Genomic DNA, 56449 nt, shown 5'->3' on the forward strand with positions numbered 1-56449 from the left:
AGCCCGAGCGCCATCTTCGCCGTCGTCGACTTGCCCGACCCGTTCGGCCCGATCAGCGTGACGATCTCGCGCGGGCGCACGGTCAGATCGACGCCCCGCACCAGCCAGCGGCCGGCACGCTCGATCCCAGCGCCTTCCAGGCGCACAAGCGGTTCAGCAGGTTTGAGCATGTGTCGGCTATCCTCGGGCCGCGGTCGCATCGGGCGCGCAGACGACTTGTCAACGCTTATCCCACACGCTATTCCATGACGCAATCTGTTACAATATAACGTTACGGTTCCTTTGTTCCGCTCGCTCATCGGCACTGCCAAGGAGACACCATGCCCACACGCCGTTTCGCCGCAAGTCTTGCCCTTTCCACCGCCCTGGTCGCCACGCCGGCGTTCGCCGCGCCGGACGTGGTCGCCTCGATCAAGCCGGTCCATTCACTGGTCAGCGCCGTCATGGACGGCGTCGGCGAGCCGGACCTTCTGATCGAGGGCGCGGCCTCGCCGCACGGCTACAATCTGCGGCCCTCGGAAGCGGCCGCCCTTCAGGACGCCGATCTGGTGTTCTGGATCGGCCCGGTCCTCGAGACCTTCCTCGATGGCACGCTCGACACGCTGTCGGCCGACGCCACGCACGTCGCGCTGATGGAAACGGACGGCGCCACGCTGCTGGAGTTGCGCGAGGGCGGCGCGTTTGAAGCCCACGATCATGACCATGATCACGGGCATGGCGCGGACGACCATGCCCATGATGACGACCATGACCATGACGATCACGCCCACGACGACGATCACGCCCACGATGATCACGCGCATGATGATCATGCGCACGACGACCACGACCATGCCGAACACAGCCACGATGACGGCCACGTCCACGACGCACATCTCTGGCTCGACCCGCAAAACGCGACAGCCTTCGTCACCGCGATCGAGGCCGCGCTGTCGGAGGCCGATCCCGAAAACGCGGCCGCCTACGCCGAAAATGCAAGCGCCACCATCGAACGGCTGAACGCACTCGAAGCCGATGTCGCCGCGCGGCTGGCGCCGCATGCGGAGACCGGCTTCATCGTCTTCCACGACGCCTATCAGTATTTCGAGAACCGGTTCGACCTGTCGGCGGCCGGTGCGATCACCATCAACCCCGAAGTGTCGCCGGGCCCGGATCGGCTGCGCGAGATCAAGGAGCGGATCGGCGAACTGGGCGCGGCCTGCGTGTTCGCCGAGCCGCAGTTCGAGCCTCGGGTCATCGACGTGGTCACCGAGGGCACCGAGGCGCGTTCCGGCGTTCTCGATCCGCTCGGCGCGACGCTGACCCCCGGCCCGGGCCTCTACTTCGAACTGATCGGCGAGATGGCGTCCGCCTTCGAGACCTGCCTGTCGGAGACCGGTTAACCGGTCCCCTTCCCTGGCCCGCCGAGAAAGGCGCGGATGATGTCGGCGAGCGCGACGGGCTGCTCGACGCAGGGAATGTGCCCGCAATCCTTGATCACGTCGAAACGTGCATCGGGGATCGCCTTGGCCATGGCGGCGACCAGATCGGGCGGTGTCGAGCCGTCCTGGTCGCCGACGACGCAGGACGCCGGCACGGTCAGCGTGCGCGCCACGTCGGTCAGGTCGGCGTCGCGGATCGCCGCACAGGTGCCCGCATAGCCCGCAACCGGCTGGCGCGTGAGCATGTTGCGATAGCCCTGATATTCGGCATTGTCCGGCCGGCGGAAGTCGGGCGTGAACCAGCGCTCCATGACCGGATCGGCGAGCGCCGCGAGGCCTTTCTCGCGCACCGTGTCGATCCGGTCGTTCCACAGCTTTTCCGTGCCGATCTTCGGCGCGGTGTCACACAGGATCAGCGAGCGGACCAGATCGGGCCGGTCCCGGAACAGGCCGAGCGCGATCATCCCGCCGACCGACAGCCCGCAGACCGTCGCCTTCTTCACGTCCAGATGGTCGAGCAGGCCGGCAAGATCGGCGACATGATCGTCCATCGCATAAGGCCCGTCCGGCGCGTCCGACAGGCCGTGCCCGCGCTTGTCGTAAAGGACGATCCCAACCTCGCCGACAAGCCGCACGATGACATCGCGCCAGATGCGGAAGTCCGTGCCGAGCGAATTGGCGAAGACCAGCACCGGCCTGCCTTCCGGCGCGCCGATGATCTGATAGTGCAGCGTGATCCCGTTGATCTGGGCAAATTGCAAGGCGTCAGGCTCCTTTGGGGATGTCCGGCGTCCAGTCCGAACAGATCGGATCGGCCCGGTCAAGCGGCAGGGCCACCATCGCCCCGCCGCGCGCCGCCTTGTAGACGCCGGCGACCAGTTCGATCGAGCGCACCCCGTCCTGGGCGGTGACCATGGCCGCCTCGCGCCCTTCCAGATGGTCGGCGATCGCGGCGAACTGGCCCGCATAGCCGACCGGCCTTGCGTCGATCTCGTCACCACATTCGGCCAGCGCCGCGTCGATCTCGGCCTGTTCGAGCGGCGCGCGCGCCTCGAACGTCCAGTCGTCGGCCCCCGGCGCATAGGGATTGCGGCCGCTTTCGGCCGTCAGGGTTTCGAACACGAACCGCAGCCGCGACGTGTCGCGCGCCCCGCCCAGCGTGATCGACGACGTCACCAGCGCACCGCTCTGACAGCGCATGGCCAGCGCGGCGCAGTCCTCGGTCTCGATCGAATTGACGCGCGTGTCGGCGATGGCGCCGATTTCGGTCACCGGCCCCAAAAACCTGGTGATCAGATCATGCGCGTGGATCGCGTGGCCGAGCACCGCCCCGCCCCGCTCGCTCTCCCATTTGCCCCGCCAGGGCACCGCGTAATAGTCCGCGCCCCGGTTCCAGTGGGTTTCGAGCGTCGCCACCAGCGGCCGGCCGGTCAGCCCGCGCCTCTGCAGTTCGGCAAGCTGATAGAGGCCGCGCCCGTAGCGGTACTGGAACACCGGCGCCAGCAGCCGGCCGGCTTTGCGGGCCGCCTCGGCCATCGTGTCGGCCTCGATGACCGAGCCGGCGAGCGGTTTTTCGCAGATCACATGCTTGCCCGCTTCCAGCGCCGCGATCGCCACCGGCCCGTGCAGGTGCGGCGGCAGGCAGATGTCGATCACGTCGATCGCCGGGTCGGCGATCAGACCGTCCAGATCGGCGGTGACGGCACAGCCCGGCGCCTGCGCGGCGATGTGGTCGGCCCTGGCCGCATCGAGGTCGCACACGGCGGCGACCTGCCACCTGTCCAGCAACTGAAGGTAGCCCGCCATGTGCTGCTGGCCGATCCCGGCTCCAAGAATCGCGACGCGCAGCATGGGTCAGCCCTTCAGATGGCCAAGGCGCGCCGCCTGCGCCTGCGCCTTGAGCGCCAGTTCCATCACCTTGAAGCAGTGCCTCTGGCTCATCGCCGTCTCGGTGCGGTCGCGCACGTCGGCGGCGAGCCGTTCGAAATAGGTCAGCTTCTCGGCCGAAGCGTCGAAGTACTCGTACCGCTCTCCATTGACCAGAAAGACGTGATCTGTCCCCGGCCGCCCGCAGATGTCGACATATTTGCGCATCTCGATCGTGCCCTCCGTCCCCAGGATCGTCAGCCGGCCGTCGCCCCAGGTCGGCAGCGCGTCGGGCGTGTACCAGTCGACGCGGATATAGCCGCTGCCCTTGTCCGAGCGCAGCAGGATCTCGCCGAAATCCTGAAGGCCCGGATTGTCCGGATTGGCGAAATTGCCGACCGAGGACGCAACGATCTCGGCATCGTCCGAGCCGGTGAAGAACAGGAACTGGTCGATCTGGTGGCTGGCGATATCGGTCAGCACGCCGCCATACCGGTCTTCGACGAAGAACCAGTCGGGCCGCGTGGCCCGGTTGAGTCGGTGCGGGCCAAGGCCGACCGTCTGCACCACCGTGCCGATCGCGCCCTCGGCGACCAGCTCGGCCGCCTTCTGGTTGGCCGGCACCTCGAAACGCTCGGAAAAGTCGATCGACCAGATCCGGCCCGTGTCGGCGACGGTCGCCCTGATCGCCTCGAGCTTGTCGAGCGTCGTGCAGCCGGGCTTGTCGGTCATCACGTCCTTGCCCGCATGCATCGCCTCGACCGCCCGGTCGGCGCGGCGGGCCGGAATGTCGGCAAGCAGGATCAGGTCGATGTCCGGATCGTGCAGAAGGTCACCGCGCTCGGCAACGCGCGGCACGTCCGGGAACCGTTTGACGAAGCCCTCGACCGGCTGCGGATCGCCCTCGGTCCACCAGCCCTTGCAGGTTGCGCCCGCATCCAGCATGCCCTGCAACTGGCCGTAAATGTGGCGGTGATCGACGCCGATCACCCCGACCGTCAATTCGCTCATGGATCAGTCCCTGTTGTTGATTTCGACCGCGCGCCGCTCCCGCGAGGAAGCAACCAGCGCGTCGATCAGATCGTGCACCTTCAGCGCGTCGCGCCCGGTTACCGCCGGCGGCCGGCCCACTTCGACCGCATCGACGAAGTCGGCGATCAGGTCGCGGTGCCAGTCGAACGGGAACGCCATCGGGTCGGCGCCGCCGCCCGTGCCGTCGGCCGCCTCGCCGAAGGTCTCGGTGCGCCCGTCGCGCCAGTGGACCGTCAGCGTGCCCGATTGCAGGTGCGCGGCGCCCTTCTCGCAGTCGAGCGTGATCGACTCGGCCTCCCCGGGAAAGGCCGAGACCGTCGCCATCACCGAGCCCATCGCGCCGTTCGCAAAGCGCAGCCCGCCGGCGACGAAATCCTCGGCCTCCATGGTGTGGAACGGCGTCGTGCCGGCCACCGCCTGCACCTCGGCCACGGGCCCTGTGATCGACAGCATCAGGTCGAGCGTATGGATCGCCTGGCTGATCAGCACGCCGCCGCCGTCGCGTTCATAGGTGCCGCGCCCCGGCTCGTCATAATAGCTCTGCTCGCGCCACCAGGGCACCGACGCCCGCGCCAGCCCGATCGCGCCCAGATCGCCCGAAGACACAAGCTTTGCAAGCACTTGCGAGGCCTGCCGGAATCGATGCTGGAAGACGATGCCGAGCTGCACGCCGGCCTTCTCGCAGGTCTCGACGATGGCGCGCGCCGCCTCGCTCGTCCGTTCGACCGGCTTTTCCATCAATATGTCCTTGCCGGCCTTCGCGAACCGCTCGACCAACTCGGCGCGCTGGTTGGGAGGGGTGATCACGATGACGGCGCGCACGTCCGGATCGTTCGCCAGCGCCTCGATGGAGGCCGCCTCGGCAAAACCGTGCTCGGCGCAGAAGGCGGCGCGCCTTTCGGCCGTGCGCGAATAGACGCCGCGCACCGCGATGCGGTCCGACAGATCGCGCAGCGCCAGCGCGTGCGGTTTGGCCGCCATGCCGGTGCCGACGACACCGACGCCGAACGGGGCTTCTGACATCAGGCCGCCCCGTTCGCCGCTTCGGGCTCGGGCACGCCGTTGGCGATCACCTTGCCGTCCTCGCCGAACAGATGAAGCACCTCGCGCTTGAGGCGCAGATGCACCCTCTCGCCTTCGGAGACGGGGAACTGTCCGAGCTGGTGCACGGTGATCTGCGGCAATCCCTCGGGCGTGCAGAACAGATAGGTCTCGCCGCCAAGCTGTTCGGTCAGATCGACTGTCGCCGACATGTCGGCGCGGTCCGCGTCGACGATTTCGAGATGTTCGGGCCGGATGCCGAAGGTCACATTGTCGCCCGGCGAAAGACCGGAAACCGGCGGCAGCGCGATGCGATGGGTGCCGCCGGCCATCAGATCGAGACCGCCATCATCTCCCATCACCACGGACGCCTCCATCAGGTTCATGCGCGGCGAGCCGATGAAGCCGGCAACGAACGTGTTCTCCGGCCGGTTGTACAGCTCGAGCGGCGTGCCCTGCTGTTCGACGCGGCCCGCATTGAGCACGACGATCACGTCGGCGAGCGTCATCGCCTCGACCTGGTCGTGCGTGACATAGATCATCGTGCCGCCGAGCTTGTTGTGCAGCGCCGCCAGTTCCTTGCGCATGGCGACCCGCAATTCGGCATCGAGGTTCGACAGCGGCTCGTCGAACAGGAAGGCCTTCGGATCGCGCACGATCGCCCGGCCGATGGCGACCCGCTGGCGCTGGCCGCCCGACAGCGCCTTCGGCCGCCGGTTGAGATAGGGCGTGATCTGCAGCATGTCGGCCGCCTCGCGCACCCGCGCGTCGATCTCCGAACGCTGCATCTTCGAGTTCTCGAGCCCGAACGCCATGTTCTTGTAGACCGTCATGTGCGGATAGAGCGCGTAGGACTGGAACACCATGGCAAGCCCCCGCTCGGATGCGGTGACATTGTTGACCACCGCGCCGTCGATGACCACCTCACCGCCCGTGACGTTCTCGAGCCCGGCAATGATCCGCAAAAGCGTGGACTTGCCGCAGCCGGACGGGCCGACGAAGACGACGAACTGGCCCGAATTCACATGCAGGTCGATGCCGTGGATCACCTCGACATCGCCATAGGCCTTGAGCACCTTGTTGAGCTGGATTTCTGTCACCTGACCCCCGTCATCTGTCCGTTACCGGCTGCGCGCCATTGCCGCCTGGCGCGGCTCGGCCCGTTGCAGGCGCATCGGCGGCAGGTCCTTGAGGATCTGCGCCACATCGTCGAGCACCATCTCGCGCATCGCCGCATAGGTCGAGGCCATGCCCCCGGCCAGATGCGCCGTGAACAGCGCGTTCGCCGTCGCGCGCCAGGCGCTGTCCGCCGGCACCGGTTCTTCGGGAAAGACGTCGACCGCCACGCGCAACCGGCCCGAATCCGCCTCGGCAAGCAGCGCGTCGAAATCCACCACCTCAGCCCGCGAGCCAAGGACGACGCTGGCGCCGTCGCCGATCGCGGCGAGCTTTGCGGCGGACAGGAAACCTTCGTTCTCGCTGGTTGCGCCGGCCAGGATGTAGACGAACCGGCTCGATGCCAGAAGGGCGTCGAGCGACACCGGCTCAAGGCCCTGCGTCCGCAGATAGGCGTCCGACAGGAACGGATCGTGCACCGCGATCCGGCTGGTGAACGGACGCAGAAGCGGCGTCAGCGCCCGACCCAGATTGCCGTAGCCGATCAGGCCGACCGGCGCATCGAAGAGCGAATAAGCGGCGCGGTTGCCCGCTCCGCCATAGCGCTCGGTGCCAGCCCGGAACGCGGCATCGGCCGCCACGAAACCCCGCGCCAGATTGATCGCCTGCGCCAGACAGTATTCGGCCACCGGACGCCCCATGACGGGCGCCACGGTCAGGACCTGGACGCCGAGCGCCTGCGCGTGGGCATAGTCGACATTGGGCTCCCAGTTCGCCTTGACGTTGATGATCGCCTTGAGGTTCGTCGCCCGGTCGAGCCGGTCGCGGTCCATCGCCGTCTGGCCGATGATGATCGCCACCTCGTCGAGCACCGATTCCACCAGATCGTCCGGCGCCCGGCCCCCGAAATGATGGACGACGCGCCCCATCCGCCCGAGCGCCGCCTCCACATCGGGCGTGAACACCATTTCTTCGGTGCGCGGGTGGGGATCGAGAAAGATGAGCGGGCGCATGCGCGTCATTTCATGCCCGACGAGGCGATGCCCGTCGTGATGAACCGCTGCAGGAAGGCGAACACGATCGTCACCGGGATCAGCGCCACGACCGTCATCGCCAGCACGAAATGCCACTGCACGTTCAGTTCGCCCTGGAACGCGTTCAGGCCGATCTGCAGCGTGTAGACCTCCGAGCGGTTGAGCACGATCAGCGGCCACAGGAAGTCGTTCCAGCGCCACATCACCGAGAAGATGGCGAGCACGGCGATCGCCGGCAGCGACAGCGGCAGCACGATGCGCCAGTAGATCTGCCATTCGGAGGCCTTGTCCATGCGCGCCGCCTCGATCAGGTCGCGCGGAATGGTCAGCATGTATTGCCTGAGCAGGAACACGCCCGTCGGCGTCGCGCAGCCCGGTATGATCACCGCCCACAGCGTGTTGACCATCCCAAGCTGGGTGACGACCAGATAGGTCGGCACAAGGATGATGGTGATCGGGATCATCAGCGTGCCGATGACGAACAGCATCACCGCATTGCGCCCCTTGAACTCGTAGATGGCCAGCCCGTAGGCGGCCATCGAGTTGATCAGCAGCGTGATCAACGTCGCAGCCGCCGTCACGATGACCGAATTGTTGAGGTAGGTCAGGAAATTGAACGTCTCGAGCGGCTTGGTGTAGTTCTCCCAGGCGATCCGCATCTCCCGCACCGGCTCGCGCTGGTCGATCGGCACCTGGACGGTTTCGCCGGGCTCGTCGGGATCGACCATCTGCGAGACGATGCCGATGCGCCGCACCTGCGCCATCTCCCTGACGGTGCCGTCGTCGAAGGTCACCTCGAACAGTGGCAGGGGCTGGTCATAGCCCTCGACCTGCACTTCGATCTGGCCGAGCGGCAGAAGCGTCGGCGGGAACTCCTGCAGGCCGGCCTGTGTCTTGAACGAGGACAGCACCAGCCAGACGACCGGGCCGAACATCAGCGCCACGCCGAGCACCAGGTAGACGTAGGTGAAGACGTCGGTCCAGTGCAGACGGCCATTGCCGCGAGTTGCGGTCAGGATGCCGCCCAGCGTCCGGTTCGGTGTCGCCGCAACGTCCGCCATCACGCCTTATCCCTGTTACGCACCACGGCGAGTTGCAGCAGCGTCAGCACGAACAGGACAACGCCCAGCACCACCGAGGCGGCGGCCGCCAGCCCGAAATTCTGCACCTGCGATGCAAAGCCGGTCGTATAGATGTACTGGACGATGAACTGCGTCGCCGTGCCCGGCCCGCCTCCGGTCAGAACGAACACCTCGTCGAAGACCTGCACCGACTTGATCAGCGCCAGCACGATGACGACCAGCATGTTCGGCCACAGAAGCGGCAGCGTGATGCGCCAGAACACGCGCTCGGGCTTGGTGCCGTCCATCTCCGCCGCTTCATAGAGGTCCGGCGGGATCGCCTGCAGCCCGGCCAGCAGGATCAGCGTGTAAAAGCCCATATTGGCCCAGATCGACACGAAGATCGCCCAGAACATCGACCATTGCGGGTCGACGAAGAACAGGATGCGATCGAGGCCGAGCCCGACGAGCCCGGCGTTCAGCACGCCGTCGCGCAGCAGGATCCACTTCCAGATCAGCGCCACGACCACCGGCGACAGCAGCACCGGGAAGAAGAAGGCGGCCCGATAGAAGCCCCGATAGCGGATGTCGCGGTTCAGGATCAGCGCGGTGATCAGCGAGAACAGCACCATCAGCGAGACCTGGAAGAAGACGAACACCATCGTGTTGTAGATGCCGCGCCAGAACCGGTCCTCGCGGCACGTGGTCGGGTCGAGATGGTTGGCGCAGGCGGCCAGATACTCGTACTGCTCGGCGCCCACATAGGGCCGGTCGGCCAGGAACAGGTCGGTGCCGCCGGTCACCGAGAAGGCGAAGTTGATGAACAGCGGCAGCACCACGAAGGTGCCGAAGAAGATCATGTTCGGCAGGATGAAGAAGTAGGGCATCGCGCCGATGCCGAAGATCCGCTGGATGAAGCGGAAGGGCACGTCGAGAACTGTCGCAACGAGCTTGATCGGCCAGGCGGCCAGGGCCTTGGCGCGATCGGTCATGGTGACCGTTTCGGGCTGTGCGACGTCGTTGAGTGCCATGGCGCGATCCTTTTCGCGGCGCGAGCCGGGAAAGGTTCGGGCGCGACCGGCCGGCCGCGCCCGCTCGTCAGGTCAGTCGGTCGGAGACCGCCGATCAGCCATCACGCTCGCGCTCGGCGATCTGCTGGGCAACGTCCTGCTCCATCCGCTCGAAGGCTTCGTCGAGCGTCAGTTCGCCGACGATCGCCTCGCCGAGCCGCGAGATCAGCGCGTTGAACATCACGCGGTTGTTGATGTAGCCCTGAAGATCGAAGGCGATCGGCGAGATCGAAGGCACGGCCGCCGCGAACGTCGACAGTGCGTGCTTGGCGCGCGGGTCGTCGGTCTCGAAGTCGACGCCGCTCTCGGCGAGACCCAGATGGCCCGGAATGAACAGCGTGCGGGCGTAGAACTCCGAAAGGACCTCTTCGCTCGACAGCCAGTCCATCAGCATACCCACTTCCTCGGGATGATCGGTGTCCTTGAGCGCGACGAGCGCGGCACCGCCGGGCATGCCGGTGCAGGCCGCCGGGCCGCACGGCGCGGGCACTGCCCACCAGTCGAACGCATCGCCGATCGTCTCGGCGAACTGCGGGATCTGCCAGGAGCCGGACATGTACATCACGACGTTGGCGTTGGCGAAATCCTCGTTGGCGCCCAGATACTGCGAGCCGGAGACCGAGCCCCAGAGCTCCTTGGGCATGGTGCCGTCCTCGTGCCACTCGTAAAGCTTGGTGGCCATCATCTTCAGTCCGTCATCGACCAGCGCGGGCTCGCCATCGTCGGTGAACATCTGCGCGCCCATCGAAATGGCCGGGCCCGAAACGCGGTGGCCCGAACGGTCCCATGCCATCGGATAGGGCACGCCCGTGGCTTCGGCGACCTGGCTGGACGCTTCGGCCCAGTCGTCCCATGTCGCGCCCTCGCCCGGCATTTCGACGCCGGCCTGCTCGAACAGCGTCTTGTTGACGTAAGGACCGGTGACGGTGAGCTGCGTCATGAAGCCCGTGATCGCGCTGTCATTGCCCGGTTCGCGCTTCCATTCCAGGAACGGGCCGAAATTTGTCTCCCAGTATTCGGGATCGGAGATGTAGGGCGTCAGGTCGAGATAGTATTGCGCGAGCCCGCCAAGGTCGGTGACGCGCGCAAGGTCCGTGCCCTCGCCGGCGGCAAGCTGCACCGGCAGGCTTTCGAGGATCGCCTTGTAGGGCACGGTGTCGAGCACGACGGTGATGTCGGGGTTCTGCTCCTCGAACCGGTCGAGCAGGTCGCGCATCACCTCGCCTTCATTGCCGTCATTGTACCAGGTGATGCGCAATTCGGTCTCGGCCATCGCCGTGCCGGCCATCAGCGCGAAGGCGGCGGCGCCCAGCACGAAGGTCTTCGATGTGCGTTGGATCATGGTATCTCCTCCCAAAGATTTACTGGTATACTAGTACACCTTGCCGTGCCCCGCAAGCGGGCCATCGTCGTTCGAAGCGGATCGTGGCCCGGCACCGTCGGCGTTGCAAGCCCTAAATGAATACTGAATGAATGTGCTCGCGCATGTGCTTCTCGGCCGCATCGGGGTCGCCGGCCCCGATCGCCGAGAGCACGGCGAGATGCTGATCGAAGGCCGTCGCCGAGCGGCCCTTGATCGACGACATCAGTTGCAGCCGCTGGCGGTCGACATGCGCCTTCATCGACTGGATGACGCCCCAGGCGTTCGGCACGCCCGCGATCTCCGCAAGGCGCGCGTGAAACGCCTCATCGTGGCGAAAGAAGGTCATGTAGTCGTCGCGCGCGGCGGCAGCACGCTGCCGCTCGATCGTCGACGACAGTTCCGAAAGGTCGGCCCGGCGTTCGGCGAGCCGCCGCACCACGGCGCATTCGATCGCCGTGCGCACGAACACCGCTTCCTCGAGCCGCGCCTGATCGAGCGGGGCGACGACGGTGCCCACCTGCGGCCGCACGACGACCAGACCCTCGGCCGCCAGTCGCTGGATCGCCGCACGCAGCGGCGTGCGGCTGATGTCGCACAGCCGCGCGACCTCCGCCTCGGAAACGACCGCGCCCGGCGGCAGCCGGTTGTCGATGATTCGCGAGCGCAGCACTTCGTAGATCTGCGGGCCGATCGCCCTGCCCGGTTCGACCGAGACATCGGCGAACACGGTCTGGGGATCGAAGCCCGCGCGATAGGTCTCAGGCCGCGGCATGACGCGCCTCGAGCGCGGCCATCACGCCGCGCAATTCGGCAAGGCCCTTCAGCCGGCCGATTGCCGGATAGCCGGGCTGGGCCCCACGCGCGACATCGTCGAGAATGTCGTGGCCATGATCGGGCCGCATCGGGATCTGCCGGTCCGCCCGGCCCTCCGTCGCGCGCCGGCGTTCCTCGGCGAGCAGCGCGTCGACCACCGCCACCATGTCGGTCTGGCCGGCGAGATGCTCGTCCTCGACGAAGCTGCACGGCACCGTGTCGGCAGCGCGCGTCACATTGCGCAGATGGACGAAGTGGATGCGCGGGCCGAATTCGCGCACCATGGAGACGATGTCATTGTCGGCGCGGGCCCCGAACGAGCCGGTGCAGAGCGTGAGCCCGACCGCCGGGCTCGGCACCGCGTCGAAGGCATGACGCACGTCATCGGCCGTCGACCAGACGCGCGGCAACCCCAGCAACGGCCATGGCGGGTCGTCGGGATGGCAGCAGAGCCGGACCCCGAGATCCTCGGCGACCGGCGCCATCGCCTTGAGGAAGGCGACATGGCGCTCGCGCAGCCGCGCCGCATCGATGTCGCGATAATCGGCGAGCCGGGCTCGAACGTCCTCCAGCGACCAGTGCTCGGCCGCCCCGGGCAGGCCCGCCGTGACGTTGGCGGCGAGCGCCTGCTGCCGCGCCGCGCCCATCCGCGTGAACCGGTCGGCGGCCGCCGCGATCACCGCTTCGGGATAGTCCGCGCGCGCGCCGGCCCGGCGCAAGATGTGCATGTCGAAGGCGGCGAAATCGACCAGATCGAAGACCATCGCCCGGCCGCCCTGCTGCGTCGGCGCGGCGAGGTCGGTCCGCGTCCAGTCGAGAACGGGCATGAAATTGTAGCACACGGTGTGAATGCCGCAGGCGGCGAGATTGCCCAGGCTCTCGGCATAGCGCTCCAGATCACCGCGCCAGTCGCCGGACTGCGTCTTGATGGCTTCGGAGACCGGCAGGCTCTCGACCACCTCCCAGGCGAGCCCCGTCGGCGTGCCATCGGCATGCGTCGCGACCTCGCGCTGGCGCTCCTTGATGTCCTGGACCGACCAGACCACGCCCGTCGGTACGTGATGGAGCGCCGTGACGATCCCCTCCGCGCCGGCCTGACGCGCGTCAGCGACCGTCACCTTGTCGACCGGTCCGAACCAGCGCCATGTCTGTCGCATTGAACATTCCTCGGTTTCGAGAGTACTAGTATACCAGTAGATGGAAACGCAACGGCCCGAAAGGGGATGCGTGCATGGCAGACCTGACGCGCGCCGAACTCCACGTGCTGCTGCGAACCGCCGACCGGCGGGACGAAACGGCGGCGATGCGCACGGTCTCGACGACCGCCCATGACGGGTTCGACCTGCACCGGATCGCGGTGACGAGCGGAAACCGGACGCTTCCGGGCATGTTCGTCACGCCGGCCGGCACGACTGGCCCGCTGCCCGCGGTCCTTTACTGCCATGCGCACGGCAACCGCTATGGGATCGGCGCAGCCGAGTTGATGGAGGGCCGGCCGGCGCTGCAAGAGCCGCCCTACGGCCCGGTGCTCGCCCGCGCGGGCTTTGCGGTCCTTTGCATCGACATGGCCGGCTTCGGCGCGCGGCAGGCCGAAGGCACGGAAAGCGCGCTCGCCAAGGCGGCGCTGTGGCGCGGACGTACCCTGTTCGGTCGGATGCTCGATGATCTGACCGCCGCACTCGATGCGCTTGCGGCTCACCCGTCGATCGATCCGGCCCGGATCGCCACGCTCGGTCTGTCCATGGGGGCGACGCATGCCTACTGGCTCGCCGCGCTCGACGACCGCATCGCGGCCTGCGCGCACATGTGCGCGTTCGCCGATATCGGCCCGCTGATCGGGACCGGCGCGCACGATCCGCACGGCATCTACATGACCGTGCCGGGCCTTCTGGAAAAGGGCGACATGGGGGATGTGGCAGCGCTGGTGGCGCCACGCCCGCAACTGGTGGCGAGCGGTGCGCGCGATCCCCTCACCCCGCCCGATGCCTTGAATCCGGCGCTCACCCGACTGCGCCAGGCCTATGAATCGCAAGGCGTTTCGGATGCGCTGACGGTGTTGACGTCGCCGGACACCGGCCACGAAGAAACGCCCCGGATGCGCGAAGCGGTGTTGGGGTTCCTGCGGCTGGCGCTTCGCCAACCCCCACCCCTTACCCCTCCCCCATGAATGTGGGAGGGGGACACGGACACCATGCCGTCACAATCGGCTTTTCGGCCAGGCGCGGAAACCGGCAGCGCTGGTGCGGTGCTGATGCCTCCCCTCCCACATTCATGGGGGAGGGGTAAGGGGTGGGGGTTCCAAGGGATCCCTACTCCGCCGCCTCCTTGAAGACCGACGGGTTGTTGGGGTGCTCGGTCCAGTTGCCGTAGTTGGGGTCGATCGGCTTTTTCGTGCGCGGATCGACGCCCGCGATCTGCTCCATGGTGATGCAGTCATCGACCGGGCAGACATTGACGCACAGATTGCAGCCCACGCACTCCTCGTCGATCACCTCGAACTTGCGCACGCCGTCGACCATGTTGGTGATCGCCTGGTGTGAGGTGTCCTCGCAGGCGATGTGGCAGCGCCCGCACGAGATGCACAGATCCTGGTTGATCCGCGCCTTGGTGACGTAATTGAGGTTCAGATACTGCCAGTCGGTGACGTTGGGCACCGCCATGCCGCGGAAATCCTCGATCCCGGCATGGCCCTTCTCGTCCATCCATGCCTCGAGACCGGCGATCATCTCCTGGACGATCTTGAACCCGTAGGTCATCGCCGCCGTGCAGACCTGCACCGTGCCGCACCCGAGCGCGATGAACTCGGCCGCGTCCCGCCATGTGGTGACCCCGCCGATGCCCGAGATCGGCAGGCCGCGCGTTTCGGCATCGCGGGCGATCTCGGCGACCATGTTCAGCGCAATCGGTTTCACTGCCGGCCCGCAATAGCCGCCATGCGAACCCTTGCCGTCGATGGTCGGCTCGGGCGCCATGGAATCAAGGTCGACCGAGACGATCGACGAGATCGTGTTGATCAGCGAGACGGCATCGGCACCGCCGGCCTTCGCCGCCCGCGCCGGATAGCGGATGTCGGTGATGTTCGGCGTCAGCTTGACGATGACGGGCAGATCGGAGTGCTGCTTGCACCAGCGCGCGACCATCTCGATATATTCGGGTACCTGGCCGACGGCCGAGCCCATGCCGCGTTCGCTCATGCCGTGCGGGCAGCCGAAGTTGAGTTCGACCGCGTCCGCGCCGGTCTGCTCGACGCATTTGAGGATGTTCTTCCAGGGCTCTTCCTCGCACGGCACCATCAGCGAGACGATCATCGCCCGGTCCGGCCAGTTCTTCTTGACCTGTTCGATCTCGCGCAGATTGACCTCGAGGTCGCGGTCGGTGATCAGCTCGATGTTGTTCAGGCCCAGAAGCCGCCGGTCCGGCCCCCAGATCGCGCCGTAGCGCGGCCCGTTGACATTGACGATCGGCGGTCCCGCTTCGCCCAGCGTCTTCCAGACGACGCCGCCCCAGCCGGCCTCGAAGGCGCGCTCGACATTGTACTGCTTGTCGGTGGGCGGCGCCGAGGCCAGCCAGAAGGGGTTGGGCGAGGAAACGCCGAGAAAGCTGGTTGTGAGGTCTGCCATGGCGGTCTCCTTCAGGTTTGATGAGCAGGCGCGCTTGCGCTAGAATGCATCCTATTCCCCATGCCAATCAGGGTTTGTTCCAGATGAGCCGTGAGCACCGATTCACCGTCCAGCTTCGCCCCGAGCCCGAAGGCGGCTTTACCGTGCTCGTTCCGGCCCTGCCCGAGGTGGTCAGCTACGGCGCTAACGAGGCCGAAGCGATGGCCAATGCCCGCGAGGCGATTGAGTTGGCGCTTGACGTTCGACGCGATGAAGGCGAGGAGATCCCGGAGGATGTTGCGACACTCATAAGATCGCTTAGCGTCGCCGCCTAGACGAGCCATGGCGCGGCTGCCCCGGGTCAGCGGCAAGGACACGGTTCGTGCACTCGAACGGGCCGGCTTTGAATTGGTTCGCGTTCGCGGCAGCCACCACATGATGCGCAGGCCTGGCCAAGCCGGTTCGAAGGTCATCGTTCCCGTCCATGGATCACGCACCATTGCGCCCGGAACACTGAGAGACGTGCTCGACAAGGCCGGCCTTTCCGTCGACGCTTTCGTCGCTCTGCTGTGACCGGCCACCATCATCATTGCCCGGCAACCGTCTGCAGCAGGACCAGATTGCCCTCGCTGTCGTGGATCATCGCCCAGCGCACGCCCGGTTCCCAGGGCGCGTCATCGGGGCCGGAATGGATGTCGACGCCCTTCGATTTCAGATCGTCGCACACCGCGTCGACATCATCGGCAGCAAGGATCAGCGCCGGCTTGTCCTGCGGCTCGATCGTGGCGCGCTGGTCGAAATGCAGCATGGTGCGCGCGCCGGGTATCGCCATGAAGATCCAGCGGCTGTCGCCATAAGGCGCATCGCGCTCGACGCTCATGCCCAGAATGTCGCGGTAGAACGCCACGGCCCGCGCCATGTCGACCACGCCGATGGTCTGGAAATGGATGTGGGTCAGCATGGGCGTGACTTTCGTCGGGCGATTGTGGCGGGCCGCCCCCACCCCTCACCCCTCCCCCGCGAGCGTGGGAGGGGGGACATCGACATCACGCGGCCTGACGGCGCTCCGGGCCCGGCGCCGAGGCGGACGAGACAGCGCGCCGCCAAGATCTTCCCTCCCACGCTTGCGGGGGAGGGGTAAGGGGTGGGGGTACCAGGTACCGACCGGTAAACCACCACCCTACCCCGTCAGCGCTTCGTGGATGGATGCCGCAGCGATCTTGCCGTCCTCGACCGCGACCACGGTCAGATCATCGCCGCCTTCGATGCAGTCGCCACCGGCCCAGATCTTGGCGTGCGAGGTCTTCCGGTAGGCGTCGGTCACCAGCCGCCCCCGGGCCAGTTCCAGATCGACACCGCCGAACAGCCCCTCGACCGGTTTCTGGCCGATCGCCTTGAACACCTGATCGGCGGGCAGCGTCACCGTTTCGCCGGTGCCGGAGAGCGTCCCGTTCATTGCCGTGTATTCGAGCGTAATGCCGGTCACCTCTCCAGCCTCGTTGCGCTGAAGCGCCTGCGGCTGCAGCCAGTGGCGGATGGTCACTCCGTGCGTCTGGGCGACGTCCTGTTCGTATTGCGAGGCGTTCATCTGCTCGGGTCCGCGCCGGTAGCAGATCGTCACTGTCTCAGCGCCCAGAAGCTTGGTCTGCACGGCCACGTCGATCGCCGTCATGCCGCCGCCGATGACGACGATGTTGCGTCCGACCGGCAGCGTCGACAGATCGTCGGTCTGCCGGAGCCGCTCGATATAGGCGACCGCGTCCAGGCAGTTGTCGGCATCGTCGCCTTCAAGGCCGAGATCGTTGACGCCCGGCAGGCCCATCCCGAGGAAAACCGCGTCATGGTCGCTCGCCAGTTCGCCCAGCGTGATGTCGCGGCCGAGAGCCGAGCCGTGCTTGACGGTGATGCCGCCGATGCCCAGGATGAAGTCGACCTCCTCCTGCGCGAAACCGTTCGTCGTCTTGTAGGCCGCGATGCCGTGCTCGTTCAGACCGCCCGGTTTCTGCCGCGCCTCGAAGATCGTCACGTCATGACCCCGTCGCGCAAGCGCATGCGCGCAGGACAGGCCGGCCGGCCCGGCGCCGACCACGGCGACGGATTTTCCGGTCGGTGCCGCCCGCTCATAGGGGTGGCGATCCACCGTCTCCATGAAGTTGTCGGTCGCGAACCGCTGTAACTGGCCGATCTTGACCGGCTTGCCCTCGGCCACCTCGCGCACGCACACTTCCTCGCACAGCGTCTCGGTCGGGCACACGCGCGCGCACATGCCGCCCAGAATGTTCTGGTCGAAGATGGTCTTGGCCGCGCCGTTCGGATTGCCGGTCGAAATCTGCCGGATGAACAGCGGAATGTCGATGGAGGTCGGACACGCCTGCATGCACGGCGCGTCGTAGCAGAAATAGCACCGGTCGGCCTCGACGACGGCCTCGTGCCGATCGAGCGGTTCGTGCAGATCGTCAAAGTTTTCGGAATACTGGCTGGCCGGCAAACGCCCGGCCTGAATGTCCGGTGACAGTCGGTCTTGCGCCATGGCGCGGATCTCCCTCCGAGAACCCCGGGCTTCGCGGCTCTTGCCGGCCGCCGGCCCTTTCGAGGAAGCTTTCAATAATTTGATCAAAAGGTCAAATTTTTTCTGAAGCTGTTTCTGACACGCTTCTCCACGTCATTCCGGGACTTGAATCCGGAGTTCATTTCGCGGTCCTGACCCGTGGATTCCGGAATGACGCCGTGTGAATGCCGCGATGACGCGCCATTGCGCAAAAAAGGCCGCCCCGCCGGGCGGGACGGCCTTTGCGGATCGAATTGCCGCGATCGATTACATGCCGCGCACCTTCTCCATGACGGCATCGGTCCAGGCGCCTTCGGGCGCTTCGGTGATCACCGGATCGGAACCGCCCGACAGCAGCGAGTCGACCGTGGTGCCGGCGGCCGAGACGTCGAGCGTGCCGTCGGACTCGCCGACCAGCTTGCAGATCTCGCCGACCATGCGCACTTGGTGCTCCATCGTCTGGGCGCCCGTCGCATCGTTCTCCAGAACGATCTCGGCGGCTTCCTCCTGGTTCTCGCAGGCATACTCCCAGCCGCGCATCGAGGCCGCGACGAAGCTCGCCAGCTTGTCGACCATGGCCGGGTCCTCGAGGTTCTCCTCGGTCGTGTAGAGCCCGTCCTCGAGCGTCGCCACGCCCTGGTCGGTATAGTTGAACACGACCAGATCGTCCGGCGAGAAGCCCGCGTCGATGACCTGCCAGTACTCGTTGTAGGTCATCGTGGAGATGCAGTCGGCCTGCTCCTGGATCAGCGGGTCGACGTTGAAGCCCTGACGCAGGACCTCGACGCCGTCATCGCCGCCCTCGGTCGGAATGCCGAGCTGGCTCATCCACGACAGGAACGGGAACTCGTTGCCCGCAAACCACACGCCCAGCGTCTTGCCGCGGAAGTCCTCGGGGCTCTCGATGCCCGTCTCGGCGCGGCAGGTCAGCATCATGCCCGAACGCTCGAACGGCTGGGCGATGTTGACGAGCGGCACGCCCTTCTCGCGCGCGGCGAGCGCGGCCGGCATCCACTCGACGATCACGTCGGCGCCACCGCCGGCGATCACCTGCGGCGGGGCGATGTCCGGCCCGCCCGGATTGATCGTCACGTCGAGCCCGGCTTCCTCGTAGAAGCCCTTGTCCTTGGCGACGTAGTAGCCGGCGAACTGGCCCTGCGTGACCCATTTGAGCTGCAGCGTCAGTTCGTTGTTCTGGGCGTTGGCGGCCGAGGTGGCGACCAGCGCCATCGCGGTCCCGGCGGTCAGTGCAATCCATTTGCGCATTTTTGGTTCTCCCTGTTTGCTCATGGACATTTCGAATTTGGCACCCTCATCCCGTCTTATGGTCGCTCGCTTCGCATCGACGGGTGCCAGAACGTCACCGACCGCTCGATCAGGGCTATCAGGCCATAGGAGAGCGAGCCGGCCAGCGCGGCGACGAATATCGTGGCCCATACCATGTCGACATTGAGCCGTCCGATCTCGGCGGAGATGCGGAAGCCCATGCCGACGATGGGCGTGCCGAAGAATTCTGCGACGATCGCGCCGATCAGCGCAAGCGTCGAATTGATCTTCAAGGCATTGAAGATGAAGGGCATCGCCGCCGGAAGCCGCAGCTTGATCAGCGACTGGGTGCGCGTGGACGCATAGGTGTGCATCAGGTCGCGCTCCATGTGCCCGGCCGCGTTCAACCCAGCGACCGTGTTCACCAGCATCGGAAAGAAGGTCATCACCACGACGACGGCGGCCTTGGACTGCCAGTCGAAACCGAACCACATCACCATGATCGGCGCGATGCCGATGATCGGCAGCGCCGAGACCAGATTGCCGATCGGCAACACGCCCGCCTTCCAGAACGGCGACCGGTCGACAAGCACGGCGACAGCAAAGCCGAGCGAACAGCCGATGACGTAGCCCGACAGGACGCCCTTCAGATAGGTCTGCACGAAGTCGGCCCACAGCGTCGGGACCGAGTTCGTCACCTGATCCCAGATCATCGACGGCGGCGGCAGGATAACCGGCGGCACGTCGAGCCCGCGCGTGATCCCCTCCCACAGCGCCAGGATTGCCGCGCCGAACAGCACCGGGATGGCGAGGTTCACCACCATCTTCATCGCCCCGGTCTCCGGCTTTAGCGCGGCCAGCCGCGTGTTGGTGTACCAGGCGGCAAGCCAGAACACGATCGCGGCGACAAGAAGCGTCGTGTCGGTCATGCGGGAGACCTTCCGGAAGCGGCGGAGCCTCGCCCCCACCCCGCACCCCTCCCCCATGAATGTGGGAGGGAGGACATCGAGATCCCGCAATCTGACGACGCTCCGAGTCCGGCGCGATGCAGCCGGGAAACGCGTGGTGACGAGGTCCTCCCTCCCACGCTTGCGGGGGAGGGATGAAGGGTGGGGGTAACGATCGCGCCGTTCACGCCGCCACCTCCTTGACGCCCATGCGCGCATTGACCCGTGCGCCGATCCAGCCGATCAGCCCGACCAGCAGCCCGGCCATGATCGCGGCGACGATCAGCGCCGACCAGATCTGCACGGTCTGCCCGTAATAGGACCCCGCCAGCAGCCGCGCGCCTAGCCCGGCGACCGCGCCGGTCGGCAGCTCGCCGACGATCGCGCCGACGAGGCTCGCGGCAATGCCGATCTTCATCGAGGTGAACAGGAACGGCACCGAGGACGGCCAGCGCAGCTTCCAGAATGTCTGCGTCCGGTTCGCCGAATAGGTCCGCATCAGGTCCAGATGCATCGTCTCTGGCGAGCGCAGCCCCTTCACCATGCCGACCGCGACGGGGAAGAACGAAAGATAGGTCGAGATCAACGCCTTGGGCAGCAGCCCCGTCACGCCGACCGAGTTGAAGACGACGATGATCATCGGCGCCAGCGCCAGGATCGGGATCGTCTGCGAGGTGATGATCCACGGCATCATCGACTTGTCGAGCACGCGCGAATGGACGATGCCAACCGCCAGCGCGATGCCGAGCGCGGTACCAAGCACGAAGCCCAGCAACGTCGCCGACAGGGTGATCCAGGCATGATGGATCAGCGAGCGCTTGGAGGTGACGGGTTTCATCACCGTCGTGTCCCAGATCTCGACCGCCACCTGATGGGGCGCCGGCAGAACGGGGCGCTGCTGGGCCATGGTCAGCGGGATGATTTCGGTGAGGGTCAGCGTCTCGCCGCTCCGCTCGGCGCGATTTTGTTCGAACGGCGCGTTCAGGAACATCGCGGCCAGATACCAGACGCCGATGATCACGGCGACGACCGTGGCGATCGGGATCAGGCGCGCGCGGATCATCGGCAATCCTTGGCTGTTCCCTCGCCCCGCTTGCGGGGAGAGGGATACGAAGACCGCGCAAGCAGGGCGCGCGCTGGTCGCAGTTGGGTGAGGGGGAATCCGTCGCGCCGCCCCTCATCCGCCCTCGCTCTGCTCGGGCACCTTCTCCCCGTCCAGCGGGGCGAAGGGGTAAGTCGTGCCGTACCCTCAATCATACGCATGCCCCGCCGCCAGCCCTTCGCGGACGCGATGGGCGATTTCCAGAAATCTGGGATCCTCGCGAATGTCGAGCGGTCTGTCCTGCCCCAGATCGCAGTCGATGATTTCGTGAATGCGTCCCGGACGCGGGCTCATCACCACGATCCGCGTCGAAAGATACACCGCCTCGGGGATCGAGTGCGTGACGAAGACGATCGTCTTGTTGGTCCGCGCCCAAAGCTTCAGAAGCTGCACGTTCAGATGATCGCGCACGATCTCGTCCAGGGCCCCGAACGGCTCGTCCATCAGCAGCATGTCCGGCTGCACGGCAAGCGCACGGGCGATCGAGGCCCGCTGCTGCATGCCGCCCGAAAGCTGCCAGGGAAACTTCTTCTCGAACCCGGCAAGATCGACCAGTTCGAGGTTCTCGGCGACGCGCTTGTTCCGCTCGGCCTTCGAAAGCCCCATCACCTCGAGCGGCAGCGCGACGTTGTCGGAGATCGTCCGCCACGGAAACAACGCGGCGGCCTGGAACACATAGCCATAGGCGCGCTTGAGCCGGGCTTCGTGCGGCGTGAGCCCATTGACAGTGATCGACCCGCCAGTCGGGTGCTCCAGATCGGCGATGACACGCAGAAGCGTGGTCTTGCCGCAGCCCGAGGGGCCGATCAGCGAGACGAACTCGCCTTTCTGGATGTCGAGCGTGATGTCCGACAGGGCGTGCACCGGCCCGTCATTGGTCTGGAACACCAGATCGAGATTGTCGGCGGCGATGACCGTTTCCGATTGGGGCGACGGGGAGAGCATCTATGGTCTCCCTCCCGATCGAGGCAGGAACCCCCACCCCTCACCCCTCCCCCGCAAGCGTGGGAGGGGGGACATCGACATCCCGCAATCTGACAACGCTCCGGGCCAGGCGCCAAGGCCGACAAGACGGCGCGGTGCCGAGGTCTTCCCTCCCACGCTTGCGGGGGAGGGATGAAGGGTGGGGGTTGAAATCGTGTCGGTCATGCCAGGCGCCCTAGGCAATCGGTGGAGCCACGCCCCACATCGCGTGACCGATCATGGATGGGGGCACGATCCGTGCGGAAGATGGTCACAACGCCAGCCATCACACCCCGCTCGCCGGAATGCCGGTGCGCTCCACCTTGCGTGGCGCCGTCAGTTCCTTCCAGGTCGACAGCGCGCGGTTGACCGGATTGTTCGGCGGGCGCTCGACGAACTGGCCGTGGCCCTCCTGCCCCCGCACCTCGCCGTCATGGACCGCCACACGGCCCCTTGTCAGCGTGAAGCGCGGCAGGCCCTTCACATGCTTGCCTTCGAAGACGTTGTAGTCGATCGCCGATTGCTGCGTGGAGGCGGTGATCGTCTTTTCCTTGTTCGGATCCCAGACGACGATGTCGGCGTCCGAACCGACCAGGATCGCGCCCTTCCTGGGGTAGATGTTCAGGATCTTGGCGATGTTGGTCGCGGTGACCGCGACGAATTCCTGCATGGTCAGCCGGCCGGTGTTGACCCCGTTGGTCCACAGCATCGGCATGCGGTCCTCGAGCCCGCCGGTGCCGTTCGGGATCTTGGTGAAATCGCCGACGCCGGTGCGCTTCTGATCGGTGGTGAACGCGCAATGGTCGGTCGCCACCACCGACAGCGAGCCGGCCTGCAGCCCGGCCCACAGCGAGTCCTGATGGGCCTTGTTGCGGAACGGCGGGCTCATCACGCGGCGTGCCGAATGGTCCCAGTCCTTGTCGAAATACTCGCTCTCGTCGAGTGTCAAATGCTGGATCAGCGGCTCGCCCCAGACGCGCATGCCCTTCTGCCGCGCCCGGCGGATCGCCTCGTGCGCCTGCTCGCAGGAAGTATGCACGACATAGAGCGGCACGCCGGCCATGTCGGCGATCATGATGGCGCGGTTGGTCGCCTCGCCCTCCACCTCGGGCGGGCGAGAATAGGCGTGGCCTTCGGGGCCGTTGTTGCCCTCCTCCATAAGCCGGCGCTGAAGGTCGGCAACGACATCGCCGTTTTCGGCATGGACCAGCGGGATCGCGCCGATCTCCTTGCAGCGCTGGAACGAGGCGAACATCTCGTCGTCGTTGACCATCAGCGCGCCCTTGTAGGCCATGAAGTGCTTGAACGTGTTGATGCCCCGGTTCACCACCTCCGGCATCTCGTTGAACACCTGCTCGCCCCACCAGGTGATCGCCATGTGATAGGAATAGTCGCAATGGGCGCGCGTCGACTTGTTGTCCCAGCGCTTGAGCGCGTCGAGCAGCGACTGGTCCGGGCTCGGCAGGCAGAAATCGACGACCATGGTGGTGCCGCCCGACAGCGCCGCGCGCGTGCCCGATTCGAAGTCGTCGGTCGAATAGGTGCCCATGAACGGCATTTCGAGGTGGACGTGCGGGTCGATGCCGCCGGGCATGACGTAGCAGCCCGTCGCGTCCAGTTCCTCCCCGCCCGACAGGTTCGGGCCGATCTCGGCGATCACCCCGTCCTCGATCTTCACGTCCGCCCTGTAGATCAGGTCGGCGGTGACGATGGTGCCGTTCTTGATGATGGTGGTGGTCATGAGGATTCTCCCGATTGTGGGGCGTGGCGGCCGAAGGCCTGCTCTCCTCTCCCCATCGGGGAGAGGTCGGCCAGCGCAAAGCGCAGGCCGGGTGAGGGGGAATGGATCCGGCCGTCGAGCACGGCAAGGATCGTATCAAGCACCGCACCGCGTTCGAAGACGACCTCATCGTTCCAGAAGCGCAGCACCGAATAGCCGCGCGCGTTCAGATCACGCGTGCGTCGCTCATCATCGGCGTTCTCGCAGTGCTGTCCGCCATCCAGTTCAATGATCAGATTGTGAGAACGACAGGCGAAATCAGCGATGTAACGGCCAATGCGCACTTGGCGGTTGAACCGATAGCCATTGAGGCTGCGGTTGCGAAGCTCGAACCACAGCAGATGCTCGGCATCCGTCGGTGCGGCGCGCATGGCGCGGGCAAAGGTCTTGGTGTGCGGACTTGGTTTGGGCGCATATGCCCCCTCATCCAACTTCGACATCAATTCGCTCCGCTCATTGTGTCTTCGTATCCTTCTCCCCGAGGGGAGAAGGAATAGTCGCCGGCATCGACGCGTTCTTCCTCGCCCCACTGGGGAGAGGGATGCGAGACCGGGAGCGCAAGCGACCTGGTCGCGGTTGGGTGAGGAGAAACCAAAACCGGCCTCACCCCACGATCTCCGCCTTTTCCACCACGGCGTGGAACAGCACGTCCGCGCCGGCCTTCGCCCATTCCTTGGTGATCTCCTCGGCCTCGTTGTGGGAAAGCCCGTCGACGCACGGGCACATCACCATCGCCGTCGGCGCGACGCGGTTGATCCAGCACGCATCGTGCCCGGCGCCCGAGACGATGTCCATGTGCGAGTAGCCCAGCCGCTCGGCCGCCTCGCGGATCATCCGCACGCAATCCTCGTCAAATGCCGGCGGGTCGAACTGGCCGACGATTGTCGCCTCGAACTCGACCCCGATATCGGCGCACAGCTTGGGCGCCTGCGCCATCAGCCGGTCGACCATGCCGTTGAGCGTATCGAGTTCATGGCTGCGGAAATCGACTGTGAACACGACCTTGCCGGGAATGATGTTGCGCGAATTGGGATAGACGTCGACATGGCCGATCGCGCCGACCGCGTTGGGCGCGTTCGACATGGCGATGTCGTGGACGAGTTCGGTGATCTGGGCGAGCCCCCTGCCCGCGTTCCTGCGCATCGGCATCGGCGTCGAGCCGGTGTGGCTCTCCTTGCCGGTCACCGTGCACTGGATCCAGCGCAGACCCTGGCCGTGCGTCACGACGCCGATGTCCTTGCCCTCGGCCTCGAGGATCGGCCCCTGCTCGATGTGCAGTTCGAAGAAGGCGTGCATCTTGCGGTCCCCGACCTTCTCGCTGCCCTTCCAACCGATCCGTTCGAGTTCGTCGCCGAACGTCTTGCCCGCAGCGTCGGTGTGGCCGTAGACGTCCGCCTGGTCGAGCACGCCGGCAAACACGCCCGAGGCCATCATCGCCGGCGCAAACCGCGTGCCTTCCTCGTTGGTCCAGTTGGTCACGACGATCGGATGTTTGGTCTTGATGTCGAGATCGTTCATCGTGCGCACGATCTCGAGCCCGGCCAGCACGCCGAGCACCCCGTCATAGCGTCCTCCGGTCGGCTGGGTGTCGAGGTGCGAACCGACATAGACCGGCAGCGCGTCCGGATCGGTGCCCTCGCGCCGCATGAACATGGTGCCCATCTCGTCGACGCCCATGGTCAGGCCCGCCTCCTCGCACCATTTCTGGAACAGGCGGCGGCCCTCGGCGTCCTCGTCGGTCACGGTCTGGCGGTTGTTGCCGCCGGCGACGCCCGGCCCGATCTCGGCCATGGCATGGATGGCGTCCCACAGCCGGTCGCCATCGATGCGGAGGTTCTCACCGGGTGCTGCGGGCATGTCATTCTCCCTCTGCGTTATCTGTCGTTGCGGATCCACCTAAATTCCCGCCTTCACCGTTGGACCAAACCGTCGATACCGCATATCCTGTCGCGAAAAGGGAAAACACTACCACGATGACGAACATCGCACGGAAGACTTTCCTATAAGTAGAAAGGATATTCGGGAACAAAGACACCTTGAAAGGCGTAGTGTCTTTGTCCGCCTCGTGGGCTAGACATATTTCTTGGCCCACATGAGCCGCCAAATTGATTTCGCTTTTCTTTAGGTATTGTTCTGCAAGCTTTATTAACTCCGCATTTCGGGCATCAAGACGCCAGAACAGAAGTGCGGAAAAAAGGAGCATAATGCCGAACATCGCAGCGATCGGCCAATGGCTTGCCCCGATCGATGTCAGGTAGCCGGCTGTTAGAGCACCCACCAAGACAAAAAAGAAACTGAACGACTTTAGACGTTGCTCGGCGTGATACGTAAACCAACCCCAAGCATAGTCGTGAGCCCTCTGAATTGGATTATCATTTGTTTCCGTGTTCATGGTCTCGTTTTGCATTCATCACGCCGGGAAGGTGAACACCGCGCCGTCCTTGATGCCCTCGGGCCAGCGCGAGGTTATCGTCTTCAGGCGCGTGTAGAACCTCACGCCCTCGGGGCCGTAGATCGAATGGTCGCCGAACAGCGAGCGCTTCCAGCCGCCGAACGAATGATAGGCGACCGGCACCGGGATCGGCACGTTGACGCCGACCATGCCGACCTCGATCCGGTCGCAGAAGTCGCGCGCGGTATCCCCGTCGCGGGTGAAGATCGCGGTGCCGTTGCCATATTCGTGCGTGTCGATCATGTGCACGGCCTCGTCATATGTCTTGGCGCGCACCACCGACAGCACCGGCCCGAAGATCTCCTCGCGATAGATCGTCATGTCGGTCGTTACCCGGTCAAAAAGCGTGCCGCCGACGAAATAGCCGTCCTCGTAGCCCTGAAGCGAAAAACCGCGACCGTCGACGACCAGTTCGGCGCCTTCCTCGACCCCCTTGTCGATATAGCCGAGCACGCGCTGCTGTGCGTCTTTCGTCACCAGCGGTCCCATGTCCGCGTCGGGATCGGTCGACGGGCCGATGCGCAGGCTTTCCACGCGCGGCTTGAGCCGTTCGACCAGCGCGTCGGCGGTCTTTTCGCCCACCGGCACGGCGACCGAGATCGCCATGCAGCGCTCGCCGGCCGAACCGTAGCCCGCGCCCATCAGCGCATCGGCCGCCTTGTCCATGTCGGCGTCGGGCATCACCACCATGTGGTTCTTGGCCCCGCCGAGCGCCTGCACGCGCTTTCCGGCCGCGGTGCCGCGCGAATAGACATATTGGGCGATCGGCGTCGAGCCGACGAAGGAAACCGCCTTGATGTCGGGATGATCGAGGATCGCGTCGACGACCACCTTGTCGCCATGCACGACGTTCAGCACGCCGTCGGGAAAGCCGGCCTGACGGAACAGGTCGTAGACGAGCATCGGGGCGGACGGATCGCGCTCGGACGGCTTGAGGATGAAGGTGTTGCCGCAGGCGATCGCCACCGGGTACATCCACAGCGGTACCATGGCCGGGAAGTTGAACGGCGTGATGCCGGCGACGACGCCGAGCGGCTGACGGTCGGAATAGGAATCCACCGACGGGCCGACATTGCGCGAGAACTCGCCCTTGAGCAGGTGCGGAATGCCGCAGGCGAACTCGACAACCTCGATGCCGCGCGCCACCTCGCCCAGCGCGTCGTCATGGGTCTTGCCGTGCTCGCGCGAGATCGCCCGGGCGATGTCCTCGGCATGTGCGTCGAGCAGTTCCTTGAACTTGAACATGTGCCGCGCGCGCTTGAGCGGCGGCGTGGCCGCCCAGCCCGGCAGCGCGGCCTTGGCCGTCCCGACGGCGGCGTCGAGCTCATCGACCGTCGACAGCGGCAGTTCGGCGATCGCCTCGCCCGTCGCAGGATTGAACACGGGCTGGCGGCGGGTGGACGCCGAAACGCTCGGCGCCCCTCCAACGCCATTGTGAATGATTTCGGGGGCAGCGCTCATGAACCACCTTCAAAGCATCAAAAATCTTGACTAACTGGTCAAATTTGGACGCTATGGGAGCGATTGACCATGGTCAAGACGCTATTTAAATTGACGGAAAACATCAACTTATAAAGTCGGGGACACGGATTTGGCGCAGGCGGCGGCACGGCGGAACGGCGGCAAGCAAAGCCGGATCCAGACGGAAAACCGGGCCCTGATCATGCAGGCCGCGCTCGACGTGTTCTCCACCGACGGCTACCGCGGCGCCACCGTCGACCGCATCGCCGAACGCGCCGGCATGTCCAAGACGAACCTGCTCTACTACTACCCGTCCAAGGAAGAGATCTATCGCTCGGCCATCGAGCAGACGGTGGAGGACTGGCTTGACCCGTTCGCCGCGATCGATCCCGACGGCGATCCGATCGAGGAGCTCAGGCGCTACATAACGATCAAGCTGGAGATGAGCGACCGCTATCCGGAAGCCTCGCGCCTGTTCGCCAACGAGATCCAGCGCGGCGCGCCGCTCGTCGGCGAGTTCCTGCAGACGCGGCTGAAGTCGCTGGTCGACGAGAAGGCGGCGGTGATCCGTTCATGGATCGACGAGGGAAAGCTCGCCCCGGTCGATCCCTACCACCTCGTCTTCACGATCTGGGCGACGACGCAGCACTATGCCGACTTCGAGGTGCAGGTGCAGGCGATTCTCGGCGGCCAGGCAAAGAAGCCCGGCTTCAACGAGCAGGTCGCCCACGCGGTGCTGTCGATCCTGCTGAACGGCATCCGGCCGCGATAAGCAAACGCCTTGCGTCATTCCGGAACTTGATTCCGGAATCCGCGGTACGGGCCGGATCATGGATCCCGGAATCAAGTTCCGGGATGACGCTGCCGTGAATGAAGCTGTCGTGGATAAGGATGACGCCCCCACCTTTCATCCCTCCCCCGCAAGCGTGGGAGGGAGGACCTCAACACCAGGCCCTACAACTGGATCCTGCGCCCGGCTCGAATGCAACCGGGAAGGCGTGATGTCGACGTCACCCCTCCCACATTCATGGGGGAGGGGTAAGGGGTGGGGGCCGACCCGGCTTCAGAAAAACGCCTGCAGGCCCGTTTGCGCCCGGCCGAGGATCAGCGCGTGGACGTCATGCGTGCCCTCGTAGGTGTTGACGGTCTCGAGGTTCGCCATGTGGCGGAACACCTGGTATTCCTCGGAAATGCCGTTGCCGCCATGCATGTCGCGGGCGGCGCGGGCGATGTCGAGCGCCTTGCCGCAATTGTTGCGCTTGACGAGGCTGATCATCTCGGGCGCCGCCTCGCCCTCGTCGAGCAGCCGGCCGACGCGCAGCGAACCCTGCAGGCCGAGCGCGATCTCGCTGAGCATGTCGGCGAGCTTCTTCTGGAACAGCTGCGTCTGCGCCAGCGGGCGGCCGAACTGGGTCCGGTCGAGCCCGTACTGGCGGGCGGCGTGCCAGCAGAACTCGGCCGCGCCCATCACGCCCCAGGAAATGCCGTAGCGCGCCCGGTTCAGACAGCCGAACGGACCCTTCAGCCCCTCGACATGCGGCAGGAGCGCCTCCTCGCCCACCTCGACGCCGTCCATGACGATCTCGCCGGTGATCGACGCGCGCAGCGAGAGCTTGCCCTCGATTTTGGGCGTGCTCAGCCCCTTCATGCCCTTTTCGAGCACGAACCCCCTGATCTTGCCGCCATGGGCTTCCGACTTGGCCCAGACCACGAAGACATCGGCGATCGGCGCGTTGGAGATCCACATCTTCGAGCCCGACAGCGCGTAACCGCCATCGGTCTTCTTCGCCACCGTCTTCATGCCGCCCGGATCGGAGCCGGCGTCCGGCTCTGTCAGGCCGAAACAGCCGATCCACTCGCCCGAAGCAAGCTTTGGCAGATATCTCGTCCGCTGTTCTTCCGAGCCATAGGCGTGGATCGGATACATGACGAGCGAGGACTGCACGCTCATCATCGACCGGTAGCCGGAATCGACCCGCTCGATCTCGCGGGCGACAAGCCCGTAGGAGACATAGTTCGCGCCGACCCCGCCATACTCTTCCGGGATCGTCACGCCGAGCAGGCCCATTTCGCCCATCTCCGCGAAGATGGCCGGATCGGTCGTTTCCTCCCGATAGGCCTCGATCACGCGCGGTGCGAGCTTGTCGGCGGCATAGGCCCGCGCGGCGTCACGGATCATCCGCTCGTCGTCGGTGAGCTGGTCCTCGAGACGGAACGGGTCTTGCCAGTCGAAGGCGGCAAGGTCGGGTTTGGTGGTTTTGAGCATGGCGGGGGTCCTCGTGTGGACTTTCGACAAACACCTAGACCTGAAGGCACGCGATTGGAAGTGGATGGCCTGTCGAGGCGCCCTCACCCTGAGGTGCGAGCGACCTTCCCCTTGCCCTTCGAGGCTCGCTGCGCTCGCACCTCAGGATGAGGGGAAGGTCGTGAGCCTCGAAGGGCGAGGCGCGTACACCGCTCAAACAAACCGGTTGACGAGGTTCTCGAGCCGTTCCTGCCGGCCCGAGCGCGGTTCGGGATCGATCTCGTTCTCGCGCACATAGTCGGCGATCTGGTCGAGGCCCCATTCGCCGGCGAGCAGCTTCCTGCCCTGCTCGGTGTCCCAGCCGGCATAGCGCGCCTCGCGCAGCCGTTCGAGCTCGCCGTCCTGAAGCATTTTCGCCGCCGATTTGAGCGCCCGGGCGCAGACATCCATCCCGCCCACGTGCGCCGCCACAAGGTCTTCGGGATCGAGCGACTGACGGCGGAGTTTCGCATCGAAATTGGTGCCGCCGGTGGTGAACCCGCCGGCCTTGAGGATCTCGTAATAGGCGAGCGTCACCTCGGGCGCGTTGTTGGGGAACTGGTCGGTGTCCCAGCCCGACTGGTAGTCGTTGCGGTTCATGTCGATCGAACCGAAGATGCCGAGCGCGGCGGCCAGCGCGATCTCGTGCTCGAACGAATGGCCGGCCAGGATCGCGTGCCCCTGCTCGATATTGACCCGGATCTCGTCCTCCAGCCCGTGCCGCTTGAGGAAGCCGTAGACGGTCGCGACATCATAGTCGTACTGGTGCTTGGTCGGCTCCTGCGGCTTGGGCTCGATCAGGATCGTGCCTTCGAAGCCAATTCTGTGCTTGTACTCGACCACCATGTTCATGAACCGGCCGAGTTGGGCGTCCTCGCGGCCAAGATCGGTGTTCAGCAGCGTCTCGTAGCCCTCACGCCCGCCCCACAGCACATAGTTCGCACCGCCCAGCCTGTGCGTCGCGTCCATGCACGTCTTCACAGTCGCCGCGGCGAAGGCAAAGACGTCCGGATCGGGGTTGGTCGACGCACCGGCCATGTAGCGGCGGTTGGTGAACAGGTTCGCCGTGCCCCAGAGCAGCTTCGTGCCGACCTCTTCCATCTTCGTGCCGATATGGTCGACCATCTCCTCGAGATTGCGCGTGTTGCCGGCAAAGCCGTCGCCCTCGGGCCGGATGTCGGCATCGTGGAAGCAGAAGAAGGGCTGGCCGAGGATCGAGAACATCTCGAAGGCGACGTCCGCCTTCATCTTGGAGTGGTCCATCGTGTCGCCGAACCAGGGGCGCTCGAAGGTCTGCCCGCCGAACGGATCGCCGCCCGGCCAGGCGAACGAATGCCACCAGGCGACGGCGAAGCGCAGATGGTCCTCGAGCCGCTTGCCCAAGACCATCTCGTCGGGATCGTAGTGGCGGAACGCCATCGGATTCGTGCTGTCCGGCCCCTCGTACCGGATCGGTTCGATTCCCTTGAAGAAGTCGGTCATCACAACGTCCTCGTCTGCTGATAGGCGGTCCTGAAGCGCGTATGCGCCTCGGTGAAGGCGTCGGCGAGCGCCGCGTCGGGTTCGAACGACCGCGCGATCGGCGGTTGGCTCAAGCCGTCCGCGTCGAGATCGCCGGCCGCCATCATTGCAAGGCGCGCGGCGCCGAACGCGCCACCGAAATCACCGGCGACCGGCACGTCAATGGCGACACCGAGCGAAGTCGCCAGCGCCTTGAGCCAGTAGTCGGACTTCGCGCCACCGCCGACAGCAAGCAGCCGTTCGAACTGGGTCCCGGTCGCCGCCAGCGCGTCGCGGCAATCACGCACCGCATGCACCACGCCTTCGAGCACCGCGCGCGTGACGGCCTGCCGGCCCGAGGCATGTTCGAGGCCGACCAGCGCGCCGCGCACGGCGGCGTCGTTGTGCGGGGTCCGCTCGCCCCCGAGATAGGGCGTGAAAAGCGTCCGTCCGGGCGCCTGCAGGTCATCCAGTTCGCCGGTCAGGTCCGCCGCGTCCGCGCCGACGAGACCGGCATACCAGTTCAGCGCATCGGTGGCAGAAAGGATCACGCCCATCTGGTGCCAGGTGCGCGGCAGCGCGTGGCAGAAGGTGTGCACGGCCGTTTCGGGCGCCGGCGCATAGGCATCGCACGCGGCGAACAGAACGCCGGACGTGCCCAGCGAAACGAACGCTTCGCCCGCCCCCGTCACGCCGACGCCGATCGCCGAAGCTGCATTGTCGCCGCCTCCCCCGGCCACAACGCAATCGTCCGAAAAGCCCCACCGGTCGACGATGCCGGCGCGCAGCTTGCCGGTCACGTCCGGCCCGTCGACGAGCGCCGGCATGTTCACCCGGCTCAGCCCCGTTCTGGCGAGCAGCCGATCCGACCAGACGCGCTTGCCCGTGTCGAGCCAGCTCGTGCCCGCCGCATCGGACTTGTCGGAATGATAGCCGCCGGTCAGCCACAGGCGCAGATAGTCCTTCGGCAGCAGCACCCGGGAAATGCGTTCGAACACCTCCGGCTCGTTGTCGCGCACCCAGGCGACCTTCGGCGCGGTGAAGCCGGGGAAGACGATGTTGCCGGTGATCGCGCGGTAGTCGGCGTCGTCGTCCATCGCCGCGGCCTGTTCGTGCGCGCGCGTGTCGTTCCACAGCATGCAGGGGCGCAAAACCTCGTCGCGCGCGTCGAGCAGCGTCGCGCCGTGCATCTGGCCCGAAAGGCCGACGGCGCGAACGTCGCCCGGCGTGGTCTGCGCGGAAAGCGCATCGAACACGGTTTCGGCGGCGGCGAGCCAGTCGGCCGGGTTCTGCTCGGACCAGCCCGGATGAGCGCGCGAGACGGTCAGCGGCGCTTGCGCTTCGGCGACGACCTTCTGTCCGGCGTCGATGACGATGCCCTTCAGGCCGGACGTGCCCAGATCGAGACCAAGATACATCAGGCCCGCTCCCGCCGCGTCAGGGCCGGTTCAGGCGCACCGCGAGCCAGAAGCCGGCGAGCAGCATCGCCCAGAACACGACGATCCGGATCAGCGTGGCGAAGAGCGCCATCGTCGGGCTGGTGTGCGCGGCGACCAGAGCGACGAACCAGACCGCCGCCAGCGCCGACAGGTAATAGCCGGCGACACCGGCCACGATCACGATCGCGAATCCGGCTGCAACTTTCATCGCCGACCCTCCACGCAGCCCGGATCGACATCACGCCGCCAACTGCGGCTGCTTGCCCAGGATGATCATGCCGAGCAGATCGTCCTCGGTGACCGCGTCCACATCGACCGTGCCAACGAGCTGGCCGTTCTTCATCACCGAGGCACGGTCGCATAGCGCCTTGACCTGGTGGATGTCGTGATCGATCAGGAAGATGCCGATACCCTGCTTCTTCAACTCGTCGATCAGTTCGGCGACCATGCGCGTCTCCTCGACGCCGAGCGCCGCGGTCGGCTCGTCCATGATCAGGATCTTGGCGTTGAAATAGACGGCCCGCGCGATCGCCACCGACTGGCGCTGGCCGCCCGAAAGCGCCGAGACCGGCGCCGAAAACCGCACGAAGTTGGGGTTCAGCCGGTTCATTATCTTGCGCGTCTCGGCCTCCATCTGCGCATCGTCGACAAGGCCGAGCGCGGTCGTCAGTTCGCGACCCAGGAACAGGTTGGAGGCGGCATCGAGATTGTCGGCCAGCGCCAGCGTCTGGTAGATCGTCTCGATGTTGTAGTTGCGCGCGTCGCGCGGGTTCTCGATATGGGCTTCGGTTCCGTTGACGAAGATCTGCCCGCCATCGCGCCGCAGCGCCCCCGACAGCATCTTCATCAGAACCGACTTGCCCGCGCCATTGTGGCCAAGAATGCCGACCACCTCCCCCGGATAGAGGTCGACCGTGACATGGTCGACCGCCTTGATGCCGCCGAACGATTTCTGCATGTCGCGCATCTCGACGAGCGGCGTGCCGCGATCGTTCATCACCGGCCTCCCGTGCGCTTGCGATAGATGATGTCGATCAGCACGGCCGCGACCAGAACCGAGCCGACGACGATGTTCTGGAACGGCGCGTCGACGCCGACCATCGCCATACCCGACTGCAGCGACTGCATGATCAGCGCCCCAAGGATCGCGCCGTAGATCGTGCCGACCCCGCCCGACAGCGCCGTGCCGCCGATCACGGCGGCGGCGATCACGCGCAATTCGTCGAGCGTGCCGATATCGTTGGAATGGAAGGTCAGGCGCGCCGAGGCGACGACCGCGCTGATCGCGCACAGCGCTCCCATGATCATGAACACCTTGACCGTGAGCATGCGCGTGTTGATGCCCGACAGTTCGGCCGCGTCCGGATTGCCGCCGGCGGCGAAGATGTAACGGCCGAGCCGCGTGCGGTTGGCGACGACCGTCATCACCACCGCGACCGCGATCAGCACGAGCACCGAGATCGGCAGGCCGTAGCCGGCGGTGAAGCCTTCGGGCATCACCTCGCCGCGCACCTCGAACATGCGTTCGAGTCGCCGGTCGGGAATTTCATAGGCGTTCAGCAGCGCGATGAAACCGACGACCGCCGCCGCGATCACCGCGCCGAGCGCGACCTCCGCCCAAAGCGGCTTGACCGGAAAATCGTGCGCCAGCTTGTTGCGCCGCGACTGCCAAAGCGCGGCAAGCGCACCGATGACGCAGACAAGGCCGAAGATCCAGCTCCACGTCTCGCCAAGCGTGCCGCCGATGCCGCCGAAAAGCTGGAAGTTCTCGTCGAGCGGGCCGATCGTCTGGCCGGTGGTCAGGTACCAGGCGACGTTGCGCCAGACCAGAAGTCCGCCCAGCGTGACGATGAAGGCCGGAATGCCCAGATAGCCGATCAGCCAGCCATGGAAGGCGCCGATGGCGACGCCCGTGGCGACGCCGACAAGGATCGCGATCGGCGCGGTCATCGGATGGTTGAGGCCGAGCCCCAGCCATTCGGGCGTGACCAGCGTCTGCGTCATCGCCATCATCGCCGAGCAGGTCGCCAGCAGCGAACCCACCGAAAGGTCGATGTGCCGCGTGACGATGACGAACACCATGCCGGTCGCCATGATCGCCACGGAGACGGTCTGGATCGTCAGGTTGAAGATGTTGCGCGGCGTCAGGAAGCGCCCGTCAGTCAGGAAATGGAAGACCAGACACAGGACGACGAACGCGCCGATCATGCCGAGCAGGCGCGTGTCGATCTCAAGCGTTCGGGCAAGGTTGCGGACGCCCGGCGGGGCGCCCGACACGGCGGGACTGTCGCTCACGGCCAATCTCCGGACAAAGGGGGCCGTTCCCCGCGCGGTGGCGGGAAACGGCCTTTTGGTCAGACGATCAGTTGCACGGCGCCGGGCCGTCGGTGACGCCCTGGCACAGCGTTTCCTGATCGATCCATCCGGCATCGACCACAACGGACAGATTGTCGGCGGTGACCGGAACGGGCTCGAGGAATTCGGCCCACAGGGTGGTGCCGGCCGGCGAGGTCCATTCCTCTGCGCCCTCGATCGCGCTCATTTCCGTGCCGCCCGCCAGTTCGATGGCGATTTCTCCGGCGCGCTGGCCGAGGTCGCGTGCGTCCTTCCACACCGAGACGGTCTGCGTGCCCTGGGCGATCCGGTTCAGCGCGGCGTGGTCGCCGTCCTGGCCGGAGACGGGAATGCCTTCCATGCCCTGCGCGGTGAGCGCGGCGACGACGCCGCCGGCGGTGCCGTCGTTGGAGGCGACGACCGCGTCGACATCATTGTCCTGCGCGGTCAGGATCTGCTCCATGTTGCGCTGCGCGTTGGCCGGCAGCCAGCCGTCCGTGTAGGCCTCGCCGACGATCGTGATGTCACCGGCGTCGATCGCGTCCTGCAGCACTTCCTGCTGCCCACCGCGCAGGAAGTCGGCGTTCGGGTCGGTCGGCGAGCCCTTGATCATCACATAGTTGCCCTCGGGCTGCGCCTCGAGCACGGCGCGCGCCTGCATGCGGCCGACCTCGACATTGTCGAAGGTCAGGTAGAAGGCGCGGCTGTCCTCGATCAGCCGGTCATAGGCGATGACCGGGATGCCCTCGTCGGCGGCCGCCTGAACGGCCGGGATGATCGCCTGCGTGTCCTGGGCGAGCAGCACGAGCACGTCCGCACCTTGGGCGATCAGGCTTTCGATATCGGAAAGCTGCTTGGCCGAGGACGACTGCGCATCGGCCGAAATGTAGCTCGCCCCGCCCGCTTCGAGCGCCTCCCTCATGGCCGCCTCGTCGGTCTTCCAGCGTTCTTCCTGGAAATTCGACCAGCTCACGCCGACGGTGATGTCGTCCTGGGCCAGGGCGGTGGACGTCAGTCCCACGGCCATCGCGGCCGCAAGCACGATTGCTTTACGCATGATAATCTCCTCCCGTTTTCGCGCCACTCCTCGACGCGGCGGCTGGCAAGCCGCAGACCCGACCATGCCACATTAATTTCAATTGTCAAAATTAATTTGACCGAACGCGCGTTTGCCGGCTAGCATCTCGCCGGGAGGATCGCCTGACCTGACCGTATCTGCGCCGGAAACAGCGCGGCTGCGCCGTCATTTAGGTCGGCGAATGAAGAAAATGCTGTTGCAGTCGGCCGAACCGATCGAACGGGCGGACATGCCGGATGGCTGCGGGCCGCTGACGCCGCCCCTGTCGAGCTCGGTCAAGCCCTTGCGCCAGCAGGTTTTCGAGGCGATCCGCGCGGCCGGTTCGATCGCCCGCGTGGACATCGCCAGAAGCGTCGGCATCAGCCCCGGATCGGTCACCTCGATCACCGCCGAACTGCTCGAGGCGGGCCTGATCGAGGAGACCGGACCGCCCCAGCGCGACGGCGATGCCGGCCGCGGCCGGCCACCGGTGGCGCTGAGCGTGCGTCCGCGCGCCCGTTTCGTCGCCGGCATCAAGCTGTCCTCGCCCAGCCATTCGGCGGTGATCGTCGATTTCGCCGGCAACCGGATCGGCGAGGCGAGCGCCCCGCGCGCCCATGCGCGCCACGCCACCGCCGACGTGCTGTCGGAGACGATCGGCATGCTCGACGCAGCGCTCGAAGCGGCCGGACTGGCCCGTTCCGACCTCGCCGCCGTCGGTCTGGGCGTGCCCGGCTTCGTCGACAGCGAGACAGGCACCGTGACCTGGTCGCCGATCATGGCCGAACGCGACGTGCCGCTTGCCGGTCTCGTCGCCGATCGGCTCGGGATCGCCGTTTCCGCCGACAACGACGCCAACCTTCTGACGATGGCCGAACTCTGGTTCGGCGCCGGCCGCGCCCTGCCCGACTTCGCCGTCGTCACCATCGAGCACGGCGTCGGCATGGGTCTCGTCATCAACCACGAGATCTATCGTGGCGCAGGCGGCATGGGCATGGAGCTCGGCCACACCAAGGTGCATCTCGATGGCGCGCTGTGCCGGTGCGGCCAGCGCGGATGCCTCGAGGCCTATGTCGCCGACTACGCGCTCGTGCGCGAGGCCTCGACCGCGCTGAACTGGACCAGCGCCGAGCGCGAGCCGCAGATCATCCTCGAGAGCCTTTTCAGCCACGCCAAGGCCGGCAATGCGGCGGCGCGCTCGATCTTCCACCGGGCCGGCCGCTTCCTGGCGCTGGGCCTCGCCAACGTCATCACCCTGTTCGACCCCGGCCTGATCATCCTGTCGGGCGCGCGCATGCGCTACGACTATCTCTACGCGCGCGAGGTGCTCGCCGAGATGGCCAACCTGTCGCCGGCGACGCATCGGCGCGGACCGCGCGTCGAAACGCACGCCTGGGGCGACATGGTCTGGGCGCAGGGCGCCGCGGCGCTGGCGCTCGCCGCCGTGACCGACGATCTGCTCGGCGCGCAGGCGGGCGGCCGATGAGACCGGCGATCGCATTGCTGGCGCTTCTTGCGGCAGGCGCGCCCGCCCTGTCCGAGACCGGCCACCCCGTTTTCGTCGACCGCTCGGGCGCGATGCCGGTCGAGCACGTCTATGACGGCGGCTGGGAGCATTTCGTCGGCGGCGGCGTCGCCGTTTTCGACTGCAACGGCGATACCCTGCCCGACATGTTCGTCGCCGGCGGCGAGAACCCCGCCCGGCTGTTCGTCAATGCGACCGCCGAACCGGGCGCGGCCATCGGTTTCGAGGCCGGCGGGGCCGTGCCCCGACTGACCGGCGTCACCGGCGCCTATCCCTTGGACATCGACGGCGACGGCCATATGGACCTTGTCGTCCTGCGCGTCGGGCCAAACGTCCTGCTGCGCGGCGGACCGGGCTGCGCCTTCACCGACGCGACCGAGACCTGGAGCTTCAGCCCGGGCGAGGCCTGGTCTACATCGTTCTCGGCGACCTGGGAGGGCGATGCCGCCTGGCCGACGCTCGCCATCGGCAACTATGTCGACCGCAACGATCCGGACGGCCCTTTCGAGGCGTGCGACACCAACGAACTGCACCGGCCGGCGAGCCGCCGCTTCGCGCCGCCGGTCACGCTCGATCCGGGGTTCTGCGCCCTGTCCATGCTGATCTCCGACGAGCGGCGCCTTGGCAAACCCTATCTGCGCATCTCCAACGACCGGCACTACTATGTGCGCGGCGGCGCCGAGCAGAAGCTCGATCTTGAAACGCTGCTGTTTCTCGACGAGGACGATGGCTGGCCCGAAGTCTCGCTGTGGGGCATGGGCATCGCCGCCCGCGACCTGACCGGCGACGGCCGCGCCGAGGTCATGTCCACCTCGATGGGCGACCAGCTTCTGCAGATCGCCACCGAGGACGGATACGAGCCGGCGCCCTACGCCATGGGCACCTACGCCCAGCGGCCCTTCATCGGCGACGACGGCAGGCCATCGACCGGCTGGCATGCCCAGTTCGGCGATGTGAACAATGACGGCCGCGACGATCTGTTCATCGCCAAGGGCAATGTCGACCAGATGCCGTCCAACGCGATCCACGACCCCAACAATCTGCTCGTCCAGCAGCCGGACGGCACCTTCACTGAGACCGGGCATCTGGCCGGTATCGCCACCACGCACCGGGCGCGCGGTGGCGCGCTCGCCGATCTGAACGCGGACGGAAGGCTTGATCTCGTCGTCGTCAACCGCCGCGCTCCGCTCGAAGTCTATGAGAACGCCACGCCCGGAACGGGCAACTGGCTGTCCATCGCGCTGCGTCAGGAAGGCAGCAATATCAACGCGGTCGGCGCCTTCGTTGAATCAAGGACGAAGGACCGGCTCATGACGCGCGAGATCACGGTCGGCGGCGGCCACGCAAGCGGCACCGCGCTGCCCCAGCATTTCGGGCTCGGCGATGCCGACGAAGCCGAGGTGCGGGTGATCTGGCCCGATGGCGCGGTTTCGCCATGGCGGACCCTGACCGCCAATCGCGCCTGGCTCATCGAACGCGATTAAGCGGCAGAGGTCACGCCCCGGCCTCATCGGGTGGATATTGCTGCCGGTCGTGAAAGATCGCGGTGACGACGAGCCGATCTTAGCCGACAGACCGATAGACCGCGTAATACGGAACCGTCGAGACGTGAAGTTCACGCGTTCCTTAGACACGACCCGGCTTGCCCGCCTGAGGAAAGGCTTCCAGAATCCGCAACGCATCCAGGATCCGTTTGACGGTGCGGTCCGCTATGTCAGGATTGGGCGAGTGCCCGAACTCGGCAATGTATCGTCTGATGGCAGCCAGATCATCCTGGGCGTCGCCGGAGAGTTCAACGGAGGCCAAATCGCTTCATGACGGCCGCAAGGGGCTCTCGTCGTTCCGGATGCGCGTCGTCATTGGCAAGCGAACGGCGTAACTTGCGTTCGGCCCAGTCCAGATATTCCTGATCGCCCGCCGCAGGGCGCGGCTCGGTCAGTTCCCGAAGGTCAGGCTTTTCGTGCGTCTGGCTCATTGGCGTATTCTAGCGCGTCCGCAGCCGATCGCAAACAACCTAACGCTCCACCTTCAGCCCGCTCGGCACCGCATCGGGTATGCCGAAGCGGCCCTTGGCGGCGGCCTCGTCGGTGAGCGTTTTCAGGAAGGCGACGAGCGCGGCGACGTCGCGGTCTTCGAGCGCGACCGGCGCGATCTCCACGACGTCGGCAATCGCCGACAATTCGCCCGCATCGTCCAGAACCGCGAAATCGTCCGCGCCCTCGAGCGTCGGCAGCACGGCCTGCGCGGCGTCGTAAGCGGCGAGCTCGGTACGTGGATCGACATGGTGCCGCACGAACGCCTCGAGCGTTGCGAACGCGCCGGCATGGCCATAGGGCGCGGTCAGCGCCACGTTGCGTAGCGACGGGGTGCGGAACCGGTAGGCGTCGGCCGGATCGCCCGTCACCCGCATGCGGCCGACATCGCGCCTGTGCGTTTCGAACCGAGCGCCCTTGCCCGGGCCGATCTGCGGCTGGCCCATGGCGTGGAAATCATGATCGGTCAGGAACGGCCCCTGATGGCAGCGCGCGCAGTCCGCCGCGCCATAGAACAGTTCCATGCCGCGCGCTGCCTCGCCCGCCAGTTCGGCCTCGCCGCGCAGCACCGCGTCGAAGGCGCTTCCGTCCGAGCGCCATTCGAACGCGATGAACGCGGCGATCGCGTTGGAGATGTCGGTGAAGCGGATCGGCGCACCGCCCGCGATTTCCGGATAGACCGTCTCGAACTGCTCCCGGTACGCATCGATGGCCGCCACGCGCTGCGAAATCAGGTCCCACGCGCCCCCCTCGCCCGTGATCAGCCCCTGGCGCACGGCCGTCGAGATGTCGTTCTCGCCATAATGGCCGGCCATCTCGTCCTGCGACAGCACCGGAAACATGGTCTGCGCGGACAGGATGTTGTCGAACCCGGCCACCATCTCGTCCTCGAGCGGCGTGCGCAGACCCGACGGGCGCGCCGGATCGGCTTCGATCCGTCCGTCATGGAACATCACGGTGAACTCGCGCGCGCCCAGATTGAACAGGGCCGGCGCGTTGCGGGGGATGCGCTGCTCGGGCCGGTTGTCGGGATCGACCCGGCGGTCGGGGCCCAGCCCGATGCCGCCCTCGCCGAGCGCCAGCGACACGCCGTCGCCGGTGCCGAAGCGGGGATGATGGCAGGTCGCGCACGAGATGTTGCGGTTGCCCGACAGGATCGGGTCCCAGAAGAGCTGCCAGCCGAGCCGCGCCTCGGCCTCGTCGACCGGTACATACATCGCATCGGTGACCGGCGGCGGCAGGTCGGCCGCCTCGGCGACGCCGGACCAGACCAGCAGCGCGCATGCGGCAACGGCGAAACTGCGCATCTGAACCTCCCGTATCCCCGTCCACCGTGCCGCCGCGCGCGGGCAAATGCAATCGCCGCGTCGCGGCTGCCCGGACACCGCCGACTTGCCTCGGTGACCGCGTCCTGCGGCATCGCATCTGCGACGGTTGACTGTACCCTCCGGGTATTGGAGAGGGAACCGCGCACGCGTGGCCGAGTTGAGCGACGTGCAAGGGGCGGATTGTCCTTTTCAGCGCCTGCCCGACCCTGTCCCGATCCACCCGGAAAACACCGGTCCATGAACACCTATCGCAACACGCCGTTCGACGCGCTCGAAGTGGGCATGGAAGCCTCGGCCCAGCGTCTGTGCCGCGCCGAGGACTTTCTCGTCTACGCCTCCTCGTCGGGCAATCACAATCCGGTGCACCTGCCCAAGTCCGACCACGACGGCGACGGAAAGGCCGACGAGCCGATCGCGCCCTCCATGTGGGTCGCATCGCTGATCTCGTCCGTGCTCGGCAACCAGTTGCCCGGACCCGGCACGCTCTATGACAGCCAGAGCCTGCGCTTTCTGGGCCGCGCCCATGCCGGCGACGAGCTGACGGTCCATGTCCGGCTCACCGAAAAGCGCGACGAGCGCATCGCCGTGTTCGTGACCACCATCACGAAGGCCGACGGCACGCCGATCGTCGAGGGCGAGGCGACGGTCATCGCGCCGGCGGCCGGGATGAGCTTTGAGGCCGACGACCTGCCCGGCCTCACCGTGCAGCGGCACGTCCATTTCGACCGGCTTCTGGAACTGGCCGAGCCCCTGCCCCCCTGCCGACCGCCGTGGTGGCGCCGGACGATCCCAATTCGCTTGGCGGCGCGCTGCTGGCGGCAGAGCGCACGCTGATCACGCCGATCCTTGTCGGCAGCGAGAAAAAGATCCGCGAAACGGCCGTCGAAATGGGCGTCGATCTGCGCCCGTTCGAGATCGTCGACGCGCCGACCGACTCGGTCGCGGCGGCGCGCGCCGTCCAGCTCGTCCATGAAGGCCGGGCAGGCGCGGTCATGAAGGGACACCTGCACACCGACGACCTGCTGCGTGCCATCGTGCGCACCGATGGCGGCCTGCGCACGCGGCGCCGGCTCAGCCACGTCTTCTGCATGGACGTGCCGGGCCTCGATCACCTGCTGATGATCACCGACGCGGCGATCAACATCGCCCCGGCGCTCAACGAGAAGGTCGACATCATCCAGAACGCGATCGATCTGGGTCGCGCGCTCGGCGTCGAAACGCCAAAGGTCGCGGTGCTGTCGGCGGTCGAGACGGTCAATCCGAAGCTGCCCTCGACCATCGAGGCGGCGGCGCTCGCCAAGATGGCCGACCGGGGTCAGATCCGCGGCGGCATCGTCGACGGCCCGCTCGCCATGGACAACGCGGTCGACGAGGACGCGGCGCGTACCAAGGGCATCCGCTCGCTGGTCGCCGGCCATGCCGACATCCTGCTCGCGCCCAATCTGGAGGCGGCCAACATGATCGCAAAGCAGCTCACCTTCCTGGCGCACGCCGAGGCGGGCGGCATCGTGCTCGGCGCCAAGTGCCCGGTGATCTTGTCAAGCCGCGCCGATGACGACAAGGCGCGCCTTGCCTCCTGCGCGGTGGCGGCCCTTTATCACGACTGGCAGATCAGGCAGTAGGCGCGGCGATGTCCGACACCGTCATCCTGACGCTGAACGCGGGCTCCTCGTCGATCAAGTTCGCGGTCTTCGAGCCCGGCGAAGAACCGGCCCTGCGCGCATCCGGTCAGGTGGAGAACCTGTCGCCGAGCCAGCAGACCCGGCTGATCGTCGACCGGGACGGCGACAGGCAGACCGCCGACATCGCCGCCAACGACCATGCCGGCGCGCTCGCCGCGATCCTCGATCATGCAGAACAATTGTTCGGCGGCGCCACGGTCGCCGGCGTCGGCCATCGCGTCGTCCATGGCGGCACGGACTTCACGGTCCCGACGCTGCTGCAACCGGACACGATCGCCGCCCTGCGTGCGCTCGAACCACTCGCGCCTCTGCACCAGCCGCACAACCTGGCCTGCGTCGAGGCCGCTTCGGCCGCCTTTCCGGACGCGCTGCAGATCGCCTGCTTCGACACCGCGTTCCACCGCACCCATCCGTTCGTCAACGACACCTTCGCCCTGCCCCGGCAATGGTTCGACCGCGGCGTGCGCCGCTACGGCTTTCACGGCCTGTCCTACGACTACATTACCTCGGAGATCGCCCGCACCGAGCCGGACTTGTCCACGGGCCGCGTCGTCATCGCCCATCTGGGCAATGGCGCGTCCATGTGCGCGGTCCGTGACGGGCGTTCGGTCGGCTCGACCATGGGTTTCACCGCGCTCGACGGCCTGCCGATGGGAACGCGCTGCGGTCAGATCGACCCGGGCGTGCTCCTGTACATGATGCAGCATGAGGGCATGGGCGCCGACGCCATCGCCGATCTTCTCTACCGCGAAAGCGGGCTGAAGGGCCTGTCCGGCCTGACCCATGACATGCGCACGCTGGAAGCCAGCGACAATCCGCGCGCGGCCGAGGCGATCGACTATTTCGTCTTCCGCATCCGCCGCGAACTGGGCGGCATGAGCGCGGTGCTCGGCGGGCTCGACGCGCTGGTCTTCACCGGCGGCATCGGCGAGAATTCGGCCCGCGTGCGGCGCGAGGTCTGTTCGGGCATGGATTGGCTGGGCATCGCCATCGACCACGACAGGAACGCCGGCAACGCCCGCGATATCGGCACGGACCGGGTCCGCGTGATGGTGATCCCGACCAACGAGGAACTGGTGATGGCGCGCGCCGTCGCAGGCGCCCTGTCGGCGGCTCACTGAACCGAGCGATACCAGTCGACGATGGCGCGGCGCTCGGCCTCTTCCATGAAGGATACGTTCGCCGGCGGCATGGCGTGGGTCACACCCGACTGGACGTAGATGTCTCGCGCATGCGCGGCAATCTGCGCATGGGTTTCGAGCCGCACCCCGTTGGGCGGAAACAGGATGCCGTCCCAGAACGGCTCTGTCGCATGGCACATGGCGCAGCGGCCCTGCACGATCGTGGCCACCTGCTCGAACCCTTCGCTCGCCATGATGCGCTCCTGGTGCGGCGTCGCCCTGGCCTCTTCGGGATTGGCGGGCTCATCCGAGAACAGCGGCCAGGTCGACAGGGCCATGATCAGCACGAAAAGCACTGCCGTGGCGAGCCACGTCCAGGTCGGGTTGCCGGCGCGCGCGTGGCGCGTGTTGAAATAGTGCCGGATCGTCACGCCCATCAGGAACACCAGCGCCGCGATCAGCCAGTTGTATTCGCTCGCAAACGCCAGCGGATAATGGATCGACAGCATGAAGAAGATCACGGGCAGGGTGAGGTAGTTGTTGTGCGTCGATCTGAGCTTGGCGATCTTGCCGTATTTGGCGTCGGGCGTGCGGCCCGCCTTGAGGTCGGCGACCACGATCTTCTGGTTGGGAATGATGATCAGGAACACGTTCGCCGTCATGATCGTCGCGGTGAACGCGCCAAGATGCAGAAGCGCCGCCCGGCCGGAGAAAACCTGCGTGTAGCCCCAGGCCATGGCGACCAGCAGCACGAACAAGAGAACCATCAGCGCGGTCGGCGTCTCGCCGAGCGGAGACTTGCACAGCCGGTCGTAGACGATCCAGCCGAAACCGAGCGAGGCCAGCGAGATTGCGATCGCGGCCGGGATCGAGATGTCGGCGACGTTCGGATCGACCAGATAGAGGTCGGCGCCCAGATAGTAGACGAGGCACAACAGCGCGAAGCCCGAGATCCAGGTCCAGTAGGCCTCCCATTTGAACCAGGTCAGATGTTCGGGCAGCGCGTCCGGCGCGACCAGATATTTCTGGATATGGTAGAACCCACCGCCATGGACCTGCCATTCCTCTCCGTCGGCCGGACCGGGAATGTCGCGGTTCAGGCCCAGATCGAGCGCGATGAAATAGAACGACGAGCCGATCCACGCGATCGCGGTGATCACGTGCAGCCACCGCACCGCGAACTCGGCCCATTCCGTGAAGATGGCGAGATCATACATGGGCTCTGAGATACCCCCCTCTGTCGGCTTCGCCGACATCTCCCCCGCAAGGGGGGAGAGTGGGGACCGAAATGCAAACAGCGCGCGCCCTCTCCCCCCTTGAGGGGGAGAAAGGAAAAACCCGGGCTTGGCGCAGCCAAGTCCTTGGTTTTTGCAAGAGGGGGGCAAAATGGAAATCGTCTGGCACGCGATCCACCTCAGCTCCCCCGATAGGTCGAATAGCCATAGGGCGAGACAAGAAGCGGCACGTGATAATGGGCATTACCGTCGCTGATGCCGAAGCGAATCGGCACCTCGTCTAGAAAGAGCGGCGCGTCGCCGGCCATCGCGTTGGCGCGCAGATAATCGCCGACGTGAAAGACCAGTTCGTACTGGCCGGTCTCGAACTCACCGGCCGGCAGGATCGGCGCGTCCGTGCGCCCGTCCTCGTTGGTGACCGCTTCGGCGATCATTTCGTGCGAACTGTCCGACAGCCGGTAGAGCCGGACCGTCATGCCGGCGGCGGGCATGCCGCGCGCCGTGTCCAGCACGTGCGTCGTCAGAAATCCGCCCTTTGTCATCGTCCCTCTCGCTTGCTTGTATGCGCCGGACAAATCGGCCAAACGGGTCCCTGCTTCCTCTGACAGCATCCGCCCCGCTTGTGAAGCCGCCAATCGAGCCCGGGAGTGCGCATCGTGAACCGTTATCCGCGCGACATGCATGGTTATGGCCAGACCCCGCCCGATCCGGAATGGCCGGGCGGCGCGAAGATCGCCGTCCAGTTCGTCGTCAACTACGAGGAAGGCGGCGAGACCTGCGTGCTGCACGGCGATGCGGCGTCCGAAGCGTTCCTTTCGGAAATCGTCGGCGCCGCGGCCTGGCAGGGGCAGCGCCACTGGAACATGGAATCGATCTATGAATATGGCGCGCGCGCCGGCTTCTGGCGTCTGCACCGCCTGTTCACGCAGGCCGGCATCCCGGTCACGGTCTACGGCGTTGCCACCGCGCTCGCCCGCTCGCCGGCGCAGGTGCGCGCCATGCAGCAGGCGGACTGGGAGATCGCCAGCCACGGGCTGAAATGGATCGAGTACCGGGACTACTCGCCCGACGAGGAAAAGCACCACATGGAGGAGGCGATCCGCATCCACCGCGAGGTCACCGGCGAACGCCCGCATGGCTGGTACACCGGCCGCTGCTCGGTCAACACGGTCGATCTGGCCGCGCAGGAAGGCGGGTTCGCCTATGTCGCCGACAGCTATGCCGACGACCTGCCCTACTGGCACCATTATGACGGCCACGACCAGCTCATCGTGCCCTATACGCTCGATGCCAACGACATGCGTTTTGCCACCGCGCAGGGCTTCAATTGCGGCGATCAGTTCTTCGCCTATCTCAGGGACACGTTCGACGCGCTCTATGAGGAAGGCGAACAGGGGCAGCCCAAGATGATGTCGGTCGGCCTTCACTGCCGGCTCGCCGGACGGCCCGGCCGGATCATGGCGCTCAGGCGCTTCATCGATCACGCGCAGTCGAAGGCCGATGTCTGGTTCGCGCGCCGCATCGACATCGCCGACCATTGGCGCGCGCGCTTTCCGCCACCGCACCGCACCCGGCCCTCGCGGCTCGACAAGGCGGCCTTCATCGAGGCGTTCGGCGGCATCTTCGAACACTCGCCCTTCATCGCCGAGCGGGCCTTCAACGGCGAACTGGGCCCGGCCAACGACACGGCGACCGGCCTGCATGCCGCGCTCGTCAGGCAATTCCGCGCCGCCTCGCACGATGAGCGCATGGGCGTACTGAAGGCCCATCCCGATCTGGCCGGCAAGCTGGCCGCCGCCAAGCGGCTGACCGCCGATTCGAGCGCCGAGCAGGCCTCCGCCGGGCTCGACGCGCTGACCGATGAGGAGCGCGCCACCTTCGAGAAGCTGAACGCGGCCTATACGGGCAAGTTCGGCTTTCCGTTCATCATTGCGGTGCGCGACCATGACAAGGCTTCGATCCTCGCCGCGTTTCAGTCGCGGCTCGACAACAGCGCCGAGCAGGAGTTCGCCGAAGCCTGCCGGCAGGTCGAGCGGATCGCGGAACTGCGTCTGATGGCGATCTTCGACGATGATTGACGGGAATGCGCCGACGCGAACCGCCGGCCGTGAACGTCACTCGTGCCCGTCGAGCGGCTCGTGGTCCGAGACAGAGGCGAGCGGTTCCATCGGCCCGCGCGCATCGCGGCTTCCGCCGCGGCCACCCAGAAGCATGATTTCGGCCTGCCGCAGCGCATCCGGGGCGTCGACGGCCACGATATCGGCGCCGGCCACGCGGTAGCGGTCGGGATTGGCGCTGACCGCCACGCCGCCATAGCAGATCTTCAGATGCTGATTGGACGAGGCCATGCGGGTGCGCACGGCAAGTTCGGTCGGGTCGCAGGCATCGTCGCGTGAGAAAGCGAGCGCGACCAGCGAGAAATGGCCGTGGCGCAGGGCCTCGTAATATTCCGCGCCGGGCTCGAGATCGGAACCGCCGGCGACGTGCCAGCCCGCATCCTGAAAGAACGCCTCGGCCATCGAAAAGCCCAGCGTGTGCCGGTCGCCGCCGGTATGGGCAAGCAGCACCCGCCGCCGCTCGTCCTCGAGCCACGGGGTGCGACCGGCCATGCGCCGGGCGACGAGCTGGTTGCACATCAGCCGCAGCCGCATCGAGATGATCTCGACCTTGACGAAATTGATCTCGTCCTCGCACCACAGATCGCCAAGTCGCGCCGCCACGGGCCGTACGATGACGCGATAGAAGGTATGCAGGCTCACCGCGTTGTCGATCAGCGAAGGGACGACTGTATCGAGAAAGGCCTGGTCGGAGACGAGCAGCGCGTCGAGCAGCATGTCCGGTTCCATGCCGGGAACCTGATCGGACCGGTCGACGCCGTTGCCGCCGCCGTCGCGCACCTGGGCGACGACATGCCGCTTGATGGCCTTCTCGAGCAATTTACTGTCCAGACGACGATCGACCGTGGGTGTGTTCAGTAGGGTGTACCGGAAATCCGGGGCCGGCTTTCCGGCATCATCCTGGCCCTCCACCGGGTCGTCCGGTCCCTCCCGACGCCCTTTCATCGTGCCTCCTCAGCGCCCCATCACACCGGTGCGCTCCCGGGATCATCATACGATGAAATCGGCGGCGACACGAGGGGGCGGCCGCCGAAACCGGCGCCTGGGGACGACGTGGACCGGGCCCGCGATCGGCTGCGCGCGGACGCGGCAGGGTCGCGCCTCAATAGCCTTTGAAGAACAGCGCCTTGCGATCGGTCCGCTTGGCTCGGATTTCGACCTGTCGCCGCCCCCAGGGCATCACGCGATGCTCCGAACGGGCCCGCCGCCGGCCTTAGACATCAGTATAATGGACGCCGATTCCGAACCACCGCGCAGGCAGCAAAAAGCCCGCCGACGGAGCCGGCGGGCTGGAACCGATCATGGCGCGACGATCACTCGTCGGCGCTTGCTTCCTCGCCCTCGGCGGCTTCCTCGCCACCTTCGGCGTCAGGCATCTCCGAGAACTGCGCCAGATAGGCCAGCACGTTCTGGATTTCCTCTTCGCTCTTCAGGCCGACGAAGGCCATCCGGTTGCCGCGCACATAGCCACGCGGATCGGCGAGATAGGCCGACAGCGTTTCCTCGTCCCAGACGTTGCCCTCTTCGCCGAACTGGGTCATGGCGCGCGAATAGCGGAACCCTTCCACGGTGCCGGGCGTGCGTCCGAAGACGTTGACAAGGTGGGGCCCGACCTTGTTCTGTTCGGCTTCGACATTGTGGCAGGTCGCGCAGGTGCGGAACACCTGTTCGCCGGCTTCCGGATCGCCGTCAATTGCATAGGCGGACGTGGATACGAGCACGGCGCCCGCCGCGATAACAAATGTCTTGAGCGATTTCACGTGGGTTCCTCCGGTTAAAATCCCTTCCGGGTCTCTCCTAGCACCTCAAAAAAGGCCGTCAACAGCGTGCCCGGTCAGATGGCAAGATGGGAAGCCATTTCGGCAGACAAGGTTCACGAACCTAAGACTTTGGTCGATGAACCCCACCTGAAAACACCATGGAAATCGGGCTGGCGACATGCCAGAATGTCAACCGAAATTGACACTATGGAGCCTTCCATGTCCGCACCGTTTCCTTTTGCCGCGATCGTCGGCCAGGAGGAAATGAAGCAGGCGCTGCTGATGGCGGCGACCGATCCGCTGCTCGGAGGCGTGCTCGTCTTCGGCGATCGCGGCACCGGCAAGTCGACCGCCGTGCGCGCGCTCGCCGCGCTTCTGCCGAAGGTCGAGCGTCGCGACGGCTGTCCCTACAATTGCGAGCCGGCGCAACCGGCCGACATCTGCCCGGTCTGCAACGCCGACAAGCCGCCAAGGGCCAGGGCCGGGCCCGCTCCGGTGGTCGACCTGCCGCTCGGCGCGACCGAGGACCGGGTCTGCGGCGCGCTCGATCTCGAGCGCGCGCTGGTCTCCGGCGAAAAGGCGTTCGAGCCGGGCCTGCTCGCCCGCGCCAACCGCGGCTTTCTGTACATCGACGAGGTGAACCTGCTCGAGGATCATCTGGTCGACCTGCTGCTCGACGTCGCCGCCTCCGGCGTCAATCTGGTCGAGCGTGAAGGGCTTTCGGTGCGGCACCCGGCGCGCTTTGTCCTGATCGGGTCGGGCAATCCGGAAGAGGGCGAACTGCGCCCGCAGCTTCTCGACCGGTTCGGCCTGTCGGTCGATGTCGCCTCGCCCGACAATCTCAAGGACCGCATCGAGGTCGTCCGCCGCCGCGAGGCCTACGAGCGCGACCGCGAGGGTTTCGTCAAGGCATGGAGCCGCAAGGACGCCGCCGTGCGCCGCCGGATCGACAAGGCCCGCGCCCTGCTGGCCGATGTGGAGACGCCGGACGCGGTGCTCGAACTGGCCTCGAACATCTGCCTGAAGCTGGGCGTCGACGGCCTGCGCGGCGAACTGACTCTGATGCGCGCGGCTCGCGCCCGCGCCGCGCTCGAAGGGCGGGGCGAGACCACAAAGGCCGACCTGATCGCGATCGCGCCGATGGCGCTGCGCCACAGGCTGCGCCGCGACCCGCTTGATGAGGCCGGTTCGGCCGCCCGCGTCGAACGCGCCGTCGGCGAAGCGGCCAACGGCGCCGCCGGCCATGCTTGAAGGCGGCGCGCGCGCGCCCGAACCGGACGTCCCCTCGCCCGTGGCCGCCGACCGGCCGGCAGCGGAGGCCGGCCACGATCCCGCCTGGTCCGACGCGCTTGTCGCCGCGCGACTTTTTGCCTGCGCCCCTGAAGCGCTCGGCGGCATCCATGTCATCGCCCGCGCCGGCCCGGTTCGCGATCGCTGGCTTTCGCGTCTTCAGACCCTGCTGCCCGACGCGATGCCGCGCCGCCGGATCACGCCGAACGTGCCGGCCGGACGCCTGACCGGCGGCATCGACGTCGCCGCAACGCTCGCCGCGGGCCGTCCGGTTCACGAGGCGGGCCTGCTGGAGACCGTCGCCGGCGGCTGCCTGACCGTCGCCATGGCCGAGCGCTTTCCGCCCGATCTGGCCGGCATCGTCGCGCGCGCGCTCGACGAGGGCGGCCGGTTCGGCGTCGTCGCGCTCGACGAGGGCGAGGACGACGAGGACCACGCGGTGCCCGGCGCGATCACCGACCGGCTCGGACTGCGCGTGCGGCTCGACGGCATCCCGATCCGCCATGCCGTCACCGGCGACGACCGCTGGACAGCGCCCGATGCCGAGGCCGCCGCGACGGTCGTGGTGCCCGACGCGCTGGCCGAGACCATCGTCGCCGTCGCCGCCATGCTGCGCGGCCACTCGATGCGCGCCCCGGCCCAGGCGATGGTCGCGACGCGTCTGCTCGCCGCACTGGACGGCCGCGCCGAGGCCGACGAGCATGACGTCGCCACCGCCCTGCGGCTGACCTGCGGCGCGATGCTTCAGGCGCCGCCCGAAGACCGGGGCGAACAGGACCGGCAGGACGAAGGCGAACCTGACCCCGCGCCTTCCGAAGGGCCGGACCGACCCGATAGCGAGGCCGAGACGGACCGCGAGGACGACCAGCCGGCCTTCGACCCGGAGATGCTGCAGGAGATGCTGATCGCCGCCGCCAAGGGAACCCGGCTCGATCTGGCGGCGCTGAACGAAACCGCGATCACCCGCACGCGCGCCCAGGCCGCCGCCGGCAAGGCCGGCGCCGTGCGCAAGGGCGCCCGGCGCGGCCGCCCCGCCGGGCTCGTCGCAAGGCCGCCCTACCCCGACGCGCGGCCCAATGTCGTCGCCACCCTGCGCACCGCCGCGCCCTGGCAGCCGATCCGGCGCAAGGCGCGCGGCCTGCCGCCTTGGTCGCGCGGCGAGCCGCTCGAGATCCGGCCCGACGATTTCCGCTATGTGCGCTACGCCCACAACACCGAATCCACCGCCATCTTCGCCGTCGACGCATCCGGCTCGACCGCGCTCGAACGGCTCGGCGAGGCCAAGGGCTGCGTCGAACTGCTGCTCGCCGAATGCTATGTGCGGCGCGACCAGGTGGCGCTGGTCGCCTTTCGCGGCGAAGGGGCCGAAGTGCTGCTCGAACCGACCCGTTCGCTGGTCAGGGCCAAGCGCTCGCTGACCGCCCTGCCCGGCGGCGGGCCGACCCCGCTGGCCGCCGGCCTGAAGCAGGCGGTCGAGTTGGCCGAACGCGCGAGGCGCCGGGGCCAGTCGCCGCTGATCGTCGTCCTGACCGACGGCAAAGGCAATGTCGCGCTCGACGGAACCCAGGACCGTGCCGCCGCCCGCAGCGACGCCGAGGACGTCGCCCGGCAGGCACGCATCGTCGGCGCCCGCTCTGTGATCATCGACATCGCCCGGCGGCCGCGTGCGGCCGCAAGCACGCTCGCCGAGGCGATGGGGGCCGACTACGTCACGCTGCCGCGCGCCGATGCGCGCGCCATGTCCGATGTCGTCACCAGCTACCTGAAGGAAGGCTGACATGGCCGCCCCTCAGGACGCTTCGCCCCCGGCCGACTGGCAGGCCGTCAGGGCGCGCTGGCCGAATTCCGACGCGAGCCGCTTCATCCGCCTCGGCCCGCTCATCTGGCACGTTCAACACATGGGCAGGGCCGGCGCGCCGTGCTGCCTGCTGGTGCACGGCACCGGCGCCTCCACCCATTCCTTTCGCGACCTGATGCCGCTGCTGGCGACGCGCTTCGACGTGCTTGCCGCCGACCTGCCCGGTCACGGCTTCACGACCGGCGCCAAGGGCCGGCTGTTGAGCCTTCCGGGCATGGCCGACGCGCTCGGCGATCTTTGCGCTGCGCTCGACTTCCGCCCCGATCTGGCCGCCGGCCATTCCGCCGGCGCCGCGATCCTGATCGAGATGGCGCTGCGCGGCCTGATCGCGCCGGCGACGCTCGTCGGCATCAACAGCGCGCTCGAGCCGATCGAGGGAAACGCGATCTTCTCGCCGCTCGCCAAGGCGCTGTTCGTCAACCCGTTCACGGCCCACACCGTCGCCTGGCAGGCGAAGTACACGCACCTGCCGCAGCGGCTGCTGGCCAACACCGGCTCGGGCATCGACCAGGCCGGCGTCGACCAATACGAAACGCTGATGCGCATGCCCTCCCACGTCGCCGGCGCGCTCGGCATGATGGCCAACTGGGATCTCAAGCCGCTGCAGGCGCGCCTTGCCGGACTGAAGACGCCGACCGTGCTGATCGCCAACGAGGACGACCGCATGGTGCCGGCCCGCGTCTCCCGGCAGGCGGCCCGCAAGACAAACTCGGCCCGCATCTTGTCCCTGCCGGAGGGCGGCCATCTGGCGCACGAGGCGGATCCGCGCCAATTTGCTGATATCATGTGCGAAATCGCGACAGAAGCCGGCCTGCTGCCGGCCCCGCAGGCGGCTCAATGATGCCAATGGCCGACCCGCGCCCGCTTGCCTTGCACCCGCTGCACAGCTTTACTCCGGAGCGATGATGACCATTCACCAGCCGCCGCCGACGCCCGCCGTGACCGGGTCCGACACCAGACCGCATGCGATCGTCATCGGCGCCGGGTTCGGCGGCCTCGCCGCCGCCGTGCGGCTGACCGCGCGCGGCTACCGTGTCACGGTGATCGACAAGCTCGACCGGATCGGCGGTCGGGCCTACGTGCACGAGCAGGACGGTTTCCGCTTCGATGCCGGCCCGACCATCATCACCGCGCCCTTCATCTTCGAGGCGCTGTGGGAGCTGCATGGCGAGCGCATGGACGACCATGTCACGCTCAAGCCGCTCGAACCCTATTACACGCTGCGCTGGGACGACGGCCGCACCTTCCGCTGCTGGTCCGACGCCGACAGGATGCGCGAGGAGATCGCTGCCTTCGACGCCGGCGACATCGCCGGCTACGAGGATTTCCTGGTCGAGAGCGAAAAGTGCTTCAGGACCGGCTTCCTGCGCATGATCGACGAGCCGTTCCACTCGTTCGGCCGCATGCTCGCCCAGATGCCGCACCTGATCGCCCGCCGCGCCGACCGTTCGGTTCACGCGCTGGTCTCCAAATATGTGCGCAACGAGAACGTCCGCCAGTCGTTGAGCTTCCACCCGCTGTTCATCGGCGGCAACCCGATGCGGACCTCCGGCGTGATGAGCCTGATCTCCTTCCTCGAGCGCAAATACGGCGTCCACTATGCGATGGGCGGCACCGGCGCTCTGGCCAGAGGCATCGCCGATCTCGCCGAACGGCACGGCACAACCTACCGGCTCGACACCGAGGTCGACGAGATCGTCGTCCGGGACGGCGCCGCAAGGGGCGTGCGCCTCAAGGGAGGCGAGACGATCGAGGCCGATTGCGTCGTCTCGAACGCCGAGGCCGGCTGGACCTACACCCACCTTCTGCGCAACCACGCCCGCAAGCGCTGGACCGATCGCAAGGTCGCGCGCATGAAATACTCGATGAGCCTGATCGTCTGGTACTTCGGCACCAACCGGCGCTACGAGGACATCGGCCACCACACGATCATGATGGGCCCGCGCTACAAGGGCCTGATCACCGACATCTTCGACAGGAAGGTGCTGGCCGACGATTTCTCACTCTATCTCTACCGGCCGACCGCGTCCGATCCATCCCTTGCGCCCGAGGGGTGCGACGCGTTCTACGTGCTCGCGCCGGTGCCCAATCTGGACGGCGACACCGACTGGACGACGATGGCCGAACCCTACCGCCAACGCATCCAGGACTATCTGGAAGGATCGGTCATGCCCGGCCTTTCGGACGCCATCGTCACCTCCAAGCTGACAACGCCGCTCGATTTCCGCGACAGGCTGCTGTCGACCAAGGGCGCCGCGTTCGGCATGGAACCGACGATCTTCCAGCTCGCCTGGTTCCGCCCGCACAACATCTCCGAGGAGATCGCCGACCTCTATCTGGTCGGCGCGGGCACCCATCCCGGCGCCGGCCTGCCCGGCGTCGTCTCCTCGGCCGCCATTCTCGACAAGCTGGTGCCCCATGCCGCACAACGCGCGTAAGGCCCCGCTCCTGAGCGCCCATGACCGGCGCCTGTGCCACGAGTCCATCCGGGCCGGCTCGAAGAGCTTCCATGCCGCCTCGCGCCTTCTGCCACGCGACGTACGGCTCGGGGCACGCGCGCTCTATGCCTTCTGCCGCTCCTCGGACGATCTGGTCGACGACGCCGGCAATGACGGCCGCGCCTCCGAACGGCTCGGGGAGCGTCTCGAACGCATCTATGCCGGCCGGCCGATCGATCTGGTCTGCGACCGCGCCTTCGCCGCCGTCGCCCAAGCCTATCATATCCCGATCGAGGTGCCGCTGGCGCTGGTCGAGGGGTTCGAATGGGACGAAGCGGGCCGCGACTACGATACGCTCGGCGATCTGAAGGCCTATGCGGCCCGTGTCGCCTCCACCGTCGGCGTGATGATGACCATGGTGATGGGCTGCCGCGACCGCGCGGTCCTCGCCCGCGCCGCCGATCTGGGGCTTGCCATGCAGCTCACCAACATCGCCCGCGATGTGGGCGAGGACGCCCGGCGCGGCCGCATCTACCTGCCGCGCGAATGGCTCGCCGCCGAAGGCATCGACCCGGACGCGCTCGTCGCCGCGCCGCGCTTTTCGCCCGCGCTTGGCCGCGTCGTCGCGCGCCTGCTCACCGAGGCCGACCGGCTCTATGACCGGGCGCTGACCGGCGTCGCCGGCCTTCCGGTCGATTGCCGGCCGGCCATCCGCAGCGCCGCTTTCGTCTACCGGGAGATCGGCCGGGAAATCCGCAAGGCCGGCTTAAACTCGGTCGACACGCGCGCCGTCACGACGGGTCGGCGCAAGGGCGAACTGATCGCGGTGGCAACGCTCACCCCGTTCCCGCTGCGCGCGCCGATGGACGATCCGGCGGACCCGTCGACCGCGTTTCTCGTCGATGTCGCCGCCGCGCACGAGCCGGTCGCCCCGCGCTCCATGGACGCCAAGCTCGGCCGCATGCTGGAGCTGATGGACGAAGCCCGCCGCCGCCAGCAGCAGATGCACATGGCCGCGCGGCAGGGGGGCTGACCGATGGAGAACCTCGGCATCATCGAGGTGATCTTAGGCGCGGTCGGCTTTGCCATCTTCTATGTCTGGCAGATGCGCTCGCTCAAGCGCGACAAGGAGGCGCTGAAGGCGCGGCAGGCGGCCGAGGCGGAAAAGGATCGTCAGCCCGAATAGTGCGCCCGGCGCGGCATGCGGAACGGCAGCATCGCCTTGACGATCGGGCTGGCGAAACGCCGGCCCGAAAAGCTCTCATGCATCAGCCGGACCTTCTGGCCGAACAGCACCGTGTCGATCGTCTGGCGCAGATAGAACGGGCCGTCCTCCAGCGTCTCGACCAGCACCGGCCGATGTCCGGGATCGGCATGGGCGCCCCGCTCGACGCCCCAGAAGCCGCGCCCGAGCTTCGTATAGGGCACCTCGTCCCGCTCGACGATCCGCCCGTTTCGGTCGAAATGCAGCACCAGGAGGCCACGCGAGCCGTCGCGCCGTTCGGTGTCGTAG

The 56449-nt window shown here is 66.7% G+C and carries 56 protein-coding genes (2 of these 56 running past the window's edge); 17 read left to right on the plus strand and 39 right to left on the minus strand.

Annotation, left to right across the window (positions count from 1 at the left end; all coding sequences use genetic code 11):
* Window positions 1-170, minus strand: the start of a protein-coding gene (locus E0E05_RS11500; protein WP_131616840.1) for an ATP-binding cassette domain-containing protein. 679 nt of this gene lie to the left of the window's left edge; 170 of the gene's 849 nt are visible here — the first part of the coding sequence; the start codon lies at window positions 168-170; its stop codon lies off the left edge, out of view.
* A gap of 150 nt (window positions 171-320) precedes the next feature.
* On the opposite strand from E0E05_RS11500, the gene E0E05_RS11505 reads away from it, so the two are divergent.
* Window positions 321-1382 carry a zinc ABC transporter substrate-binding protein gene (locus E0E05_RS11505; RefSeq protein WP_131616841.1) on the plus strand — a complete coding sequence of 354 codons (1062 nt, stop codon included), beginning with the start codon at window positions 321-323 and terminating at the stop codon, window positions 1380-1382.
* Here E0E05_RS11505 and pcaD read toward each other — a convergent pair.
* The 11 genes from pcaD to uxuA all read right to left on the minus strand — a co-directional run bounded on the left by pcaD (window position 1379) and on the right by uxuA (window position 12974).
* The gene (gene pcaD / locus E0E05_RS11510) at window positions 1379-2182 is read right to left on the minus strand and encodes a 3-oxoadipate enol-lactonase (RefSeq protein WP_131616842.1); all 804 of its coding nucleotides are present in this window, start codon (window positions 2180-2182) and stop codon (window positions 1379-1381) included. The genes E0E05_RS11505 and pcaD overlap by 4 nt on opposite strands.
* A 4-nt stretch (window positions 2183-2186) precedes the next feature.
* Entirely contained in the window at window positions 2187-3272 is a 1086-nt protein-coding gene (locus E0E05_RS11515; protein ID WP_131616843.1) for a Gfo/Idh/MocA family protein, read from the minus strand.
* 3 nt (window positions 3273-3275) lie between these two features.
* Window positions 3276-4298, minus strand: a complete 1023-nt coding sequence (locus E0E05_RS11520; RefSeq protein WP_131616844.1) for a Gfo/Idh/MocA family protein — start codon at window positions 4296-4298, stop codon at window positions 3276-3278.
* A gap of 3 nt (window positions 4299-4301) precedes the next feature.
* Window positions 4302-5342 carry a Gfo/Idh/MocA family protein gene (locus E0E05_RS11525; RefSeq protein ID WP_131616845.1) on the minus strand — a complete coding sequence of 347 codons (1041 nt, stop codon included), beginning with the start codon at window positions 5340-5342 and terminating at the stop codon, window positions 4302-4304.
* The gene (locus E0E05_RS11530; protein ID WP_131616846.1) at window positions 5342-6460 is read right to left on the minus strand and encodes an ABC transporter ATP-binding protein; all 1119 of its coding nucleotides are present in this window, start codon (window positions 6458-6460) and stop codon (window positions 5342-5344) included. The genes E0E05_RS11525 and E0E05_RS11530 overlap by 1 nt, the downstream gene beginning before the upstream one ends.
* Before the next feature lie 21 nt (window positions 6461-6481).
* Window positions 6482-7489, minus strand: coding sequence for an NAD(P)-dependent oxidoreductase (locus E0E05_RS11535; protein WP_158629353.1), 1008 nt, complete (start codon window positions 7487-7489; stop codon window positions 6482-6484).
* Between the two features lie 5 nt (window positions 7490-7494).
* A complete protein-coding gene (locus E0E05_RS11540) occupies window positions 7495-8571 on the minus strand; it encodes a carbohydrate ABC transporter permease (protein WP_131616848.1) in 1077 nt (358 codons plus the stop codon).
* Window positions 8571-9602, minus strand: coding sequence for a carbohydrate ABC transporter permease (locus E0E05_RS11545; protein ID WP_131616849.1), 1032 nt, complete (start codon window positions 9600-9602; stop codon window positions 8571-8573). Before E0E05_RS11545 ends, E0E05_RS11540 begins: the two co-directional genes overlap by 1 nt.
* Window positions 9603-9696: 94 nt before the next feature.
* Window positions 9697-10983 carry an ABC transporter substrate-binding protein gene (locus E0E05_RS11550; RefSeq protein ID WP_131616850.1) on the minus strand — a complete coding sequence of 429 codons (1287 nt, stop codon included), beginning with the start codon at window positions 10981-10983 and terminating at the stop codon, window positions 9697-9699.
* Between the two features lie 112 nt (window positions 10984-11095).
* Window positions 11096-11776, minus strand: coding sequence for a GntR family transcriptional regulator (locus E0E05_RS11555; protein WP_131616851.1), 681 nt, complete (start codon window positions 11774-11776; stop codon window positions 11096-11098).
* Window positions 11763-12974 (minus strand): mannonate dehydratase, encoded by a 1212-nt coding sequence (gene uxuA / locus E0E05_RS11560; RefSeq protein ID WP_131616852.1) that lies wholly within the window; start codon window positions 12972-12974, stop codon window positions 11763-11765. The genes E0E05_RS11555 and uxuA overlap by 14 nt, the downstream gene beginning before the upstream one ends.
* 74 nt (window positions 12975-13048) lie before the next feature.
* Between uxuA and E0E05_RS11565 the strand changes: the two genes are divergently transcribed.
* The gene (locus E0E05_RS11565; protein ID WP_131616853.1) at window positions 13049-13984 is read left to right on the plus strand and encodes an alpha/beta hydrolase family protein; all 936 of its coding nucleotides are present in this window, start codon (window positions 13049-13051) and stop codon (window positions 13982-13984) included.
* A 142-nt stretch (window positions 13985-14126) separates the two neighbouring features.
* Here E0E05_RS11565 and preA read toward each other — a convergent pair whose 3' ends face one another.
* Window positions 14127-15437 (minus strand): NAD-dependent dihydropyrimidine dehydrogenase subunit PreA, encoded by a 1311-nt coding sequence (gene preA, locus E0E05_RS11570; RefSeq protein WP_131616854.1) that lies wholly within the window; start codon window positions 15435-15437, stop codon window positions 14127-14129.
* Between the two features lie 83 nt (window positions 15438-15520).
* Between preA and E0E05_RS11575 the strand changes: the two genes are divergently transcribed.
* Both E0E05_RS11575 and E0E05_RS11580 read left to right on the plus strand, forming a co-directional pair.
* Window positions 15521-15751 (plus strand): type II toxin-antitoxin system HicB family antitoxin, encoded by a 231-nt coding sequence (locus E0E05_RS11575; RefSeq protein ID WP_131616855.1) that lies wholly within the window; start codon window positions 15521-15523, stop codon window positions 15749-15751.
* 7 nt (window positions 15752-15758) lie between these two features.
* Entirely contained in the window at window positions 15759-15989 is a 231-nt protein-coding gene (locus E0E05_RS11580) for a type II toxin-antitoxin system HicA family toxin (protein WP_131616856.1), read from the plus strand.
* A 13-nt stretch (window positions 15990-16002) separates the two neighbouring features.
* Here the strand turns inward: E0E05_RS11580 and E0E05_RS11585 are convergent, their stop codons facing one another.
* The 11 genes from E0E05_RS11585 to E0E05_RS11635 form a co-directional block, all read right to left on the minus strand.
* Entirely contained in the window at window positions 16003-16377 is a 375-nt protein-coding gene (locus tag E0E05_RS11585) for a VOC family protein (RefSeq protein ID WP_131616857.1), read from the minus strand.
* Window positions 16378-16596: 219 nt separating this feature from the next.
* Entirely contained in the window at window positions 16597-17946 is a 1350-nt protein-coding gene (locus E0E05_RS11590; RefSeq protein WP_131616858.1) for an NAD(P)-dependent oxidoreductase, read from the minus strand.
* Between the two features lie 285 nt (window positions 17947-18231).
* Window positions 18232-19230 (minus strand): ABC transporter substrate-binding protein, encoded by a 999-nt coding sequence (locus E0E05_RS11595; protein ID WP_131616859.1) that lies wholly within the window; start codon window positions 19228-19230, stop codon window positions 18232-18234.
* A gap of 56 nt (window positions 19231-19286) precedes the next feature.
* The gene (locus E0E05_RS11600; RefSeq protein ID WP_131616860.1) at window positions 19287-20159 is read right to left on the minus strand and encodes an ABC transporter permease; all 873 of its coding nucleotides are present in this window, start codon (window positions 20157-20159) and stop codon (window positions 19287-19289) included.
* Between the two features lie 202 nt (window positions 20160-20361).
* The gene (locus E0E05_RS11605; RefSeq protein WP_131616861.1) at window positions 20362-21240 is read right to left on the minus strand and encodes an ABC transporter permease; all 879 of its coding nucleotides are present in this window, start codon (window positions 21238-21240) and stop codon (window positions 20362-20364) included.
* A gap of 186 nt (window positions 21241-21426) precedes the next feature.
* Window positions 21427-22224, minus strand: coding sequence for an ABC transporter ATP-binding protein (locus E0E05_RS11610; RefSeq protein WP_131616862.1), 798 nt, complete (start codon window positions 22222-22224; stop codon window positions 21427-21429).
* Between the two features lie 304 nt (window positions 22225-22528).
* Window positions 22529-23983: a dihydropyrimidinase gene (gene hydA / locus E0E05_RS11615; protein ID WP_131616863.1), complete on the minus strand. Its 1455-nt coding sequence runs from the start codon at window positions 23981-23983 to the stop codon at window positions 22529-22531.
* On the minus strand, window positions 23980-24462 hold the full coding sequence (locus E0E05_RS11620) for an endonuclease domain-containing protein (RefSeq protein ID WP_131616864.1): 483 nt from the start codon (window positions 24460-24462) through the stop codon (window positions 23980-23982). The genes hydA and E0E05_RS11620 overlap by 4 nt, the downstream gene beginning before the upstream one ends.
* 163 nt (window positions 24463-24625) lie before the next feature.
* A complete protein-coding gene (locus E0E05_RS11625) occupies window positions 24626-25879 on the minus strand; it encodes a Zn-dependent hydrolase (protein WP_131616865.1) in 1254 nt (417 codons plus the stop codon).
* A gap of 1 nt (window position 25880) precedes the next feature.
* Window positions 25881-26429, minus strand: coding sequence for a hypothetical protein (locus tag E0E05_RS11630; protein WP_131616866.1), 549 nt, complete (start codon window positions 26427-26429; stop codon window positions 25881-25883).
* A 3-nt stretch (window positions 26430-26432) separates the two neighbouring features.
* Complete coding sequence (locus E0E05_RS11635; protein ID WP_131616867.1) at window positions 26433-27935, minus strand: CoA-acylating methylmalonate-semialdehyde dehydrogenase; 1503 nt, start codon at window positions 27933-27935, stop codon at window positions 26433-26435.
* A 130-nt stretch (window positions 27936-28065) separates the two neighbouring features.
* Between E0E05_RS11635 and rutR the strand changes: the two genes are divergently transcribed.
* Entirely contained in the window at window positions 28066-28707 is a 642-nt protein-coding gene (gene rutR, locus E0E05_RS11640) for an HTH-type transcriptional regulator RutR (RefSeq protein ID WP_131616868.1), read from the plus strand.
* Window positions 28708-28998: 291 nt separating this feature from the next.
* Here rutR and E0E05_RS11645 read toward each other — a convergent pair whose 3' ends face one another.
* The 7 genes from E0E05_RS11645 to xylF form a co-directional block, all read right to left on the minus strand.
* The gene (locus E0E05_RS11645) at window positions 28999-30201 is read right to left on the minus strand and encodes an acyl-CoA dehydrogenase (RefSeq protein WP_131616869.1); all 1203 of its coding nucleotides are present in this window, start codon (window positions 30199-30201) and stop codon (window positions 28999-29001) included.
* A gap of 192 nt (window positions 30202-30393) precedes the next feature.
* Window positions 30394-31704 carry a xylose isomerase gene (gene xylA / locus E0E05_RS11650; protein WP_210215702.1) on the minus strand — a complete coding sequence of 437 codons (1311 nt, stop codon included), beginning with the start codon at window positions 31702-31704 and terminating at the stop codon, window positions 30394-30396.
* Window positions 31701-33137: a xylulokinase gene (gene xylB / locus E0E05_RS11655; protein WP_131616871.1), complete on the minus strand. Its 1437-nt coding sequence runs from the start codon at window positions 33135-33137 to the stop codon at window positions 31701-31703. Before xylB ends, xylA begins: the two co-directional genes overlap by 4 nt.
* A 19-nt stretch (window positions 33138-33156) precedes the next feature.
* Complete coding sequence (locus E0E05_RS11660) at window positions 33157-33366, minus strand: hypothetical protein (protein ID WP_131616872.1); 210 nt, start codon at window positions 33364-33366, stop codon at window positions 33157-33159.
* Between the two features lie 30 nt (window positions 33367-33396).
* On the minus strand, window positions 33397-34155 hold the full coding sequence (locus E0E05_RS11665) for an ATP-binding cassette domain-containing protein (RefSeq protein ID WP_131616873.1): 759 nt from the start codon (window positions 34153-34155) through the stop codon (window positions 33397-33399).
* Entirely contained in the window at window positions 34155-35453 is a 1299-nt protein-coding gene (locus tag E0E05_RS11670; protein WP_244597700.1) for a sugar ABC transporter permease, read from the minus strand. Before E0E05_RS11670 ends, E0E05_RS11665 begins: the two co-directional genes overlap by 1 nt.
* A gap of 67 nt (window positions 35454-35520) precedes the next feature.
* Window positions 35521-36549: a D-xylose ABC transporter substrate-binding protein gene (gene xylF / locus E0E05_RS11675; RefSeq protein WP_131616874.1), complete on the minus strand. Its 1029-nt coding sequence runs from the start codon at window positions 36547-36549 to the stop codon at window positions 35521-35523.
* A 202-nt stretch (window positions 36550-36751) separates the two neighbouring features.
* On the opposite strand from xylF, the gene E0E05_RS11680 reads away from it, so the two are divergent.
* Both E0E05_RS11680 and E0E05_RS11685 read left to right on the plus strand, forming a co-directional pair.
* Window positions 36752-38035, plus strand: coding sequence for an ROK family transcriptional regulator (locus E0E05_RS11680; RefSeq protein ID WP_131616875.1), 1284 nt, complete (start codon window positions 36752-36754; stop codon window positions 38033-38035).
* Entirely contained in the window at window positions 38032-39558 is a 1527-nt protein-coding gene (locus tag E0E05_RS11685) for a CRTAC1 family protein (RefSeq protein ID WP_131616876.1), read from the plus strand. Before E0E05_RS11680 ends, E0E05_RS11685 begins: the two co-directional genes overlap by 4 nt.
* Before the next feature lie 142 nt (window positions 39559-39700).
* Here E0E05_RS11685 and E0E05_RS17905 read toward each other — a convergent pair whose 3' ends face one another.
* From E0E05_RS17905 to E0E05_RS11700, 3 genes are read right to left on the minus strand one after another with little or no spacing between them, the layout of a single operon-like run.
* Window positions 39701-39880, minus strand: a complete 180-nt coding sequence (locus tag E0E05_RS17905; RefSeq protein WP_131616877.1) for a type II toxin-antitoxin system RelE/ParE family toxin — start codon at window positions 39878-39880, stop codon at window positions 39701-39703.
* On the minus strand, window positions 39867-40049 hold the full coding sequence (locus E0E05_RS11695) for a hypothetical protein (protein ID WP_131616878.1): 183 nt from the start codon (window positions 40047-40049) through the stop codon (window positions 39867-39869). The genes E0E05_RS17905 and E0E05_RS11695 overlap by 14 nt, the downstream gene beginning before the upstream one ends.
* Window positions 40050-40088: 39 nt before the next feature.
* Complete coding sequence (locus E0E05_RS11700; RefSeq protein ID WP_131616879.1) at window positions 40089-41414, minus strand: cytochrome-c peroxidase; 1326 nt, start codon at window positions 41412-41414, stop codon at window positions 40089-40091.
* A gap of 258 nt (window positions 41415-41672) precedes the next feature.
* Between E0E05_RS11700 and E0E05_RS17700 the strand changes: the two genes are divergently transcribed.
* Genes E0E05_RS17700 through E0E05_RS11710 form a run of 3 tightly spaced genes read left to right on the plus strand, consistent with a single transcriptional unit; the run spans window position 41673 to window position 44238 of the window.
* On the plus strand, window positions 41673-42269 hold the full coding sequence (locus E0E05_RS17700) for a MaoC/PaaZ C-terminal domain-containing protein (RefSeq protein WP_244597702.1): 597 nt from the start codon (window positions 41673-41675) through the stop codon (window positions 42267-42269).
* Window positions 42209-43057, plus strand: a complete 849-nt coding sequence (locus tag E0E05_RS17705) for a bifunctional enoyl-CoA hydratase/phosphate acetyltransferase (RefSeq protein ID WP_244597704.1) — start codon at window positions 42209-42211, stop codon at window positions 43055-43057. The genes E0E05_RS17700 and E0E05_RS17705 overlap by 61 nt, the downstream gene beginning before the upstream one ends.
* Window positions 43058-43065: 8 nt before the next feature.
* Window positions 43066-44238 (plus strand): acetate/propionate family kinase, encoded by a 1173-nt coding sequence (locus tag E0E05_RS11710; RefSeq protein ID WP_131616880.1) that lies wholly within the window; start codon window positions 43066-43068, stop codon window positions 44236-44238.
* On the opposite strand, the gene E0E05_RS11715 is transcribed toward E0E05_RS11710, so the two are convergent.
* Both E0E05_RS11715 and uraH read right to left on the minus strand, forming a co-directional pair.
* Window positions 44232-45455, minus strand: coding sequence for a urate hydroxylase PuuD (locus E0E05_RS11715; RefSeq protein ID WP_131616881.1), 1224 nt, complete (start codon window positions 45453-45455; stop codon window positions 44232-44234). The two genes, E0E05_RS11710 and E0E05_RS11715, sit on opposite strands and share 7 nt — an antisense overlap.
* 197 nt (window positions 45456-45652) lie before the next feature.
* Entirely contained in the window at window positions 45653-46015 is a 363-nt protein-coding gene (uraH, locus tag E0E05_RS11720) for a hydroxyisourate hydrolase (protein ID WP_131616882.1), read from the minus strand.
* 135 nt (window positions 46016-46150) lie between these two features.
* Here uraH and puuE point away from each other — a divergent pair, with 135 nt between their 5' ends.
* Window positions 46151-47551 (plus strand): allantoinase PuuE, encoded by a 1401-nt coding sequence (gene puuE / locus E0E05_RS11725; protein WP_192900476.1) that lies wholly within the window; start codon window positions 46151-46153, stop codon window positions 47549-47551.
* A 36-nt stretch (window positions 47552-47587) separates the two neighbouring features.
* On the opposite strand, the gene E0E05_RS11730 is transcribed toward puuE, so the two are convergent.
* Both E0E05_RS11730 and E0E05_RS11735 read right to left on the minus strand, forming a co-directional pair.
* Window positions 47588-48409 (minus strand): cobalamin-dependent protein, encoded by an 822-nt coding sequence (locus E0E05_RS11730; protein WP_158629354.1) that lies wholly within the window; start codon window positions 48407-48409, stop codon window positions 47588-47590.
* Window positions 48410-48903: 494 nt separating this feature from the next.
* A complete protein-coding gene (locus tag E0E05_RS11735; RefSeq protein ID WP_131616885.1) occupies window positions 48904-49350 on the minus strand; it encodes a c-type cytochrome in 447 nt (148 codons plus the stop codon).
* 219 nt (window positions 49351-49569) lie between these two features.
* Here E0E05_RS11735 and bchI point away from each other — a divergent pair, with 219 nt between their 5' ends.
* The 6 genes from bchI to E0E05_RS17380 all read left to right on the plus strand — a co-directional run bounded on the left by bchI (window position 49570) and on the right by E0E05_RS17380 (window position 56122).
* A complete protein-coding gene (gene bchI / locus E0E05_RS11740; RefSeq protein WP_131616886.1) occupies window positions 49570-50601 on the plus strand; it encodes a magnesium chelatase ATPase subunit I in 1032 nt (343 codons plus the stop codon).
* Window positions 50594-52417 carry a magnesium chelatase subunit D gene (locus tag E0E05_RS11745; protein ID WP_158629355.1) on the plus strand — a complete coding sequence of 608 codons (1824 nt, stop codon included), beginning with the start codon at window positions 50594-50596 and terminating at the stop codon, window positions 52415-52417. The genes bchI and E0E05_RS11745 overlap by 8 nt, the downstream gene beginning before the upstream one ends.
* Before the next feature lies 1 nt (window position 52418).
* Window positions 52419-53339 carry an alpha/beta fold hydrolase BchO gene (gene bchO, locus E0E05_RS11750; RefSeq protein WP_131616888.1) on the plus strand — a complete coding sequence of 307 codons (921 nt, stop codon included), beginning with the start codon at window positions 52419-52421 and terminating at the stop codon, window positions 53337-53339.
* A 61-nt stretch (window positions 53340-53400) separates the two neighbouring features.
* On the plus strand, window positions 53401-54936 hold the full coding sequence (gene crtI, locus E0E05_RS11755; protein WP_131616889.1) for a phytoene desaturase family protein: 1536 nt from the start codon (window positions 53401-53403) through the stop codon (window positions 54934-54936).
* Window positions 54917-55969: a phytoene/squalene synthase family protein gene (locus E0E05_RS11760; RefSeq protein WP_131616890.1), complete on the plus strand. Its 1053-nt coding sequence runs from the start codon at window positions 54917-54919 to the stop codon at window positions 55967-55969. Before crtI ends, E0E05_RS11760 begins: the two co-directional genes overlap by 20 nt.
* A gap of 3 nt (window positions 55970-55972) precedes the next feature.
* Window positions 55973-56122, plus strand: a complete 150-nt coding sequence (locus E0E05_RS17380) for a hypothetical protein (RefSeq protein WP_158629356.1) — start codon at window positions 55973-55975, stop codon at window positions 56120-56122.
* Here E0E05_RS17380 and E0E05_RS11765 read toward each other — a convergent pair.
* A protein-coding gene (locus E0E05_RS11765) for a carotenoid 1,2-hydratase (RefSeq protein ID WP_131616891.1) crosses the window boundary here: on the minus strand, window positions 56110-56449 show its 3' portion. Its footprint extends 524 nt past the window's final position; 340 of the gene's 864 nt are visible here — the last part of the coding sequence; the start codon falls outside the window, past its right edge; it ends in the stop codon at window positions 56110-56112. The two genes, E0E05_RS17380 and E0E05_RS11765, sit on opposite strands and share 13 nt — an antisense overlap.

Source organism: Roseitalea porphyridii, from assembly GCF_004331955.1.
Classification (GTDB): Bacteria; Pseudomonadota; Alphaproteobacteria; order Rhizobiales; family Rhizobiaceae; genus Roseitalea; species Roseitalea porphyridii.

Coding starts and splice junctions, on each gene's coding strand:
- E0E05_RS11505 (WP_131616841.1), top strand. CDS start 321: ATGCCCACACGCCGTTTCGCCGCAAGTCTTGCCCTTTCCACCGCCCTG.
- E0E05_RS11515 (WP_131616843.1), bottom strand. CDS start 3,272: ATGCTGCGCGTCGCGATTCTTGGAGCCGGGATCGGCCAGCAGCACATG.
- E0E05_RS11520 (WP_131616844.1), bottom strand. CDS start 4,298: ATGAGCGAATTGACGGTCGGGGTGATCGGCGTCGATCACCGCCACATT.
- E0E05_RS11525 (WP_131616845.1), bottom strand. CDS start 5,342: ATGTCAGAAGCCCCGTTCGGCGTCGGTGTCGTCGGCACCGGCATGGCG.
- E0E05_RS11535 (WP_158629353.1), bottom strand. CDS start 7,489: ATGCGCCCGCTCATCTTTCTCGATCCCCACCCGCGCACCGAAGAAATG.
- E0E05_RS11540 (WP_131616848.1), bottom strand. CDS start 8,571: ATGGCGGACGTTGCGGCGACACCGAACCGGACGCTGGGCGGCATCCTG.
- E0E05_RS11545 (WP_131616849.1), bottom strand. CDS start 9,602: ATGGCACTCAACGACGTCGCACAGCCCGAAACGGTCACCATGACCGAT.
- E0E05_RS11550 (WP_131616850.1), bottom strand. CDS start 10,983: ATGATCCAACGCACATCGAAGACCTTCGTGCTGGGCGCCGCCGCCTTC.
- E0E05_RS11555 (WP_131616851.1), bottom strand. CDS start 11,776: ATGCCGCGGCCTGAGACCTATCGCGCGGGCTTCGATCCCCAGACCGTG.
- uxuA (WP_131616852.1), bottom strand. CDS start 12,974: ATGCGACAGACATGGCGCTGGTTCGGACCGGTCGACAAGGTGACGGTC.
- E0E05_RS11565 (WP_131616853.1), top strand. CDS start 13,049: ATGGCAGACCTGACGCGCGCCGAACTCCACGTGCTGCTGCGAACCGCC.
- preA (WP_131616854.1), bottom strand. CDS start 15,437: ATGGCAGACCTCACAACCAGCTTTCTCGGCGTTTCCTCGCCCAACCCC.
- E0E05_RS11575 (WP_131616855.1), top strand. CDS start 15,521: ATGAGCCGTGAGCACCGATTCACCGTCCAGCTTCGCCCCGAGCCCGAA.
- E0E05_RS11580 (WP_131616856.1), top strand. CDS start 15,759: ATGGCGCGGCTGCCCCGGGTCAGCGGCAAGGACACGGTTCGTGCACTC.
- E0E05_RS11585 (WP_131616857.1), bottom strand. CDS start 16,377: ATGCTGACCCACATCCATTTCCAGACCATCGGCGTGGTCGACATGGCG.
- E0E05_RS11590 (WP_131616858.1), bottom strand. CDS start 17,946: ATGGCGCAAGACCGACTGTCACCGGACATTCAGGCCGGGCGTTTGCCG.
- E0E05_RS11595 (WP_131616859.1), bottom strand. CDS start 19,230: ATGCGCAAATGGATTGCACTGACCGCCGGGACCGCGATGGCGCTGGTC.
- E0E05_RS11600 (WP_131616860.1), bottom strand. CDS start 20,159: ATGACCGACACGACGCTTCTTGTCGCCGCGATCGTGTTCTGGCTTGCC.
- E0E05_RS11605 (WP_131616861.1), bottom strand. CDS start 21,240: ATGATCCGCGCGCGCCTGATCCCGATCGCCACGGTCGTCGCCGTGATC.
- E0E05_RS11610 (WP_131616862.1), bottom strand. CDS start 22,224: ATGCTCTCCCCGTCGCCCCAATCGGAAACGGTCATCGCCGCCGACAAT.
- hydA (WP_131616863.1), bottom strand. CDS start 23,983: ATGACCACCACCATCATCAAGAACGGCACCATCGTCACCGCCGACCTG.
- E0E05_RS11620 (WP_131616864.1), bottom strand. CDS start 24,462: ATGTCGAAGTTGGATGAGGGGGCATATGCGCCCAAACCAAGTCCGCAC.
- E0E05_RS11625 (WP_131616865.1), bottom strand. CDS start 25,879: ATGCCCGCAGCACCCGGTGAGAACCTCCGCATCGATGGCGACCGGCTG.
- E0E05_RS11630 (WP_131616866.1), bottom strand. CDS start 26,429: ATGCAAAACGAGACCATGAACACGGAAACAAATGATAATCCAATTCAG.
- E0E05_RS11635 (WP_131616867.1), bottom strand. CDS start 27,935: ATGAGCGCTGCCCCCGAAATCATTCACAATGGCGTTGGAGGGGCGCCG.
- E0E05_RS11645 (WP_131616869.1), bottom strand. CDS start 30,201: ATGCTCAAAACCACCAAACCCGACCTTGCCGCCTTCGACTGGCAAGAC.
- xylB (WP_131616871.1), bottom strand. CDS start 33,137: ATGTATCTTGGTCTCGATCTGGGCACGTCCGGCCTGAAGGGCATCGTC.
- E0E05_RS11660 (WP_131616872.1), bottom strand. CDS start 33,366: ATGAAAGTTGCAGCCGGATTCGCGATCGTGATCGTGGCCGGTGTCGCC.
- E0E05_RS11665 (WP_131616873.1), bottom strand. CDS start 34,155: ATGAACGATCGCGGCACGCCGCTCGTCGAGATGCGCGACATGCAGAAA.
- xylF (WP_131616874.1), bottom strand. CDS start 36,549: ATGCGTAAAGCAATCGTGCTTGCGGCCGCGATGGCCGTGGGACTGACG.
- E0E05_RS11680 (WP_131616875.1), top strand. CDS start 36,752: ATGAAGAAAATGCTGTTGCAGTCGGCCGAACCGATCGAACGGGCGGAC.
- E0E05_RS11685 (WP_131616876.1), top strand. CDS start 38,032: ATGAGACCGGCGATCGCATTGCTGGCGCTTCTTGCGGCAGGCGCGCCC.
- E0E05_RS11695 (WP_131616878.1), bottom strand. CDS start 40,049: ATGAGCCAGACGCACGAAAAGCCTGACCTTCGGGAACTGACCGAGCCG.
- E0E05_RS11700 (WP_131616879.1), bottom strand. CDS start 41,414: ATGCGCAGTTTCGCCGTTGCCGCATGCGCGCTGCTGGTCTGGTCCGGC.
- E0E05_RS17700 (WP_244597702.1), top strand. CDS start 41,673: ATGAACACCTATCGCAACACGCCGTTCGACGCGCTCGAAGTGGGCATG.
- E0E05_RS11710 (WP_131616880.1), top strand. CDS start 43,066: ATGTCCGACACCGTCATCCTGACGCTGAACGCGGGCTCCTCGTCGATC.
- E0E05_RS11715 (WP_131616881.1), bottom strand. CDS start 45,455: ATGTATGATCTCGCCATCTTCACGGAATGGGCCGAGTTCGCGGTGCGG.
- uraH (WP_131616882.1), bottom strand. CDS start 46,015: ATGACAAAGGGCGGATTTCTGACGACGCACGTGCTGGACACGGCGCGC.
- puuE (WP_192900476.1), top strand. CDS start 46,151: ATGCATGGTTATGGCCAGACCCCGCCCGATCCGGAATGGCCGGGCGGC.
- bchI (WP_131616886.1), top strand. CDS start 49,570: ATGTCCGCACCGTTTCCTTTTGCCGCGATCGTCGGCCAGGAGGAAATG.
- E0E05_RS11745 (WP_158629355.1), top strand. CDS start 50,594: ATGCTTGAAGGCGGCGCGCGCGCGCCCGAACCGGACGTCCCCTCGCCC.
- bchO (WP_131616888.1), top strand. CDS start 52,419: ATGGCCGCCCCTCAGGACGCTTCGCCCCCGGCCGACTGGCAGGCCGTC.
- crtI (WP_131616889.1), top strand. CDS start 53,401: ATGATGACCATTCACCAGCCGCCGCCGACGCCCGCCGTGACCGGGTCC.
- E0E05_RS11760 (WP_131616890.1), top strand. CDS start 54,917: ATGCCGCACAACGCGCGTAAGGCCCCGCTCCTGAGCGCCCATGACCGG.
- E0E05_RS17380 (WP_158629356.1), top strand. CDS start 55,973: ATGGAGAACCTCGGCATCATCGAGGTGATCTTAGGCGCGGTCGGCTTT.